Origin of the sequence: Lacrimispora indolis DSM 755 (assembly GCF_000526995.1) — a bacterium.
GTDB classification, from domain to species: domain Bacteria; phylum Bacillota; class Clostridia; order Lachnospirales; family Lachnospiraceae; genus Lacrimispora; species Lacrimispora indolis.
The window spans coordinates 4,521,786-4,576,732 of the sequence record NZ_AZUI01000001.1 but is presented as its reverse complement, the minus strand read 5'-3'; the positions used below and the strand labels follow the sequence as shown (position 1 = coordinate 4,576,732).

Below are 54,947 nucleotides of genomic sequence, written 5' to 3'. Positions count from 1 at the left end.
GGCGGTCGGGATACTTATAAACAAGTCGCATTGAAAGGCGGTAGAAATTATGAAAATGAACATTGACATCGAAAGGCTGATTGATTTAGTCGAGGAACAAAACACCTGTTATAACGATTATTGCTATTCTGGGAAGACACTTTACAACGGAGATTTTGATGGCTTGAAAAAACGCAAAGATCACCTGTCATATGCCAATCAGTCACACGATAGAGCACAAAGCGCAGTTCAGGCGATTATAGAAGTTTTACAACTTGATAGTGAACAGCAGAAACGGCTTTACATTGCTACTCGTGCAGTTTGTAGCTGGAGAGTTCGCACTGGTTACGCTTTCTTAATGCCTGCTACCATGAAAAATAAGATTCACAATTTCATATTCGCTTAAGGAAAGGAGCTCCACATGAAAACAGAACACAGGGTAGATAACTGGAATCAAAATAAAATTTGGATCTGCAAAATTTCAAAATGCAACCACTACTACATAGGCCAGCAAGTAGGTTGCCTGAACTTCCGGCCGATAAGAGTTTCAAAATCTCATTACATGTCCATCATCTTCAATTCGAAATTCGCTTATTAGGCGGCCACTGCCGCCCCTCTAATGCAGCCGGACAAGCTCCGCAGGTCACAAGCCCTGGTAAATGCAGAGCGGAGGAAAACAAAAAATCGGAGGTAACAGAATGATTAATTTGACAACAACTGAAATTGCATGGATTATTGGGGAGCTTGATAGGAATGCGGCAATCAATACAAATGCCGCCGCGTCCCCCGAAGCAAGCACCATTGAAAAGGGGCTCTTAAATCTCAAAGCGGAGAACTTAACCAGTATGTCTAACAAGCTCCAGAAAGCCCTTGACAGTGGAGACAAGCGAATTGCAATTATCTAATTTAACCGGCGGCGGTCAAGCCGTAGCGTCAAAGCAACCGCCGGATTACCAAATTTTAGGAGGACAACACTATGACAATTAAAGTAAATTATGCAAACGGTGACAACACAACAACACGCTTCAATGGGACAGTTCAAGAAGCTACAGCTTATTACGTAGGGAAAGTTTTTAATATCGGAATTGTTTCTGATAACCTCCAGAAATGCAATTCTGTTGAAATTGTTGAAGAGGAAAGCGATCGGAATATGCTTAAAGAAAGAGAAGAGGAAATAAAGAACAGTTACATGGTAAAATCCCAAGACGGGCAATACGTGATAATGCAAAAGGATTTTTACTTCTCTGAGTTATTAAATGAATATCAAGACTACTGGACTTTATACAAACCATAAAAAACCTTAAAAAGCGCAATATCAGCACTGAAAAAGATAGTGGATCAGCACTTCCCAGCAAATTATTTTACTGCAAATAACAGCATAGATGATTTTATTAAAACCATGGTCCAGTAAATCCAATTTAGGCGGTTACGGTTAAGCCGTGGGCGGTTCAGTCCGCCACCGTTCTTTTATTTCCCGGCTCCCAGGGATAAGGGAAGAAAAAGGAAAGATGACCATACCAAAATATGTTGACACCTTACTTGGATATCAGGGCCGTTATAGGAGGGTCGCGTTAATTCATCAGATAACAAATTACGCCAAGTACCCCGGTTGCATAGCCGGGTACTTATACTGCATTAACCTTGAGCGCTATAAATACCCCCGTTGTTTTCGAAGCAATATCGAACGTTTCGCTAAGTGGTGTCGCCGTATGGGTGCTGAAGCTATCGTCCACACCGTAGTAGAAAATGGTTGGAACACCTATGCCATAGTCAGTATAACTGACCCTGTGGCTCTAGCACTCGAAAAAGCTGGATACATCGAAAAATAGCACTCGCAGGCCGTTGGAGTACCGCTGGTTCGATTCCGGCGGCGGCCATTAAGCACTTGCTAAAGGCGTGTACCTGCCTACTGCCTGACGCAAGCCGGCAACTATCCATCTTACACCGCCCCGGTGATGTAATCCGGCGTTTAAACGGTTGCACGATAGCACCCCGCATATGATCAGGCTACGCCCTACAAAGCCACGGGGCAGGACGTGGACGGGCGCGGCTTGATGTATGCAAAAATCTAAGTGAGGAGGTACAAGCTTATGTTTGATAAAGCTACGCAACGCGGGCCACCATTCTGGCGGTTCAATTGGCTTTCTGATTTTGTCCTTGAAGTCTCTACTGGCATATGATATCATAACACCAAATAGCCTTTATATTGGTTCGGGTCTCTAAATGCGATCAAGTGACCACGTGCTATCTTAATGCCCTCTGCGGGGCAAATACAAGGCCCTGGCTGGGGATTAAGCCATGTGGTAATGCCTGCATAATCATAGCAAGAACGATAATCCTTTACAAGAGCAATCTGAAAATTTTCAAAATATCACAAGGATATGAACTGGATTTTTTTCAAAATATCAGCACAATCTAAGTCAGATTTTTAACGTTAATTTTCAAAGTTTCAAAATGAGCATTCCAGATTAAGAAACGCATACCCGGGGGGTATCAAAATCATTTACCTTATTTGAAATTCTTTATGATCAACTCCTTGTATCTCCTGCTCCTATCCTTGTTCAACAAATTATTCATTCTGTCAACTTCAATGATAGTATATCCCTCATACAAATCACGTATCTGCTGGCAATCGTTATAAGATAAAACGAATCTTCCCTTTAAATCACTCAGGCATTTACACAGCCTTTCATGATCCTCCGGATTGAACCGGTCCGGATAATATTTCTCTGCTTCGTAATATGGAGGATCCAGATAGAATAACGAATCTGGCCTGTCATATGTTTTTATCAGTCGTTCAAAGTCCTGGTTTTCAATAACGACGCGGTTCAATCGATTTGATACATCTTTCAAATAATCCACTGCCTTATGTATGTCTCTGGAACTCACTCCAAATGATCTGCAGTCTGTTCCAAAACTTTCCTTAATCAAACAGAAGTACCTAGCAGCGCGTTGTATATCCGTCACTCCTCTGGTGTTTCGATTCAGTTCGTCAAAGAATTGCTCGCGAGACATTAATAACCATTCCATCTCTTTCTGCAATGGCTCCGGGTGATATTTAACCACCCGGTATAGATTGATCAATTCCCCGTTGACATCATTAAAGACTTCCAAAGGAGCATGTTTATCTCTTGAAAATAATAGCCAGCCAGCTCCGCCAAATACCTCAATATACCGGTTATAGGAATCCTGATCCGGGAACTGTTCCAGTATCTGCTTTCTCAATAACTTCTTTCCACCAATCCAACTAATAAAACTGTTCATGCAATAAGCCTCCTTTATAATTTGGAGCATATCACAAAGATTCACTGCACTTCTATGCAAAGTAACTTGATGGCCTTATTGTGTATATTGAAAACCTGCCTGACACTATATCCCATCTTATCAGCAATAATCTCCCATCGGTAACCTCTTATATATCGGTACTTAAGCAACCGCTTCTCCTGTTCATCTTCAATGGCTTCAATTTTATCATACAAATCCATGCAGACTTTGACTTTCTGATACCGAAAATATACAATCTTTTGATTCAGCGCATTCAAAGCAGAAACATACTTTTTATCATGGCCATGAATATTCATTTCCTTCTGCACCATCTGGATTTCTTCCCCTGCTTCTTCGATTGCAGCATTAATGGTAACCAGATTTTTTAATTGATTTCTTGTATTATTTCCCATTATCCTGCACACCTCTCTCTCACACTTCTTAATGTATTCGGTGTAGATTGAGCGTAATAAATAGCCGTTACTGACGGACTGGAATGCCTCAAAATCTCCTGAATGGTGCCAAGGTCCACTCCCTTGTTTTTAAGGCTCATTCCCAGAGTTTTACGCAATTTATGAGGATACACTCGGCATTTCAACTTTGCTCGATTGCCAATGGTTTTTATAACGCTCCGGATTCCAGACGTTGACATTTTCCAATAAGGTGCCCTACATTGTGGAAACATAAACGGACTTTCATCATTCCTTAAATCCAGATACTGCCTGTAATAATACCGCGCTTCATCATCTAAGAATATAGGCTCATACCTGTCATTCTTTTCCCCCTGAATCATAATATCCCCGGTATTCCAGTCTATCTGGTCAAGGGTGATCTCAACCAACTCTCCCACTCTGGCCCCGGTGCTCCGCAACACTTCAATTAATGCGCGATCTCTAGAATTCTTGCATGCGTCCCTCATCTTCGCCATCTCTTCTGGTTTAAAATAATCAATCGGCTTTCGAATTGTTTTCAGCGGATCTGTTGCCTCCACAGGATTGTCACTGATTAACTTTTCCTTCCTCATCCAGGTGTAGAATGCTGACAGGAAACGTCTTTCATTATTCACGGTCACGGCCTGATTCTTCTTACCGCCGGCATTAATATTCCGCTTCTCATACCAGGACAGATAATAGCTGATATCGGATTCCTCTATTCGGTCCAATGGCTTATCAATCAGGGTAATCAGACGCTTAATGGCACTAAGATACGCTTCCTTTGTATTATCCTTGATTTTCTTCTTGACGATGAAAAGCTGAATGATATACTTATTCTTCTGATCCGTATCATTCTGGTACTCTGCCGGGAGGGTTGTTATCTCTTCCATATTGACATTTACAAATTCTTTTACAATCACCTGATGAAGAATATCCAGAACATCTTTCGCCACATGCCCTGCCATAGCAACAATAATATTATTGATAACCTGTGCTTTAACAGTTTGTCCATTCATAACATGTAATCTCCTTTTCTATAAATTTCAGTTGCTTAAGGAGACAATTTGATTTATAATGTCCTTAAGCGTAAAGCGGTAGAAGAACTTTGGTCGGGGACTCTGCCGCTTGTTTATTGTTATTGATTCGAATGTATGTTCTTTTCGGGTTATTTTTTTACCGGGGACTCTGCCCCGGCTATATATTTAAAGTTTACAAATCAAACAGGCTTAACTGTACTGGTTTCTCCTGTTCTTCTTTTATCTTCTGTTTTCGTATATTTTCCAACTCTTCTATTCGTTCTTCCGAAAGCCATTTATCAGCATGTATCTTATCAAGGCTAAACTCTTCAAAATTCTCATATCCGACCTCAAGTATTTTCTTTTCTAATTTCTCAATTTTCTTTTGCTTCGTAATCTGGCGCTGTTCTCTTTTTGCACTCTTAGAAAGCTTTTCCACATCGGTTGCATGAGTAACCTGAATTCCGTCTTTTATGTCCTGCAAGTCTTGTAATAAATCTCTGCTGGGTTTCGATTCTGCTCGAATATTCAAGACCTCTATGGAATAACTCTTGTCAAAAAATTGCTCGGAACGCACGTTACGTTTTAGGCGTTCATAAATATTACCAGACTGTACTTTAATAAATGCCTCACAAATATCCATACTAACAGGACGGTCAAAATACCGGATACCTTTTTCGACTGAGACCGAATGGTCCCCATTGAAGATTGTATCATCATGCCGGCGACAACTGGTTTTTAAATCATAATAAACATTTCCACGCTTCTTGTTTAACTGTTTTCCAAGTATAGGGCAATATCCGTCCTGACTATAGCAAATTTTAGCACATCTGGAAGGTTCATAATACTGGCTCCACGTCCTTATTCGCTCATCATAACCCATGTGATTGCGGCACACTCTGCCATGGTGAGTTTCAACATATTCTTTGTATTTTCGGTCTATTTCATCGTTGCGTTCTTTATTGGCCTTTTCCAAACTATTTTCATAATCATATATTTCTTGGGTCTTATGACAGACACACCAGCATTGGATACACAGGCCACCGCCTTGCAAACCATGTAAAATCTCATTATTATCCGGACAATCAGCTCTATCATAAGGACAACGGATAACCGGGCAGTTATTTTCATGGCTCCAATCAATACCCATATAGCTCATATCGCTAAGTACATGGCTCCCTTTTACATACATTCCACAGCCTGTTTTATATATAAATTCATCTCTGTATGATGGAAGATATTCAAATCCGCCTGCCAAATTAAAAAGTGGATTGTCTCCTGAAAATCTGGAAGTGCATATCCTCACATAAGCAGGGAAATTATCAACCGTGTATCCCTCCGCCAAAAGCTCTTTGGTAAGTAAATTATATTCTTTTTCCATTACCTATATCCCCATGCATGGCCTAATGCCAAAATAATCCTCCATGCGGCTTCTAAGAGCTCCTACTGCCACATCATACTCCTTTGCTATACATTTCTCACAGCAAGGATATTTATAGGCCAGGACCTTTGATATTCGCTTATCCCAACTGTTAATTGGCTTACCACAGCAGTTACAGGTTTCATCTAACCATTTTACTTGTGCCATTTCAGAGTTCCTTCCTTTCTTCATTCAGAAAATCAGCAAGATTCATTTGCCCAATCGATTCCCAGGTCTCCGTAGCTACGCCACAATGTTTCAATGCTTCTTGATAAGTAACTCCATTGTTCTCAATTCTCATTCCCCAATTATATACTTCTCTATGTGTATCAATAGAAGAAGTTCCCAGGCGTTGTATGCGATTCGGCTCTGCTTCCAGATGACAGCCAAAGCCACATATGATACAACCAGTTCTTTGTTCTCCCGTTAATTCATATATCCCACAATGATTCTTTCTTACCTCTCCATATACACAGCAAATGGGAATTTCATTCTCCATTTTATACTGTAGAACATCCTGATTCGTCCAGAATCCTAACGGTTGACTTTTAATGGTAGTACCATCATATACGTTGCACCCCGTATGATTGTACTGATTTTCTCGACGAAATCCCTCGTCCTGTGTAATCCCGATAAATGGATATCTACCTGTCTCCTTTACATATCTCTTGAAAGGTTCTTTTTTAAGAATCTCACAGCATATGTCCGAAATATCCTCTTCTGTAATCTGTTTATCCGCTAGATAATGCCACTTTTTAGCCAACATGCCAAATTTTCCACGTTCATCACCATTAAGAAGATAATTGCGATACTTCTCGCTTAGTTTTCCATGTCTTAACTTTTTAATCTTACTGGCTGTATCTTTGCTGATCAGAGGAAATCCTTTATGCTCACACACCCACTTGAAATTATGTTTTGGGTACATTATTTTTAAAGTAATAGTCAGCTCTGGAAATTGGGTTTTCAACCATGCGACATATTCCTTAACAAATTTTCTAATCTCCGGGAATTCCACTCCAGTATCACAAAAAACCAATGGTATCTCTCCGGTCAGTCCATATTCTCGATAAGTCATGCAGACTAAATGAGCCAACACCGTGCTATCAAGACCTCCGCTAAATGCTATGTAAATTAATCCACCCCAATGTTCGTGCCACTGTACTATGCGCTGTGCGCTAAAAGATGGTTTTATCTCAAATGGCATATGTTTCATATTGACAAACGTTGTTTTAGGGAATTTCAATCCTTCTTTAAGCAAATACATTTTCTCGAAAGGAGCCGACACGTGTCTCCTGGCCAGAAGCTCCGACCTCCTTTCATTTTGGGTAACAAAAAACCAACTACCGAATATTGATAGTTGGTTTTTACAATTATTTCTTACAAATATTCCTGAACTTTTCTTCAAGCGCCTCAATTGTTGCTTCTCCGTTATCATAACTCAAAGTATATGATCCACCATCAATTTCTTTCTCATTCGTTTCAAATGAGAGAAGTGTGTCTAAGTCAAATTGGAAATGAAAATAGGCATCTTCAAGAAATTTCTCTATTTCTTCTTTTTTCTTCTCGTCGGCATTAGCATATATGTACATACATGTTGCTGCTACCGCTGTATAAGGATGCTTTCTAATAAAATCAGCATCTGCCATTCCGCAAGCTCCGCCTCTGTCACATTGGAATACGTCACGCATGATGTACTCAAACGGGTGTGCATATGCTTGACCATTAATAATTCTTTGCTCCATTTCTTATCCCCCTTGTATAAAATTTGATAAGATAATTATACACCACCAACCATCAATATTCAATTATCAAGGAACAATATTTCTTTTAAATCCTATTCTTTTGAAAACAATTTTTCCAGTACGATATCGCAAATAGCCCCTTTATCCTCGTCCGTCCAGCCCACACCATTTTCTTCATACTGCCGCTGTTTCTCTTCAATTTCCTCTGACGTTATTTCTTCTGCCAGCTGAATATAATCTTCTTCGGAAACATCAGCAAGTGCACTGACACAGCATAAAGCTGGCGTTTCAAACGGTTCTGTGCAATAATCAATTACACCACAGTTGCCACAATGCATATCTAATTCGCCTATTTCCATAATGCTTCCTTTCTTCCACTGCTAAGAGAATTCCAGATTAGACACTTCTCCTTGTTGCTGACCGAAACATCATTAGCAACATTTCTGGTACCGATCTGTCCCTGTCTTTCCTCACGGCTTTCTTGACAGATTTTAAATCATACCAATCGCCCTGATAATTCTTTCCATCAGGAACATATACCCCGATTCTGTACGGTATTTCATTCTTCACTTTTTCGTATACTTCCTCAGGCATGACATAATAATTGAAATCGCCCAAGAAATTATGTCCGTTCTTTGAATGAAAATCTTCCACCGAGGACTTCACTTCAAAGCAGTAGAAGTCCCCCTTTTCAATACCAGATACCGTATTGTTTACTGGTTTAAATTTCATATAATCGACCCGGACCGCATTACTGGTGGCATAGTCAAATGTCACTTCTGCCGCCCAGTAAATTCTTGGGTCATTATTGGGGTTTATGTGCTTCTGGATAGACAATGATAAAAATTTTGTAACCTCTGGCCTACTGCTCATAGCTCACCTCTTCAAAAGCCTTAGCTTATTAATTCAAAAAACTCCTCCAAATCCTTTTTAGAAATTTCTATCCAGCCCAAATCCTCTGCTCCGCTTGCGCATTCCAGATGAATTTCACCACCAATAATGCTTGATTTATCTTCATGCCAGATAGAACCTACCGGCACAATTCCGTATTCATTCGGAATGCTGAAGCCGTCCCCATCTACCTTTTCTAAGCACATTTGCTTTATACATTTATATTTCATGTCTCAACCTCCTGATATTCTTCAATCATATTAAGCAAACCTAAGCTGCTCCTGGCTATCATCAATCCTCATGTTCGGCATTCGTTCCCCCACCTTTAGATAAGGGCAAGCTGTATAACAAAGCTTCTCTGCCATCAGGGGGACAACGCTGTTTCCGATTTTCTCAACCTGCATTGTTTTAGGATAAGGCTTACCATTCGGCATTTTAAAATCAATGATATAATCCTTTGGAAATCCCTGTCCCAATTTCAGTTCTTCAGGCTTCAACATTCGGAACCATATATCTATGATTTGGTATGTTACTCCATCTATTACCACAAGGACAAGACCAAACCGGTCCTTTGTGACAATCGTATGGATTGGCTCGTTTAAACTCTGGCCGATGTCTCCGCTGTAATATTTAATCAAGAAAGCTGACACCAAAGCAAAATGCCCAGGAGAGGTGGTTATCGTATGGATTGGCTCATTTATTGTCTGGCCCGTTCCTGTCTTATAAAACTTCGATAGGAAACAGGTTACAAGAGCATAACGGTTTGCAGTATCAATAGTCTGTATTGGCTCCTTTAAACTCTGGCCCCGGACCTCTCCCTTTACTGTTTCGGAATGATATTGTATTAAAAACGGCGCCGCCACTTTGTCCGGAAGAATAAACCGGTTCTGATCATCAATTACAAACTTTTTAATCCCGGCTGCGATACGGCTCAGTGTCTTATCTTTCAAAGGCCGTTTCCTAGTAAATATAGGGTTGCCTAAATCCGTAAAATCAATATCCTGACTAATCGGCTCCCAAGGCTTTAGGCCATTTACACCACCTTTAGAATGTGTCTGCTCCGGCCAAACAATCGGCCTACCATCACACCTAAATTGTCCATACCAGCGCACCCTGGCTGTATGCGCTCCATAATCAGCAGAATTTAAAACCCTGCATTCAAACTCATACCCAAAAGCTTTCATAAGGCGAATAAATTTATTGTAATACTCACTTTCACGGGCCTTAATGGGCTTACCGTTCTTATCTAGAGGTCCCCATTTCTGGATTTCTTTAACGTTTTCCATCATAATAACTTCTGGAACTTTCCCTGTTGCTTTTAAAATCAGTTTGCATTGCTTCCAGACACCCATTGGAAGTATTCGCAATCCTCTTTCTATGGGCTTATCTCCTTTTGCATTCGAATGCGAGGTACAGTCTGGACTTGCCCAAACAAAGCTAACTCTCTGCCCCCATGAAAGAAATTTTCCAATTTTTACTCTCATGATATCTTCTGGAAAATGGTGCGTATACGGGTGATTGTATTTGTGCATTGATATGGCTGAAGGACTATGATTAATTGCAAAATCGAAGCTACGCCCCCAGGCCATCTGTCCACCAACACTTACACCTCCACCACCGCAGAAGTAGTCTATAATTACATCTTTCATTTTTCAAAAAGGTTCCGTGTACACTCTCCCGGCCGGGGAACGGTTCCTTTCATTATTTTTCAATCAACTCGTTCCATTGGTACTGTATGTAGTGCCATTGTTTTTCCAAAAAGCCTTTTATTCCAGGCATGTCCTTTTCATCAATATGCTTAATCCATACCGGGCGATAAATCCCTTTTCTTTGTAGCATAAAGAATAACCAAAGCTCAAATTCAGCTATCGGCTCATCTGTATCTGGATTGTGTTTCTGCTCAATATCAAAGCGAAAACATAGATTGTAGTCAATATCAATGCTTACGCCGTCTGAATCAAGCCATTCTTCTTGAAAATCTGCCCACGTATCATATTCGCATCTTCCGAAATTTTCACCATGCTGATTGCCGACATAATGATTGCTTTCGCTACAATAATAACTATGTTCTGTGGCCTGTAATTTCATTTTTCACCTACTTTCTTACTGGCTCTCCAAATCCGCTCAAGTTCTTCCAGCGTAACATGGACCAGGAGATTGCTTATAAAACTACAATTGCTATATTCTTTGGACATGGCTCCAATCATGTCAACAAGACCATTCCAGTATTCATCTGTATCATTCGGTTCGCTGTACTTCTTAAACAGTTTCCATGCTCCGGTAAGGCATTCTTCGTACTGCTTATCCAGAAGAGAAGTGCCCCCAGCTTTAATCCTTTTTATTTCTTGCCAGACCACCAGGCAGAACAGCCTACTCATGACAGGATTCTCATGCTTCTTTATCATTTGTGCTACATGCTCCGGTCTTACCATCTGACGATTCTTCATAAGTTTCCAAGCGTCCGTATAAGCGGACCAGTATTTCCTAAGTTCACCTTCGTTCATATCCCACCGCCTTTATACTCCGCTCACAGGTAAAGCAGGTCTCATCACCAAATCTTCCGTCATAATGCTTGCAGGTACCGCAGTTCTTCCTGGTCCACCGCATTATTGTCTTTCGTAAAAACATATGTAAGTTATATCTCATAGCCGGTATACCTCCGTTATTCACAGAAAACCGGAATGAAAAACGCCCATAAGCAATTAAGATTCTTAGTAATACAAATTCCAATAGAAACTACAGCTGCTACGTTCACCCATTTAACCCAATTCTTCAAATTTCTGTCTCCTTTCATACTCCTTCATCATTTTGATTTATTATACTTCACATACGGATATTATTCAATATTGGATAATATTTTAACTAATTATTTCTGGCATAAAGTCAAACAATGTAGGTGTATCTATATTGTCCTCTGCCGCCTGCAGGTATCCAACGCCATCTCTGAAATAATCCGGATTTAATTCGATTCCATATCCTCTCCGACCCATTTTAATAGCAGTCATAGGAACCGTCATAAGGCCCGCAAACGGATCCGCTACAAGGTCGCCTTCGTTGGAATATCTGTTAATAATTCGTTCTGCAATATCCAGCTGTAAAGGGCATACATGGAGCTGTGCTCTTCTCCGGCTCTGTGTAGTATTTAAGGTGCGCATACGGTTAATATCGTCCCATACTTCCCATGTCCAGCTTCCCGGCGCAACCACCATAAATGTAGCTGGGAGTTTACCTTCCGTATCAAGTTTCTTAGCCAGCTCTACATGCTCTTTATAATCATAAACATGGTCCCTGCTATATTTTCGATAAATAGCCTGAAGATTCTTTACTGAAACATTTTCTAATTCCTCTTTTCTAATAAGGCGGTCACCTGAAGATCTCCAAAATCCGTGAGCGTCTATCTGCCATTGCGCCCTGGTATATTCTTCTTTGGTCTTATGAACAGGGACATCTGCATAAGCTGTTGATCTGTCAGTAGGTAGTTTTCTAAAGAGTAAAATATATTCTGGACAACCTGCTCCCATTTTAGAACCGTCTTTGCATTGCTCGGTCCACCCAAGCCGGTATGTTTGATTGTTTTCCCTCACCACGTCTGTAACAATCGTAATCATGCCAAAATACTGAAAGCCATGTTTCATATAATGGCTAATACAAAGTGAATGAAACGGCTCTACAGTTGGCATTCCGGTCCCTGTTGCATTTCCGAAAAGCACACGGTCCTTAACATGAATAGCGGCCACTCGTCCAGGTTGCAGCATTCTAAAAAGTTCCGGTGTAAGGAAATCCATCTGCTCAAAGAATCTTTCTGTATCTTGATTATGCCCGAAATCATTATAATTGGCCGAATATTCGTAATGGTTTCCGAAAGGTATTGATGTATGAATCAGGCCAACACTGTTACTTTCCATACGCCTTGTTTCTTCTACGCAATCATCGTAAACTGCCGTATACTTCTTCCCTTTGACCTTCACTGTTTCAACTCCCATCTTCCGCTCCAAGCGTTTTTCTTTCCCTGCTGCTGACAATCCATACTTTCTCACAATCTCAATCATTTTTTCAACCATGTGATTGTGATTCTTCCACTTTTCCAGCAATACGTCTTTTATTTCTCTCTCATTTTCCATGTAGATAATATCAATAATTACCGACTTATCCTGGAGGAAACGGAAACATCTGTGAATAGCCTGGATAAAGTCATTAAATTCATAATCGATCCCCAGAAATATTTCTCTGTGACAATGTTTCTGGAAATTGCAACCAGATCCTGATAACTCTTTTTTTGTTGCGAAATACTGGCAACTGCCCTCTGAAAAGTCTATAACCCTTTGTTCCCTGGTTTCATAATCCTGGGAACCATAAATATCAACAACTCCAGGTACCGCTTTCTTAATTGCAAGTCTCTCCGCTTCCAGGTCATGCCATATAATAAAATGAGCCTCCGGATCAGATTCAAGAATCTCTTTCATCTTCTCCGTTCTAACATCAATACTCTCACGCTTTACCTGCGCTGCTTCTTTCAGGCCGGCCGCCGCTTCGTTAAATAACTGGAACTGGCCATCTCTATCTGCTGTGTCTCCGTAATTTATAGGAAGTTCATGCCACCTTACATCTAAAGGTGGAAGAATATATCCAGCATCTGAATAATCTGGATTTACATCAGAAGGCTTTGTAATAAATAATGCCCAGCTGCTCACCCATAACCAGAACTCATCTTCCATGTTCGGGTATAGGGTTAAATTATTGGCCTTTGTAGAATCCCGCTGAAAGAACCTTGTCAAAGCCTGCCCGGTATCCATAACTCCCAAATATCCTGCGTAGTGTATCAGTTCTTTGTATTTGTTCGGGCTAGGCGTAGCCGTGGCTACCAATTTATACGGAACCTCTTTGAACTTGTCCAAAAAGGTTTGATAAGTCTTACTTCCAAAGCTCCGGAGGACGCTGGCTTCATCAAGAGACGTTGCCGTAAAGTAGCTTGGATCAATATCTCCATCACGAACACGTTCATAATTTGTAATCAGAATACCGGCACCTGCAGCTTCAACTTCTTTCATAGTCCTAACATATACTGGCTTTTCATAACCGAGAATATTTTGAGCATCCCTTATGAATTCTTGCTTAACACCTAATGGACAAACAATAAGGGCTTTGCCGCCAAACTTTCTTATAACCTGATAACAGAATTCTATTTCCTGAACAGTTTTTCCCAATCCGAAACTTTCAAATAATGCCCGACAACCGCCCTTCAGAGCCCATGCAACTGCGTCACTCTGATGAAATTTCAATGCCTTGTTGATACTGCTACGATCTACTGTAAAACCCGTATCTGTTGCAATCTCAATCTTGGATTTCAAAAACTTTAAATAATCCATTTTTTCGAAAGGAACCCGGCGCGCCTGTTTTCCGGAAAGGTTCCGGCTCCTTTCTTTTTATAAATCAAATTTCAGTTTTGGTGACTTTCCTGGCTCATTCCGAACCACCTTACACCACGTAACGGTATTTGTCTGTTCTTTCCATCTGTCAAGCGAAGGAATAATAAATCACTCCCAAATCTCACCTCTGTAGCTTCAAAATCCTCCATATAACCATCCCACCAACGGACAGTAACTTTATTATTTTCCATGTTCCCCCTTCCTCCGGCTCAGCCGGATATCCCAATTTTCTTTATTTATTAGCATTGCTTTTGCATTATTAAGTTTATTCTATCAGTTTCGGCTTTCCTCCATGGGTGGTCTTTGGCAGTAACCACTGGTTTTGTTGCAGCCTGATCCGCTGGAATCCCCATCTGCAGGCGGCTGTATAGAGTGTGGTAACATATCCCGTTACTTTCTGCTTGAATTACCAAGTCTTTGGGGATTACCCTTTGCCTCGTCTTTCTGGTTCTTTCAATGCTTTCCGCTCTGCTGACCAGTGGTGTAACTGCTGCGGCCTCCAGCGTCCAGCCTCTTTGTGTTCTCCGCTTGTAGGTATTTGCACCAATCCCATTCTTTTCTGCTAATTGCTTATATATCTTGTATTCTTCACTCGTTGCCATTACAGGGGCAGAAATGGCATCTTTTGCTTTCCACCCCATTGCAATCCTGGAATTAACCGTCTGCCTGCATATTCCCGATTTTGCGGCATTTATGTAATCATCAGGAGAAACATAAGTCCCCCAAACATCACGCGACATTCCGCCACCTCCTATCCGCACAAACTGGACATGCAGTCCATTGCTTTATTCTTATCTTTTTCCTCCAGCTCCCGTATGATGTGGATATATGTATCCTGCGTTGTAGTGACGTTCGAATGTCCTAATCTTTTAGAAACGCTCGGAATTGACACACCGGCAGCAAGCAGGACGGAAGCGTGTGTATGTCTTAAACAATGTGCGGATATCACCGGCACGCCTGCCTCTCTGCAATATCTTTCCAGATAATTATTCAAGGTAGAATTAAATATCCGGTCTGCCTTATCAAAGAAAAACGGTTCATCTGCCGGAAATCCTTTGATCAACTGCTCAAACTGTTCTGCCAAACCGCAATCTATTGTTACCTCCCTTACAGAGGATTGATTTTTGGTAGGCATGAATCTTCCATTTGCAGATTTATAATTCCAGGTTTTGTTTACCCTTATCTTTTTATTGGCAAAGTCAAAATCATTCGGCGTTAATGCTAACCCCTCCGCAAACCTTAGTCCCGTTTTAGCCAGAAGCAATATAAGCCAATCGAATCCGACCCGATCAGGATGAAGCGGCAACACATTCAGCAGTTTTTCCAGTTCATCTCTGTTGAGATATTTCATTTTCTTTTCTGCCGGCATTTTCCCCCGGATTGCTACTTTCCGCGTAGGGTCCCGCTCTATTAACTTTTCGTCGTAAGCGTCCAGGAGACACGCTTTCAGCTGACGATGAAAGTCCATGACTGTCTGCTTTTCATGCGTAAGCGCATAGTCATTTATTAATTGCTGATACTCCCTGCGCCCTATTACTTTTAAATCCAGTGTAGGCGCCAGTTCTTTCAGCCGCATATATGTCATCCGGTACTTTGACAATGTCACTTCTGCCACCGTTCCGGCTTTGTATGCTTCGAACCAACTTTTAAAATATTCATAGAAAAGCATTTTACACTCCTCCCTACTATTTGTTGTTCCACAGCCTTTCCACTAGGTCCTGCGCATCGTACAATTTTGTTCGCCCTCTCTCGGTTAAACTGTTTAGTACAATTGTATTCCACACACACAGGCCGTCTCTCAATACTCTTAATTGTTCTTTTGTTATAACAACCTTTTCATCAGCTTCCATATGCGTTCCTCCTTAAAATATTAATTTAACAATTTTGAATCTTCTTCCCGCAATCCGGGCATTTCCCGAATGCACCATCATTTACTGGCTGAGCCTGAATCTGTTTTTGCAAAGCACTTATAGCCATTTCAAGGGCCATCTTCTCTTTCACAGCATTTATTCCCGGCTTTGTTATGGACAAGCCAAATCTCATATTTGCAAGGGTTCTTTCCGCTAAATATTCTGTCATACCTTTACTCCTCTCTATCCTGATTTTTAATTCTCGATTAAAATTCGGCTATAATGTTTCCACTATTATCTAAATAAATCAATTCATAATGTGGGTGACAATTCTCTTTGTGACAGGTTCCATCAAAACATATATCCAGGTTCATACTGTCATTTGAACCAACAATGGTTCCTTTAATATTTCCTCTGCTTTTGGATTTCAAAATCACCTTCATTCCCATGAACGCAAACGTGATATTACGGTATTCTTTCATTTGCTCAAATTGTTCAACGTCACCAAACAAATCACATGGTCTGAATTTATGGACCAGTCTTATACTTTTTACAAATCGTAAAAACTCTGCAAAACTGTCAAAAAAATCTCCCATTTCTAAGAAAAAATTATACTTAGCTTTTCCCGGTGTTTCACCGTAAGCAGTTGCCGGCATATCATATCCTGACAAAGTAATTACGTAAGTATTCAAATCACCCTTTCTCCTCTCAATCGAAGGGAATCTCGCCCTGCTCCACATTCAGGAACCCATCATCTGATTTATTCCAGCCATAGATTTTATTTTCGGCCGGATAATTCTTCAGTCGCTTGGTCTCCTGCTCATAATGCAGTGGTACAAAATGATCCTGTGTACCACCATCACGATCCTTTGCGATTTCTATTACGTTGGTTGCGTTGAATAATGGGTTATCATCTTTCCACCCGAACATCTGCTTGCCAAGTCTCTTAAAATCATTGTTTACCCGGTGGACTATTAAAGCATTGTCAACGGCATTCCCCAGATCCGCAGTTCCGGAAATATCATCTAATCGCAGGAATCCCATTGCTTTTCTTGGGTGTGCCACGAATAGCACATGAACATTATGTTTTTTAGCAATCCGCTGCATATCCAGAATGAAGGCCGTCTGTGCTTCAAATTTGTTATCTGATAAGCAAAGGATATTGAATGCCATTAGATTATCTAAAATCAGTAAGTCCAGTTTCTTTTCCTCAATGGCCTTCTCAAATTGTTCTGCCACCGCCCGGTAATCATTGCCGTAATCGTTGTTGTACAGGTAGAAATGCTGCCCTAGCCATTCTGCAATTTGCTCTTTATATTTCCTGGAGACGTTGTAATATCCTTCAAACTGCGTAGGCTCCGTATACCCTTTTCCGGCTGCCTGCAGGTCCATCCACCTCATGAAATTCTTAGGAGCCAGCTCCCCAGAAAAGATACCGACATTATTTCCAGATTCTACAGCATCCAATGCCATTTCAGATATGACACTAGATTTGCCGGAGGCTCTCAAACCAGACATAACTGTAACATAGCTTTTCTTCAATCCCCTAAGCTTCTTGTCAATGTCAGCAATTCCGCTTTTAACAAACCGTTCCTCTGGTACCTGCAAATCCAGAATATTCCTCGCTGTGAAGAAAACCGGATTCCCTAGAACCGGAACTATACTCTGAACTGGCCTTTGCTGAACTGGCAGCCTTGAATAGATCTTCCGTTCATACTCCTGCTGCCGCTTCTCATAAGCATCTGGCTCAAATAGTTTTCTCACGTCCTGCCATGTCTTATCCGAACACGAATTGTGAAAGCAATGAAATCCAATGGCTCCGGACCGAGTCTGAAAAATGCAAGCATCTTTCCCTTTATGGTTGCTGTCAAAAGGACATTCGTCCAGAATGAATTTAGTCCCGTCACTATAGCTGGCTTTTCTGTATCGGATATTATACCGTTGTAGCCACTCCTCTAAATCAAACTCCCTGGGATTGTAATTGTTATACTTCTGAGGCTTTTCCTGCTTCTCTGGAATCATTGAAGCTAGCTTTTCCAGGTATATCCTATCTGTTGGCTCCCTGCTCCCCTCTGAAAGCAGATGGCTTAGCCTGTGGGGATTCTGCTCCGTGTTACTACCCTTACGGGCCATGGTCCCATACAATTTACAAATACGGGAAGGATTAAAGTTTGTGGTATCAATTTTCAGTTCATCATCACTGAAAAACATATCCAGCGCCGCTAAGCACTTTTTAACCAAAGCCTTGTTTTCCTCGTTATTGGCAATCTGTATCCGATAAAGCAGGTGAATACCGTTACCGCTCAATGCCGTTACCGGATCATTGAATCCAAGATTCCTCATGAACACATAAATCTTATTGCCACGTTCCTTTGCCACCTGTAACTGCTCGTCCGAACTAGATACACCGGCCGGCCGTTGAGGATCAACATCTATGAAAAGCCATTTATACCCCACAACATCATTGTCATTCGTTGTATTCTTAGCATTCATGACGAACTTTTCTCGCTGCTCCCGTGAATAACAATCTTCTTTTACCTTTCCCAGGGTTATGTAAATATTGCTGTCTGTAGAATTCAGCCTACAAAGCTGGTCAATCAAGGATTCCTGAGATTTAAAGTATCCGCTGTATACTTTCCGGCCATTTGCCTCCAGACAACGGACCTCAAACAATTCACCCTCTGGCTTTAGTACGTTGATTGTTTTTCGGATTTCATCAGGTTTGAATACTTTCTGTCCTACTGCCATACCTCTCCACCATCATCTACAGGTTCCGGATCTTCTGGCTTGTTTTCAAGATAATTACCATCAAGCACTTTTGGAAAGTTGTTTGGCCGGATAAACCAATCAAAGGTAATGACCCAGCCTCCCTTGCTTTGCCCAAGGAGGAACGGGCTATATCGAATGTTTTCGATGGCCTTTAGAACATCATCAATTCCATAATCCCTGATCCGAACTTTTAACCATTCACAGCGTTGTGATTCCGAAACCAATCTTGTTACATGCTTCACTGCTGGCAAAGAGTTCCAAGCCCCAATGACGCGTTGCACGTCAGTGCTACGAACAGTATCGTTAGATACTGTATTATTATCTGGTTCTTTATTTGGTTTATTATCTGGTTTTATATCTGGTATAGGTCGGACATTATCGCCCTTTCCATTGGACGTTTTTGTCTCTTCCATTGGACGTTTTTGCACAATGGATAATCCCTTTTGGGACAATGCATACCACAAAGTACGATCATAGGCATTCTCATTATAATTTCCGGTAATGATAACTTCCTCTTCTCGTAAATGTTTCAGCGCATTCTTTATCTGCCGTTCAGATACATAAGAGAATAATTCATTAAATGCCCTTGTGCTGTTATACGTCCAATAAGTACCATCAAAAAAGTTTTGTTCATTTGCACGATTCTTTTCAATCCAATAAAAAATATGATTGAGGAGAACTGCTTCTAAAATCCCATATTCTCCTGCTATCTCAGAGTCAAAACTATGTGTCATATTTACACCCTCCCGTCAATTTCCACTTGCTTTTGAGATTTCTTTTGATGATATCTTAACCGCGCATATTCCAGTTTCCTTTCAGCGTTTCTTTGATAATAATCACTTTGATACTGTTTTCTTTCGCTGGAATGCGATTTTACATATTTCCGACACTTTTTTGTATTTTTATCCGTATCATACTCAGCCCGTCTTTTATCCAGAATTTCTTGCCGATACAACTTATAATAAGATTGGTTATACTCATGCCGATCAACATATTTTCTGCTTGTTCTTTGGGCCGCCGTTTGACGGCCACTATAGTATTCCTTTCCAGCATTTCTGTGCAATTTTTTACCATTCCACGCTTCAAAATGTTCGTAATCTCGGCTATTAGACTCAGAGAAATCTTTTGTTTCCAGGCGATCATATCTGCAATCAATATAAGGGCAATTAAAGCAATCTGGATAACAGCACTTAGGAGGTCTTTTCTGCATATTCATTCACTCCTAAAAGTTCTAAAATCTTAGCCCCGGAATCTTCCGGTTTGCAGAAAAGAAACTTACAACCATATTTTAATTCCATAGTCAGACAAGCCTTTTCTAACCATTCTCCGGTAGCCGCATAAGGATATTTCCTGACCTTCTTATATATGGGCTTACCATTTTTCCAAAAACCCAACATCTGATTACTGTTAACCAACTTATCAAGCCTGGGATTATGCCAATGAAATAAATCATCTAAGGAAGTAACCTTGTCTTCATTCTCAACCAAAATGTAAAGCCGTATTCCACTATTCTGCGCCCTTTTAAGCCCCCGGTGAAAGAATCCGTGTCGCTTAACATAAAGAGCCTGAAATAAGACTATGATGCCCTCAGGTATGGCATATTTGCAGCAAACCTCATTAATATCTTTTTCTGCAAATCGATCTGTGTCATCATCACAAATCGCATGATATACATCATTAGCAAGATCAAAAGAAATTCGCTTATTTTCACAGATTTCATACACTTTATCTTTCACTTCTTTTTTTGGCATTTGCTTAACCTGGATATCACCGATAAGCTCATGAATATCTTTTTTGGTGTCTATACAAACACTCTGATTAGCCGGGAGAGTATAATCCCCGCAATATAAAGCTGTTCGATTATAATGAATTCCAACACGTCGGAAGTACTCATGCTTAGTCTCATGCTTCTTTTCCTGCTGTCTGGTATCTTCCAAAATCAGCAAATGGAATCACCTCCTCTGGGATAATAGGTTCGCTCACTTTCAAGCCATTTCTCTTCTTCTTTCTGATCCCTAACCATGCTACGCAATTTGTCAATGAAGGTTTTATTTGCCTTGTCAGAGTAGAACTTTGCAATCCGCTCAAGCTTAAGAGATCTGTCTTTCGCCGCTCTGCGCCTGTTCCGGCTGATATTGAATTGAGTGGCTATTTTACTCCGCTCTTTAGCGTTATTTTCAAACTCAATAGCATGGACAAAGTCCTGATGTTTTTTATCTTCTGCGAACATTTCCGTACAGGCTGCCTGATATTCTTTCTGGCAGTCAGCCAGATAATCCAGGAAATCTTTTATTACTTCGGAAGGCTTTGGTTCGTTTTTCTTTTTCACATGTGGCACCCCCTATTAGTTAAAAGGCAAGCCTTCGTCTTCAACGCCATCAGGAATGTTCATGAATCCTTCTCCAATGGAGTTGGACGGCTCAGGTCTGCTTGTGGCCTGATTACCGCCACCGGAATCCCCTGAAGAAGCATTCTTGCTGTCAGCAAACTCCTGCTCATCAACAATGATATCTGTTGTATAGACCTTTACGCCGTCCTTATTTGTATAACTGCCAGTCTGGATTCTGCCAGAAACAAGCACCCTCATTCCCTGGCGAAAATATTTCTCTGTAAACTCTCCGCCTTTGTCAAAGGCTATACAGTTAATGAAATCTGCTGTTGGCTGTCCTTCCTGTCGCTTGCTCCCCCTACGATCAACGGCAAGAGTATATCTTGCTATTGCCATAGCACGTTCACCCTGGGAATATCTCACTTCCGGGTCACGGGTCAGTCTTCCGCATAAAATCACTCTGTTCATACTATGTCCTTCTTTCTCCGCCGGCCCATTACTGAACCGGCGGTAATGATGTTATGAAATCACTGTAAAATGAGGTAATTCTTCCAGAGCAAAGCCAAGATATTTTTTGATATTTCTCATGGCTTCATTCTTCCAAGCGCCGCCATCAGCTTCAAAGATGGCACATTCTACACCATTATTTTGACGCATACGGAATATAAAGGCGCTCTCGGGCTGATCCACTTCAACGAAGGTACGGAACGGTTTCAGGTTAACCGGATTCGGAACAATTGCTTCGCCGACAGAAGTTATTCCTGTTTTTATTGTAGCTTTTTGAGTAACTCCGTCGTCCCCGTATTGAGCAATAGATTCATCTTTCACAGTACCGGCAAATCGTAACAGCAACTCACGGTCTTTGTTCTCAATGAATTTTGACTGTAAAGCAATGATGAAACTTTCATGATCCATATATCTTCCGTACCCAAATTCCGGAATCATGGCTTTCACACTTACAAGACATTCACGTTTCCGATCTGAATCAAGGCAGGAAATCAATTTGACTTCCGTAGGGGACACCACCTGCACCAACATTTGATCTGACATCTCAACAGTAAATGACTTGGCATAGTCTACCAAACTGGTAAGAGTATTCATCTCAATGGCAGCCGCACGAAGATTATTGTCAACACGATAAATCTCCTTATCGGTATATTTATCTCCGTAAATATCCAGGAGCTTTGCTTCTTTTAATCCAACCACATATTGTAATGCTTCTTTTGACATATCCATAATTCATATCCTCCTTAAGCCTGCTTGGCCGCTCTCAAATCAACTACTTTGCCATCTGATTCTTCTTTGATTTCTCCGGTTTCAGGATCAACAATCTTTCCATCAACCTTTAAATCTCCCTGCGGTGTCTGGTAATCTTCCAGAGACATCTGACCTCGTAGCTGCCCGCCGTACTCCTGCGCGAAAACCTTACCGGTCTTTAAATCCTTACCGATTGCCATTCTGGTAACGATAGGCTTAACAGGAGCCAGCTTTGTTTCAACAGAAATGTTTACTTGAGTATCATCTCTGTCCTCATTCTGTTCAAAAGTCAGCTTAATGGTAATAGCTCTTTTGTTTTTATAAGGAGTATTGGGATCCTGCATATTCTGTAACACCTTTTCTTGTGCTACTGTATACAGTTCCTGCAAACCGCCATCTGCCAGTTCTTCCAACTTTACTTTTGCCATGATATTTTCCTCCATTGGCTCGATTAATAAGTTACATTTATTTCAACCCGGGTTAAAAACGTCTTATAGTTTTGAATGGGATTTCGCCCATATGAATTAACTCAATGTAAATTCCGGCTTCTCTTCCGGTTCAATATCATCCGCACATTCACTTTCCGTATCCAGAATGATTTTAATGAATCCTCTTTTCAAAACAGAGAGGAATATTTCGAAGTCACTGACATTTCTCAATGAATTGATTTCAATGGAATCAGAACATTTTAAAATGCCCCATTTATCCTCATTACTATCTTTGTAGAGTTTGACTTGGCAGTTTAAATCTTCATCTTCATCGCAAGAGAATTTCACAAAGCAATCATCAAAGCTGGATTTAAACCATCCTTTATCCTCATGTTCTACTACCATGTTTGCTGTTACGTTCTGATAATATGGCTCTCCGTCCTCACAGTCCGCTTCTAAGTCGCTTGTATCCACATTCTCTGATACATGCTTACAGTACCGTTCAAAGATATCTGAGAGCTTGATTTCCTTGTATTCCGGTTCTTTCATGATAGACTGGAAATTTTCCAACATTTTCTTGTTATCTATCAGGTCTGTACTGCTTACAATTTCAGTAAGACAGGAATCCAGTTTCACAACATACTGGTTAAAATCATGCTGTTCAATTACTGGCAGCATTACTTCTTTTACTTTGGCTTCAATGACCTCTTTAGCTACCCCACGATAGCCAAACAAACCGTCAAGCGCTTCTGAAATGCCTTTCTTTAACTTTTCCTCAATGATTTTTTCAACTGTTCCATCATTCAACTTTTCATTGAGAACACTAATTATTTTTTGCTCAAAAGTATCCATCTTCTACTCCTTTTCCAAATCGTAATATATCAACTCCTCGTTATCAGGCAGCGGACATTCATCGTCTTTCCATACCAAAGATTTAATGCTTGACCAATGCTTTGTGCCGGTATCATATAAACCGATAATGCTTAGAACTTCCTCGGTATAGCACCGGCTGTCAATCAATAGACGGTCAGAACGGTTATGCTTCCGGTTATCAAGATTATCCAGAAGAAATTTGTTTAGCTTACGGACATCACTCAAATCTTTCTGTGACGGTTTATGATGTAAGGTATATGTAATTCCATTCACCTGCCGCAAAACCGCTCTATCTGCCCATCTCGCCGTCTTAATGCAGGACGTATAAAGCCAAATCTTACCCTTATATCCGTTTGCCCAGAGACGGTGAATCATTTCCACTACTTGAGGGGCAATTTCCATTGGTTCGCCGCCAGTAATGACCAGCTCCTTATATTTCAATAAATCCTTAAAATTGACCTCCGGTACATCGCCTATATGCTCATTACAGCAATTTGGACAATTCCGGGGACAATCGTATGTAACAATTACTCTCGCAACGTCTTTCATGAAACTCCTTTCATCAAAATGGATCTTTATTTACTTCCACAACAAGCCCAGGTACCGCACAATCCACATTAACGTTGCGGCCAGTCTCTTTCTGCATTTCATTGATAAAATACTTACCAGCACTCGAACCGGCTCCCAGATGGCACATTATGACGGTTCTAAGGTTTGGTGACTGGTTCGCTTTAATTGCTCCAATACAGGTTTCAAGGGAAGCGTGTCCCAGGAGCTTATGTTCGTAGTTCGGGATCTCCTTATCAATGAACTGCACCTGATAATTTGCTTCAATAAGAAAGTGCTGAATCTGCTGTTTTTTAAAGTTGTACGGAATGTATTCATAATCTGTGGCAAATAGCAATCTTCCCATTTCCTTATGTTCAATTAGATATCCAAAGTTCGGTGTTCCGTTATGTGGAACAAAGAAAGGAATAACTTTGAATCCTCCAATATGAACCGCTTTAAACTCTAGCACGTTGTAAAACTGTGCTCCGGGGACTTCTCCCACGGCTCGTTTTGTTTCATCGTTGGTATATACCGGGATTCCGGCTTTTAGAAAATCTTTAGTATTATTAGAGTGGTCGCCTAACCATGTTCATGAGATAGTAAGCAACCCTTAATCTTTAGAATTTGCCAATCAATGGCTTTTTTAACTTCAATGAAAGGTTTTCCGCATTCTAACAGGAGAGTTTCATCTTTACCCTGCAAGGCATATGCGTTTCCTTTTGAACCAGAGGAGATACATTTCAAGAACATTACATCACCTGCCTCTCTACTTTATATTTCCAAACATAGCCTCCGGCAGATTTTCTAGTTCTCCCTGGCTTATATTCCTCACCGCTTGCTACTTGTAGAATGTTTCTTTGACACACTCCAGTGATTTTTTCAGCTATGATGGAATTAGGGAAACAAGCCAAGTAATTTCCCTGTTTATCATACATTAAAACTTCTTTTGGCTTTTCATATTGATTGTAGTAATTAATACCAGTAACAATTTGTGGGTGTTCTTTTAAGGTTTCTTTATAATGTTTCATTGGGTGAATTATTTCTAAGTTAGAAACCATATTGTTTTGCTTGTTTCCATCTTTATGGTGAACATGGTATCCTTTGGGTATTTCTCCAATAAAAACTTCAGCAACCATTACATGAATCCGCTTCGTATGTCGCTTCCCACCTTGATCCAGAAGATTTACAGTAAAATACCAACCATGCTGATTCTTTAGTGAAATGATTTTCCCATATTTATCAGAACAGTAACTTTTTAATCTTCCCATATTAGAAATAGAATAGCGTCCTTCAAATCCGCTTATCCATTTCCATTCCTCAGTCATTAAATCACTTCCTTTTATTGAGGGCATATCCGTTTCCTTTACTGGAACTGCCGATTACTTTTAATACCATATCAATCGACCTTTTCATTTTGGGCTAATGACCATTTTCTTGCATTATAGATAGTCTGGCAGATACATTCAGCTACACTGTTTGCCACTTCTTCTTTCCCGGACAATCTGCGAACATAGTTTTCGCCACACACAAGGCAGGTGATTTTTCTTACACATTCCTATATCTTCCAAACTGTATATATATCAAATACCTCGGTCATTTTCCCGGTATATCCAGAGTTTCCAAACCACTTATGCCGGACCTCTGCCAAAACGGATTGAGTATCTTCTCTGATTAAAGTACCTTTTAATTCTTCCTTGACCTCTGCCATAATTTCGGCTTTTAACTGTTCTTTTTCCTCGGCTGATATCATTCTTCCACCTCGCTTTTCTCTAAAATTTGCTTTGCTTCCCGAAGTGCAACCAAGCTAAAAACTCTTTTCGAAAAGATACTTTTAAAGGAATCCCGAAACCAAGCAAGTAATTCTTCTTTTTCAAGACGATTTACAATTTCCTCTCTTGAAAGAAACAATTTATGCTCCGGTGAGTAATTTGAATGTTCTTTGAAATTATCCTCTATCTCAAATCGAACATTTCTCGAATAATAACCAGGAGAAACAGTGATATACTTGTTCCCGATTCCGGTAACAGTGGCTTCCATTATAAGTTCCTCACCATGCTTACCCCTGGCGGCATTGCACAAAAGTAGCAGATACACTGTTTGGCCTTTATGGAAATCTTCTTTCTTCATTACTCCATCTCAGCCTCCTTCTCTAAATCTTCAAGATAAGAATCTAAGTCAAAATAACATTCATCTAACCCATCTGCACACGGCGGAAAGATTGGGCCATCTGGGCCACCTTTTACACCACCCGAGCAATCCAGACTAAATGTACAATACTTGCAAAGTACTTCTCCATCTAAGTTGTCAATTATTTTTTGTGCTTCGCTCATTCCTCCACCTCAATTTCCTCATCTGCCGGGAAGCGGAATATCTGGGGCAGCATATGATATTCAACGCGCCCATCACCTTGACTTGGCACCATAATCTGACCGCCAACCATGGATTGTTTTAAATCCTCTAAGTCCGTTTGGGAGAAACCACAATCTGAAATAATCAGGCTTGGCATTATGCCGATATACTCCCTATGTAACATCTCCATGGCTTTCTGAACCTTTTCCGGGGAAGAATATTCTCCCATGAGGAATGAACATGTACTGCTATTAGTTGAAGGAATTTCAGCTGTTATCATGCCACCTCTAACGGATATGATACACTGCTCATACGGAGCGTCATATTTACCATTCTGCGAAACAATCCTCATGACACCCTCCTATGCCCAATCAGGCTTCTGCGGCTGAGCTGCCGGTGCTGGCTCCGGTTTGGATCCTGCCTGTTGATCTGGAACTTCTTCACCTGCAGGTGATTCTTCCTGTTCAACCGGCTCCTGCTCCTCTGGCATTGGAAACTCCTGAGCATTTGCGTAACTCTGGACATCATGGGCAACATCTTCTGCCACTACATCTACAGAATCAATATCTTCTGCCTTATCAGCTGCTTCAATGGTAAACACATCACCATATTGCTGTACAATCTGCTTGCAAGCCCTGGAAGTAACTGTTTTCTTAACCATCATGTCAGTAAATTCCGCATGGGTTCCGCTGTTTTCCTTATAGCCATAACCTTTCTTCCATGCTGTCTTAATCTGATTAATATTCATCACTTCCATGTATGTACTGCCGTCATCAAGGACAACTATGCAATAGGCACCTTTGATTTTGGTCAGATCGATATTCTCAAAATCCTGTGTATGCTCATCAAGAATCTTTCGACCATTTTCAATATGGTATTTGAACGTATCTCCTTCATAGATAACCTCTGCATTAATATCTTTGGCACCATATCTGTGAGCCATGGCTTTATGTCCATGATAGGATACCTGACACTGCAACTTCCCGCCGTAGGCTATTGGATAACACTGCCGTTTCTGCATTGACAGGCCCATTGTCACCATATCCATGAGTGCATTAGCAATGCTGGCCTGAGAGCATGTTTCCAGAACATATTTACCGTTTCTATCCTTCGTCTCCTTTAAAATGAGATACGCTCCCATTAAAGCATTTGTTGGATTATAATCTGCCGGGAATGTAAGCCCGTATTCCTGCTTCTGTTTTAGCTGCGCACTTAAACCGTCAATAAATGGATTATTTACAATAAGAGCTGCCTGCTGTGTTCCTGTTGCCATCACTTCCTGTTTTGCCATATCTATTTCTCCTTTTCCAATAAATAAGTTGCTTCCATATCCGCTTCATGCAATGCCAGGACCAGAGGATACTTCTCCATGGCTGTCCCCAGGGTATTCCAAAGTTCTTTTGGCTCATATGAACCCATGTGCCAACGAATGGCATATCTTTCAGCCGGTAACAGTTTTATGTATTCCTCAATCATCATGACACTCTTCTCGCCATGCCCGTAGGGTATGAGGTCATTCACTGTATAAAAGGGAACCGACACCCAAGCACCGGATTCATCTTTTTTGTTCCGCATTTCCGTGGTGTAGAAATATGTTTTGCAAAGGTCATGGAGTAAAGAAGAGATTACAATACTTTCACTCTGTACATTTACTAATATTTTGTGCCAAATAGCATTGTAGCTTGCTTTCTTCTCTGCTAAGCATTCAAGAACATTAATGCTGTGTTCCAACAAACCGCCCTCATACGCTCCATGGAATCTGGTACTGGCCGGAGCCGTATAAAAATCACTCTTGCGAATAAATTCAAGAAGGTTTTCAATTCCCGGACGCTTTGTTTCCAATAACAACTTTTCGAATCTTTCAACTAATTCCTGGTTCACTGTTTTTCTCACTTTCTTTTCTGATTGCCTTATGAAATGCTCCCCTGTCAAGCCAATGCAAGACAGTTGATAACTGCGTATGTTTAATGACTTCAATGTGCCTTGTCTGGTGATACCACATAACCCACTTTTGTTTCAAAAGTTCATCAAGTGATGTGATTGGAACACCTTCCATAAATAATCGTTTAGATTTCAGATAATCCTTGTGTTTCTTGATATTTTCACATTCAGCACAAGGCGATTCGTAAGACGGGTAATGTTTGCCATTATGCTCCCAACTCAAAGCACAATATCTACAAGGATTCTGTTTCATAAATCCTCCTTAATCTCGGTCAATCGCAATATGACCAGTTGCAATGAGGGCAGCCAGTGATTAACTCACTCCCGGCCTTTTCAACCGATATCCCCTTGGATAAATTTCCGCTACGATTTTTACCTTCAGCATAAATCTGCTGATTGCATCTCCAGCAAATACCACTTTCGGGAGCGAAATAAGGGTAGTTATACTCTTTACAATAATGCTCCTGTGCTATTCTGGAAGAATATACATTGAAATGCTCATTGGTCATACTTCCTGTGCCTCCTCTGCTGGCTCCTTGCCATCAATAACCTTGATATTTTCCTCACCATAGGAATTTACCCATTCCATGTCAATTTTCCCATCAACGACGATCCCATGGCCGCCGCCGGGCAAAAGAACCTTGTCACCGGGGACTACAGGTTCAGAGGAACGAAAAGTGTATGTACCGCCAGATGGTTTTCCGTTTTTGATGTACCTTGCTTTAATTAACTGCATTTAGATTTCCTCCATTTCCTTTTCAAGACTCCTAATTTGCTCATCAATGATACTTTTAAATTCATTGATTAATCGCTTCATGCTTAAAGCACCAAGGTCAGTATTGTCGGCAATCACTCCACTCCCATAGGAAAGTCTAAATTCTACAGTGTAGCATTCCGGCGGCAGATTGATGGACTTTTTTAAATCATTCAAATGTTTTATCTGCTGCATGATTGGTTCAGCTTTTTCAAATTGTGCTTTTTTCACCTTAGCTTTTCCTCCACTTTTTCCCAACAATTCAGCGACTTTATTCAGATGTACCATATCCTCATCTGTCAGACGATTAGCCACCGCAATTAATATTTTTATTGCATGAATGAGCTCCGATATACGAATCTGACTGTCATTGGTCATCATTTAATCTCAACCATCAACTCTTTGTTATCAGCTCGGCTCATTACGATTAATTGACTGTCACATACCGGGAGCCGCCATGGATCAAGGCTCTCCCCATCATCAAGAATAACCGGACACTGAATACCCACGATTTTCTGAATGGTCAGGGCGATAATCATCATGGCTTCAATCTTCCTGCCGTGGTTCGCCGTATTGTCATGGATCTCATAGCCGTCAATCCTTGGAACACAATAATCTTTTTTATATCCACCGTTCTTAGCAAAGGCAAATAAATCCCATGTCACCCTACCGCCGAAGTAGCTGTTAATTGAATCAACCAAAAGTTCATTTTTCTTTTGGTCAAGCTGATCCAGCAAATCAAGGATTCTTTCACAATTAGCCTTTGACTGTTCTTTCTGCAACTGCTCATTCCGCAGGAAGGTTAACCTCTCTTCCAGTTCCACATTCTTAGCCATTCTGGTAATTTTCTCTTTCACAGAATCCAGTTCGGCCTGAATTTCGGCTTTCTGGTTCCGAAGCGTAGCCCGATAATCGGCACCCGTATTTACGGCCCTTAAAGCTTCTTCCTTTTTGGCAATCTCCTGGCAAAGGGCTTCATATTCCTGGTTCTCTGATAAATCTATCTGAGTGGGGAGTGCATTCATTTCTTCCAGCGCCTTATTCTTTGCACTATTGGCAGTAACCTTCTGTTCATTTGCAGATTTTAAACGGTTTTCGACCTCAGCAAGATCAATACTTTCCAGATTTTCAATGTCCGCTTTTAACGTTCTGCCTTTTTCAGAAATGGAAGTTAAAAGATCTAATTTCCGCTGCTCCCATTCCTTTTTATCATTATCATACTGCTGACGGTGTCGCTGGCTGTTTACCTCATACTGTTCCTGCTTTTGATTCTTAACTGACTCTGGCAAATCCTGCCCGCAAGTAGGGCAAATAAATATATCAGAACCCAAATCAGGTAGTGGCGTATAAGAAGGAAAAACATTCTGTGAAACATTGGTGTATTCAACTAATAAACTGGCCTTCTGCTCCGTTTTTCGCTTTATAGCCTCCAATACCCTCTGCTTATCCATTTCAGCCATAGTTGAATCATTCATAGCCTTCCTAAACTGCATTTCTGCTGCATCAATGCGCCTTTGGATTTCTTTCTTCTGCTCCATTAGTTTCGAATTGCCTGTCCGTTCTATTTCCGAACGTTTAAACTGTAATTCCATGATATCCTTGGTCCTGGAATCATGCAGTTTAGCCTGCGCAAGTGAATCTTCTTCCTGCTTTTCGATATTTGAAATTTGATGCTGCAATTCATTTTTCTGTAATTCCAACTCCGCAGTATCAATGTCCTCTACGATTTGACGATTAACTTCATCAATACGACCAGGATACCCAGCTATCTCCTTATTCAATTTCAGTACACTGGCCTTATTCATGGAAGAAATCTCATCAATGTTATACTTCTCAAGCAATGGTACCAGATCTGCAAATTCCGAATATTTTTTCACAATGTCGTTAATGGAAATATCCTGCGGCAGCTTGAAGAGAAATTCTCTCATTTCCTTTGGTTTCTTTGCCAGGAATGCTCCGATATTCATGCACATGAGCAGATCGTCGAAATCAAAGTCAAAATATCCGATGAAATCTTTTAAGTTCTTCTCCACACCATTGATGGAATATGTATTATCATCAGAATAGCTACCGTCTTTTTTAGTGGTCCGTTTCTGGACTTTCTTCGCAATGATTTCTTTCCCATCAACTTCCATAGTGATTTCACCGACCACCGGGACATCTGCCACAGGGATCTTGTCAACTTCCCGGCGCACCTTCGGATTACTGGTCAGGTCATTGCCTACCCCATGAAGCACCCACATAAGCAATTCGGCAATGCTGGACTTACCCAGGCCGTTTGCACCTCTAATATGGGTAATCTTGTCCCCAAACTGCACATCAAAGCTTTTGAATCCCTTGAAGTTTTCGCAGTGTGCACTAATCAACTTTACTACATGCATTTCAATTTTCCTCCCTCAAACTCTTAATAAATTTCTGGACAGCCAAAATCATATCATCTTCCAAAGTCTGATACGGATCCGTCCCTTTCTCCGGATTGGATTCCGGCATTACTACCTGCATTTCAGACGAATTTTCTTCCATTTCTTCTTGCTTCAAACGATAATAGAGAAGATTTAACAAATTGGAATTAGTAGCATTATCAATGGATAAATACTTTTCAACCAATGAAAGTTTCCCCTTTGTTACTACAATTCCAAACGCATGGCGGATAGCTCTCTCAACGCCAGTACCGGTTGTGTTATGCCTTTTAGCAATCTCTTCATATAAGGCCATGATTTTAATGCCACAAAATTCGGAATCAAATAGTCCCATAGCTTCAGCTATGTATTCAAGCCCATTGACCGAAGCTGGCATTCCCATTTTAATCAAAATATCTTTTGCTCTATCTTTTATCATCTTCCGGTACCTCCATCTTTGAAACGGAAACCTCATAAGCAGTGCGCTTTATTTCTTTCGTGTCACTGAGTTTCTTAATGTACTCCCGGCTCTGAATTCTTCCATATATTTCCAGTCGAGTGCCGACAAAAAGCCCTGAGGCGTATTTTGCGTTTCTCCCCCATGTAATGCAAGGGATATAATCTGATTTGGCATACGGACGGTTTACCGCCAGAAGCAAATCTGCAATTTCTCTCCCTAATGGAGTTTTTCGATAAACCGGAGGCTTGCACAAGAAACCATTTAATGTGATTAAATTTGTCTTGGTGTAATCTGTAAATTCCTCTTCCAAAAAATTAACTTCTCTTACGAACACCGAAAGAATAAGTCTCTTTCTTTCTGGTCCAGACTGGTTGTAAGAGCGAAACTGTCCGATGACCTCAATCGTGTCACCCATGGAAATCTCGTTTTTATCAATCAGGCGTTCTGAGATCGTAAGCGGAATAATGTCAACCTGTTCACTGAGACGCTTAACAGAAAGGTCCACTGTATAGAATCCTTCACCAAACACCTCATGGCTGTATGTAAATCCGGAAACAATCTCTCCGATTAATGTAACAGTATTATTCTGTATAGTACTCATATTGTCTGTTATCCTCCTTATTTAAGTTCTAAATCTCTTTTTATGTTCTCGTACATCAGTTTTAAAATAAGAGCCTGTGCCATTTTATTTTCATTTGCCTTTTTAACTGTCTCTGAAACCAAACATTCACAGCCAAAAAGTAAAACAGATACATGTCCCTCCATTTTGATTTTCGTGGTTGCGTCCATTCCATGTTCTTTCTCAAAAGAAATTGTCGCAGGTGCTTCGCTTATTTCTTTATTCCGGTCCGTCATCCGCTCCATAAGAACCGCTTTTAATAATTCATCCATCTTGATTTTCTCCGTTCTCCCCTGTATAATAGAGGTGTAAATTAATTTTCAGTTACCTTGATTCCCTGGGAGTAGCCGCTCCTGGGGTTTCTACTTTTTCAGCCATATCAACCATGGTAAGGCCTCTTAGAATGGCACTAATCCATTGATTTTCCATGCTCCAGTTAACCTGAACTGGTCCGTGATCATCAATAGCCTGTAAAATGATCTCAGCTATTTTCCGCTTGTCCATCACAGATCCTCCTTAAGAGCCTTCTGAATATCTCTGATATATCGTCTGATATCTCCAGTTTTCTCCGGACCTAGATCTGCACTTAATTCCTCTACTTCTTTAGCAATGGTAGATAATAAATCTAAAAGGACTGTCTGCGGGTAATACTTTTTAAGAAGCACGCCTTCTTCTGTTACTAAGATTTCCATGGGGGAACCTTCGGTCACTCTTATGTTTCGCCGTATCTCCCTTGGAATAACAATCCTCCCAAGATCGTCAATTCTTCTTATGATGCCAGTTGACTTCATGATTTTTCTCCTTTCTTATCATCAGCAAATGGATCAGGGCAAAACACCTTATCACGCCATGTCAGTTTCTTGAAATTTGCTTCACACGTTGGACATTTGTGGCCTACAATAACGGCATCTGCCGCACCGGGATAATAACCTCCCAAGCTATCACCCATCTGATCTCCACATCTTGCACAATTAAAATATCCGAAGCAAAATGTCTGAATTTTACTGTGCCCGATAAGGCTACAGGTAATTTCTTTCTTCTGGTCCTCATCAGTAACGCCTAGAGCATCTAGTTTTTTCAGTAATACTTCTTCACTCTGAATTTCTATCTTTGCCATCTTCCCTCACCTCATCTCAATCTTCATCTTCTGTTCCAACAATTCGGCCATCATTAATACATACCGGATACCAGTTTTCAAGCATAATCTGTTTGTCCATCTCAAAAACTGGAACTAAATTGATATCTGTCTGCTCTGCATTTGTAAATCTGCTCATTTTCCATTCACCTCCTCCTTGTCCATCGTGCCCGCCATATCAGGCGGTTCCGCTTTGCTTTTCCATGAGCTGTCTTTCCAATGCTCTGGATACAATTTTCCCCGCATTTTCGAGAATCTCTTTTTTTCTCACTTCATCGACAAGGTAGTCATCATGAATTTCAATTGTACAATTATCAAACTTGTATTCCTTTACTTTCATAAAGCACCTCTTTTTAATCCCTTTAATTGATACTATGTGGTACGGTTTGTACTTGTTTCCAGCCAGACACTACGTCCTTATATAATGAGTTCAACGAAATATTGGCAACTTTACTGCAAACACAGCAAAAACGAATCCCAATATGATGGTATACAGCAGTCCCATTCTCCCCCAACCTACCTCGCTGTGACCGTGCCAATATGACATGATACACAACAGGCAGGTCATTAAATACACAGGTACTATATTCCAAGCATTCACAGAATTAAATCTCACCTCCCCGCTTATCTCCCCTTTTTTCATTGACACGTCCATATGATAGTGGTATATTATAAGCATTCGAACGTGTGTTCTTTGTATTAGGCTGACAACTTCTCTTTATCAAACAACCAGTTGAAGTCATACTCGGGGAAAAACACTTTCTTCATTAGTAGCGCCTCGCTAACGGTAAACTCTGTTTTTACCACTCCTTTGCACCTCTCTGAGACTGTCCTTAACTGACATTGAAGCAGTTCAGATATTTGCGTGAACGTTATTTTTTTCTCATTCATTGCAAACAGAAGGTTTTTATACATATTCTCACCTCCAATCATCTGCGCAACTGCGCTAACCTTGCTTATATGATACGCTCAATTGCACGTATTGTCAAGGGCTTTATTCGTGCAATTGCATGAATATTTTAATCCATGATCACATTTGCGTATTTGCGAAAATTTTGCTTTACTTTTTGCGTAATTGCGCGTATACTATTATTGTATTAAGTGAGGTGGAAAAATGGAAAAAGCTAGAATATTAGAAAAATTGATTAATGATACTGGACTCAGCAAAAGAGCCTTTGCAGAAAAATGTGGTATTTCAGAGAGTACTCTTTATTCTATTTTAAAAAGAGGTGTCGGTGGAGCTAGTGTTAACATCGTTATATCCATTTGTAAAGAATTGGGTATTACTGTTGAAGGGTTAGATGAAATGGCAAAAGGTGCAGCAAAAACTATACATGAGCCGACTTATGAAGACATCCAAAGTCTTATCGCCAGGAACGGAAAGAAACTCACGCTTGAACAAAAACAGGACATTATAAGAACTCTACTGTCCGATGATTAAAGGGTGATTTTGTTGGAGCAATGCAGAATTATTGAAAAGACATTAGAAGTGTACAAGAAATGCAATATTAAAAGTTTCCCTATTGATTGCTTTAAGATTATCAAAGGTTTAGGGATTCCATTATACAAATATTCGGAACTCCCTGGGCCTAAAGCCAGAAAGTGTCTTTTGGTTAGTAATGACGCTTTTACTCTTCAAGGTGTAATTTTTTATAACGATGAATTTCCCCACAAAGAACGACAACGTTTTTCATTGATGCATGAAGTTGGTCATATTGTTCTTAATCATGTGGGAGAATGCCCAAAAAATGAGAAAGAGGCTGACTTCTTTTCCAGTAATATATTGGCTCCCAGGCCAATCATGCAGTATTTGCATTGTGAATCGGTAAAGGACATCTATAATACATTTAATGTTTCATGTATGGCTGCTAACCGGATAGCAAGAGATTATAAAATTGATTATGTAAGGATAAAGAGCGATTTACATAAAAGTATTTGCAACTGGTTTTTCCCACGTAATATTTCTGATATCCCAATCCAAATAGATCCGGTACCTGAATGCTCAACATATGATTCCAATTTCTTTAGTACTCATCGATTTCTTATGGGTGAAGGATATATTTTTGAACAAGCGGAGTTTTACCATTTGCATGGTCATGGGTTTTAATAAAAAAACAAAAGAAAGAGGAAAATGAGTATGATTGATTTTAAAAATGGATCCTTTGTAAAATTAAAAAAAGTAGATAATTCTATAGCAGATGGAGTTACCAAGCTTTATATCTCTGGTGAGGAGACGATAGGATGCTACAAAGGAATGCGCGATTATGTTGTTTTTACGAATAAGCGTATTATCTCTGTAAATGTTCAAGGAATGACAGGCACAAAGAAAGATTTCACTTCGATGCCATATTCCAAAATACAAGTATTTTCCGTAGAAACATCTGGGGTATTTGATTTAGACAGTGAATTAGAAGTATATTTCAGTGGCGCAGGTAAAGTAAAATTTGAATTTACAGGTTCATGTGATATAGAACGAATAGGTCAACTTATAGCTTCTTATACTTTATAGACTAATAAACAGCAAAAACCGCCCAGTGCTACCAACACCGAACGGCTTTGCAGAGATACTATTATCCGGTTAACACCAGAATATATAATACCAGTATGACACTCGCATTATAACATCCTTGGTGCAACCGGTCAATGGGTGTTATTTTTATGCCCTTTTTTACGTACATTTAACAAGGAGATGATACAATTGACGCTAGATCCCAATGGTAAGTATTATATGTACTTACGCAAGTCACGTGAAGATGTAGAAGCAGAGGCACACGGAGAAGGCGAGACTTTAGCTAGACATGAGAACCGTTTGAAGGAGCTCGCTAACCATTTAGGAATTTCAATTTCTAAAGTTTATCGCGAGGTTGTGTCCGGAGAAACTATTGCCGCAAGGCCAGAAATGATGCGTTTGCTTACCGATATTGAAAACGATCAACCGAATGGTGTTCTAGTCGTAGAACTGGAACGTTTGGCTCGTGGAGATACAAGGGACCAGGGGCTCATTATGGAAACTTTCAAATATGGCAATACAAAGATAATTACTCCGATGAAAACCTTCGATCCCAACAATGAGTTTGATGAGGAGTATGCTGAATTTGGACTTTTCATGAGCCGGCGCGAATATAAAACAATTCGTAGGCGATTACGAGATGGAAAATACAACACTGCCAAGGAAGGGAAATGGCCTTGGGGAAAAGCACCATTTGGGTATGAACGCTATAAACTAAAGGGACAAAAAGGCTATAGCCTTAAAATAGTTCCCGAAGAAGCAGAAATTGTGCGTTTGATTTATGCTATGTATACTGCAGGAACTCCAGAAACCTATAATAAACCTATCAGTGTTACTGCTATCGGTAAAACACTGGACAAAATGTTTATTAAGCCTAGGTATAGTGAGACATGGGCTCATAACGTCATACGTGATATCTTGCTTAATCGAACATATATTGGAGAAATACCAGCTGGCAGACGCAAAATAGTCAAGGTCATGACTAATGGCACTGTTAAAAATTCTACGCCAATCAACAAAGATTGTGATTATTTTCCTGCATTACATGAACCTATCATTGATAAAGAAACCTTTGATCTGGCACAAAAAGTATTCAATTCTCGATCTAAACCCCCTGTTTGGCTAAGTGGAACAATCAAAAATCCTCTTGCTGGACTTCTAAAATGCCAAGGCTGTGGGTATACAATGATTCGCCGTCCAGTTAGTGGAAGAATTAAACAAGAATTGTTCTTATGTAAGAAATGCGATATGCCCGGAGCCGCTGTTGATGATGTAATTGATAAATTAATGTTAGCATTGAGATCTTGGCTTGCTGATTATCGCATCTCCATTTCCTCTCCTCAACTTTCAGTTGTTGGAATAGCTATTACGCAGACCAAAATAAATGAGACTATGGATTTTATAGATAAGCACAAAAAACGGTTAGACAAGGCATATGAGGCATTTGAGACAGGGGTCTATGATGCAGATACACTGAAGAATAGGGTGGAAAAAATAAGAGAGGAAATAAATTCCGCACAAAATGCACTAGATGAACTACTTAAACAACAAAAACGCCAAGAGGATTTTGAGAAAAAAAGAACGTTGCTAATACCGAAAATAGAGTTTTTACTAGATAATTTTAATACGTTAACACCAGAAGAACAAAATACTTTATTAAAGGAGGTCTTGGAAAAGGTTGAATATTCAAAAGAAAAGCGCGGAACCAAGAAAGAAATCCCAGATTTTAACCTTAAAATTTATCCGAAAATTTAGTGTGTCAAATACTGATACCATTTTAGCATATACTCACAAATGCGCATAGATACACCTCCTTAGTGTATTCTATGCGCACACATCCCGTATGACACGGTTCTACCACTGATTTTCCCACATGGACTGAGAAAAGGCTTCCTCAACGCCTCCAAAGGAGTTATGGGAAAACTGCCCCTTAAGATCCAGATAATACTCTGTCATGGTAGCATAGATATAAGGGAATATCCAAAGAAAACCGATCCCAAGGGAACAGTATCCCAGGATGATCATGCCGGAAAAGCTTATACAAAGATAAAAAAACCTGCCTTTATTTCCTTTCATCATATGTGCGCTTTCCTTAAGGCACCTCCATACCCTCTGATCCGGAGATTCAATGAGGATATACATGGACTGGGATAAGCACAGCATTGTAAAGATGCTTCCAATGAGCAGAAACAGATACGTAAGCACCAGCAATACCACCATGACCGGTATGAAATCAGTGATCAATGCAACAGCAAGCACCACGAAATACGGGATAGCCCATATAAATCCAATTAAAACATTTAATAAATAAAGTCCAATGAATTTATGCGGTTTATTCTGAAATGCAAAAAGCAGATCAGACAGCCTGGCCTTATGGCCGGTACTCATATTCAGATAAATCTTAAGGGTTCCGGGTATTAAAAGGCTGTATACGGAAAGGATCACCAGAAAGGATAAATAAATCCCTGCCCTCAAAGCCATATTTCCCGCAAATGTGCTGTTTATTCCGGCGGAAAAAGGATCTTTCACCAGCCCCATGGAAAATGATGTCAATACATACACCAGGGAAATGACCACAAGAACTGCCCCTGCAAGAAATTGGGCACCAATGCACAGGCCGTATCCGCCTTTTAAGTTCCGCCTTGCACGCTTTTTAAGTTCTGATGATGAAGTCTTCACGAAAACACACCTCCTAACCCCAAATCACTCATAGCCGAAATACCGATAAATACGATTATAACCAATACAACCAGCACAATGGCAATAGATGAAGTGACAAGGCCTGCCTTTGCATAGCCTTCCAGCTTTTCTTCCGTCCTGGAAAGCAGGGCAAACAGGATTCCAAGGCTTCCAAAAATCAAGCCTCCGTAACAGCAGCAGGAGGTTATAATTCCCAGGATCCCCATGACCAGGGATGCAAGGGCCATATTGCTCTGGGCCGCTTTCTCAGGCTGCTCATAAACAACCTCCTGATTCCCTTCCTGCCTGTCCTGCCAGGAATTCTCTTGATTATCCTGATCCATTTTTATCATCTCCCTTTTTCTCATAATATTGCAATACAGCTTCTGATAAAAGTCGCATGCCTTTTGCGCCATCCAGCCGATTGTTGGAATATGAATTTTATTCCAGCAATATGGCAATTATACAATATTTTCCATTAACTGTAAAACAAATCTTTTATCTGTTACAAACCTGCAAAAGAAATAGTCCAGGTCTCCTGCTTTCCACTGCCTCCCTTTTGCGTTTCCCCAGGCAATCCCTCGCCGGGCCCCACGTTTCTTTTTCATATTACCTCTCCGATTTCTCTTCATACGCTTTTATATCCTTAGCTTCTATCCATGTCACGTCAATTAAGTATTCCTTCCCGATCTCTCTCCCTTCCACTGCGTCCGCCAGTTTGTCCACCAGTGTCCTGCCTATCACCTGGCAGTTCTGGTCCACGATGCCTGTAATCAGGCCCTCATCCACACCGGCTGCCAGAGTAGGGGAATAATCGAATCCATAGTGGTACAGAGTTCCCTGCAGATTCTGGAATTTGATAGCTTCCATGGTTCCGGTAATGACAGACTCTGTTCCCAGAGTGAACACCGCCTTTAAGTCAGGATATGATATGATCTGTGTCTCCAATTGCTCTTTTGCCCTGGATACGCTTAGGTCGTTTATAATCCAGGTACACCAGGTAAACTGGGCGGCCTCCTGCTCCATCGCCTGGTTAAAACCGTCCTTCAGCCCCCTGTAACGCTCGGTCATGTTCTGAGCGGAACCACTGTAGGTAACGGCCGTCAGCCTCCCCCCGGTAATTCCCCGGGCTTTTAAGTCTTCGGCTCCCCGTCTTCCCAGTTCCATTCCGGCTTCATAATTATTGGTTCCGATATATGCCAGCCGGTTGTTTAAAGTCCTGATGTCCGTATCATAGGTGACTACTTTGATTCCGGCAGCCATTGCCTCCGCCGCTTTTATATCAAACATCTCCGGTTCTAAGGCTGCCATAGCAATGCCGTCTGCCTTCTGATCGATCGCCTCCTGGACCATTTCAATCAGCTTCTGGGGCCGTGAGGAATCCCCAGGCAGCCCGGCTTTTATGATCAGAGAACATCCCCGCTTCTTTGCCTGCTCCTGCGCGCTTTGTATCAGCGGCTTCCAATAAGGTCCTTCTTCATTCAATGCAATCAAATACAGAGTCTTCCCTTCCTGCCGTTTAAAAGCGTCGGCGGGCTGCCTCCCGCATCCGGATACCAAAAGGCATACCGCCATTCCGATTACCCCAATTTTAAACATTCTCATGCCGATTCTTCCCTCTTCTTCCGAAAATAGTCCATCACGATCGCCGCCAGAATCATAAGCCCTGTAACAGCCTGCTGCCCGTAAGTATTTAAACCGGCCGCATTCATACCGTTTTTAAACACTTCTATAATAAGCAGCCCCAGTACCGCACGAACGATGCCTCCTGCCCCTCCTTCAAACCGGATCCCGCCGATAATCACAGCAGCGATGGCATATGCTTCCAGCCCCATAGCCTCACTGGAGGCGCCCACGTTCAAGTAGGACATCAGGATGATTCCCGCAATCCCCGCAAAGGCCCCTTCAATAAAGTAGACCTTCAGAAGGTGCCGTTTTACCTGGATGCCGGCCAGACTGCTGGCCTTCTTACTGGAGCCTACGGCATAGCAGTATCGGCCGAATATGGTACATTTCATAACAAGGACAACTGCCACTGCCAGAATCAGGAAGATAAGAAAGTTGGAATAGAGGATATTGCCCAGCAGATGGGTGTTGGAAATGTGGTAGAACCAGCCTGGCAGGCCGCTGATCAAAATGCCCCCTGTGAACATCTGGGTCAGCCCACGGATCATATAATTGCTTCCTACGGTCACTATAAACGGCTTAAGCTCAAACCGTGTAATCAGAAACCCGTTGAGAAGTCCCCATGCACCGCCGCAGAGGATTCCAAGAGCCAGGCATGCTGCCGGATGCATTCCCCGCACCGCCAGATACGCAGCCGCCGTCCCTGCACAGGCCATAATGGCCCCGCAGGATAAGTCAATTCCGCCAGAGATCATGAGCATTGCCACCCCCAGCGTGGCAATTCCCAAAATAGGCATGGAACGCAGGAAGCTGGCAAGGTTCCCTCTGGTGGCAAATACCGGTAACATATAAGAGAACACAGCCACCAGGAAGAGTAAAAGTCCAATCATCCAGTATTCAGCCATTTTTTCTTTCCAGACTATCTTTTTCCTCATCCCAAGCTCTCTCCTCTTTCCGTTATTCCCGGCTGCTTATTTACATATTATCACATCTAATTTTAACAGAACAACGGATATTTATCAATGCAGCATATGTTTCAGAAGATTCAGATAAGGCTGGTTCTTAACGCAGTTTTCCAGCTTGAAGCCTCCGGCAATACGCTCTAAGTCATCCTCACTGTATCCGGCAAAACGCCTGGCGTAAGCCGGCTGCAGCATAGCGCCCGCATAGCCGTTAAGCACCCCGTAATTCATCACAAACGCATTGGAAGCTTTGTCAATCCTGGTTTCTCCCATCACATCCAGGATATAATCGGCAAGCGCGCGGGATTTCTTTCTGCCCTCCGCCGCCCCTGCATAATCTGCGACAAAATTCTCAGCTCCCAGGATGCGTTTTTGTTCCTGGACCGGCTGGATAATCTTCATATATTCGCTTTCCGGATCTAAGAATACCCATCCCATAATCCCCGGATCCTTATAGGTCCAGGTGGTCCAGTGGACTCCATACGTGTTGTAAATATCCAGCTGATCCTCCATAGATGCCAGGCGGTATGGAAGCTCCTCCAAAAAACCATGATACTGAGAACCGAACTCCCCTACCCACAGAGGTACATGGTGTTTTAAGGCAAACTGTGTCCCCTGGTGGTTAAGGAACTCAGCCCTCTGCTTATTCTTATCCCAGTACACCCCGCCATAATATCCCGGGTACGTCCCCGGCCCATATCCCGGAGGTATATAGTTATGGCTGCTGTATACCAGATTATCCTCAAAAGGCTTCTCAAGCCCTTCAAAATTCCTGGAATAATTATCCCCCTCCAGAAACAGGATGTGCTTTTTATCAATTCTACGAACCGCATCTGCTATCTCCCGGTACAGTTTGTTGATTGCCTTCCAGTCCGACTGATAGAACTCGTAAAAGTCATAGGCATGTTCGCCGGTGGGCGTTCCTGTGGATGGCTCATTCATCAGGTCGTAGCCTGCCACCGCACTTCTGCCCTTATACCTTTGTGCAATCACTTCCCAAAGCGCAATGATCCGTTCCTGAAAATGGCGGAAGCTCCAGAGAAGAGCCGCTCCCCGTTCGTTATCACTGTGCCAGTGGCAGTTCTGCCAGCCGGACAAAGCATGCATATCCAGGATTACGTAGACCCTCTGGCGTTCGCAGGCATCCAGTACGGCATCCAGCCGTTTAAATCCCTCTTCCTTATATATAAAGGGATTCTGGTCATCCTCAAAATGCCGGTAACTCAAAGGAATTCGGATGCAGTTGGCCCCGGTTTCCCGGATCAGCCGGATATCCTCCTCAGCCAGAAAATTGTCAAGGATGGTCTCAAAGAACAATTCTGCCTTTCCTGCACCAAGTGCCTTGGCCATCTCTCTTTTCATCCCGCTCTCAGTACCCGGATATCCGTTGATAAAATCCTCCATGTTCATCCAGCCCCCCACGCAGGTTCCGCGAAGGTATACAGGATTTCCAGATTCACCCACGATTACACCATTTCTTACCTGTAATAAATCCATTTTATCTCTCCTTCTTCAGCTTTCTTTCACACAGTCCCTCTTATAACTCCACCCGGGTTTTTAAAGGTTTAGCCCCCATAAGCAGACAGCTCCTACTGTCAGGCTGGCTTCCGCCTGCATATATATCAAACCGGTATCCATCCAGCTTACGGTTCCCGTCCTGGTCCACCACGCAGAAAGCAAGACCTGGAAGAGAAAAGCTTACCTTCCTCTCCTGTCCCTTTGCAAGACTCACCCTGGCAAAGGCATACAGAGAATGGTTCCTCACTGCTAGAGAAGAATCCAGGTTCTTCACATACACCTGAACCACCTCCTCGCCATCTGCCGGCCCTTCATTCCTGACCTTCACGGATACGGACACACTGCCGCCATCTGCAGGGACGCACTCTAAATCCCTGTACCGGAAGCTGGAATAGGAAAGGCCGAATCCAAAGGGATAAAGGGCTTCTTCTTTCATATACCGGTAGGTCCGGTTTTTCATGCTGTAGTCCTCATAGGGAGGAAGCTCCTTCTCAGACCGATAAAAGGTGACTGGAAGCCTGCCTGATGGGCTGGTCTCCCCAAATAGGATTCTGGCTACGGCCGTTCCGCCTTCAGCACCGGGATACCACGCCTGCAGGATTGCCTTCACACATTCCGCCTGGTCCAGCCACGCTAAGTCCATTGCGCTTCCAGACATATTTATCACCACCAGCGGTACACCAGTCTCTATGAGTGCCGTCAGCAGGCGGCGCTGGGATTCAGGAAGAGCCAGTGAGGGCTTATCCGCCATACTGACCGTCTCATCAAAACGGTTACCCAGATCCTGCTGTTCCCCCTCATACCGCTCATCCAGTCCCACGCATACAATGGCCAGCCCTGCTTCAAGAGCTGCAGCCACCGCCTCGCTTATGCGGTCTCCCGGCAGTGCCAGCCGTTCTACACGGTCCTTCATGGTATGGCAGCCTTCCGAGTAAAAGATTCTAGTATCCTCATCAAGAAAATTTTCTATCCCATCCAGTACCGTTACATAACGGGGTGCTGTGCCGTGGTAATTGGCGATGAGCGGCCAGCGGCTGTCCGCATTTGGCCCGATGACAGCCACCCTCTTAAGCTTCTTATCAAGTGGTAGAATCCCGTCGTTCTTTAAGAGAACCATGGATTTTTCCGCTGCGCGGATGGCCAGCTTTCTATGTTTTTTGCATCCCACCGTCTCATAAGGAATCTGGTTGTAGGGGCAGTCCTCATCAAACAGTCCCAGACGTATTCTGGTGCGCATTGCATGGACCGCTGCCTCTGTAATCTCCTCCTCTGTCACCAGGCCCTGTTCATAGGAACTTAAAATATGCAGGTAAGTATTTCCGCAGTTGATGTCGCAGCCATTTCTCAGGGCCATGGCCGCGGACTGGGCGGCAGTATCCGTCACATGATGGTTTTCATGGAAATCCTTGATGGCCCAGCAATCCGACACAAAATATCCGTCAAACTTCCACTTCTCTTTCAGAATATCCTGTATCAGAGTTTTGCTGCCGCAGCATGGCTCTCCGTTGGTCCTGTTATACGCTCCCATAACCCCTTCCACCTTACCCTCGGAGACGCAGGCTTCAAAGGCCGGCAGATAGGTTTCCCACAGATCCTTTTTGCTGACTCTGGCATCAAAGGTATGGCGCTGTTCCTCCGGTCCGCTGTGTACCGCAAAGTGCTTGGCACAGGCTGCTGCCAGTAAGTATTCACCCTCTCCCTGGATTCCCTGTATGAATCCCACGCCCAGTCTGCCGGAAAGGTATGGATCTTCTCCATACGTCTCATGACCTCTTCCCCATCTGGGATCACGGAAGATATTCACATTGGGAGACCAAAGGGTCAGCCCTTTATAGATATCCCGGTCTTCCAGGGCCGAATAAGCATTGTACTTTGCCCTTGCTTCCATGCCCGCCGCAGTGCCGATCTCCTTCATCATCTCCTCGTCAAATATGGCCGCCATACCGATGGCCTGGGGAAACATGGTTGCAGTCCCCGCCCTTGCCACACCGTGAAGCGATTCATTCCACCAGTGGTATCTGGGGATCCCCAGCCTTTTGACTGCCGGGGCATCAAATCTTAGCTGGGAGGCCTTCTCTTCCAGGGTCATCTGGCCGACTAACTCCCTGGCCCTCTCTTCAAAATACATATCAAATCCTCTCCTCTCTTACGATCTATCCCATTCGTTCTGTTCCTTATATATGTCCCTTCCAGGCTCACTCAGCCTTTAACCGCTCCCTGGGTCAGTCCGTTAACTACCTTTTCCTGTGCAAAGAAGTACAAAAGGATGACCGGAAGCGATCCGATCAGGATAGCGGTAAGCACTGCCGGTATATTCACAGACTGCATGCCGTAGAATTCCCGGATCCCTAAGGGCAGGGTCTTCTTTCCTGTGCTGTTGATCAGCACGTTGGCATTAATGAATTCATTCCAGATGTTCAAAAATGTATACACCACGATTGTGGAGATAGCCGGACCAGACAGCGGAAGTATGATATTCTTAAAGGTTCCCACAATGCTGCAGCCGTCAATGATGGCCGCTTCCTCCAGCTCCTTTGGTATCTCCCGGAAAAACTGAGTCAATATGAAAACGGCAATGGGAATGTTATAACTGACATAAGGCCCCACCAGGCCGGTTAAAGTATCCGTCAGACCGATGCTGCTTAAAAGCGTGAATGTGGGGATCAGTGTCGTATGTACCGGGATCATCATTCCTGCGATAATGGCAAAGTAAAGCAGATTTCTCCCTCTGTATTTAAGCCTCGCAAAGGTGAAGGAAATCATGGACGATACGACCACAATGATGAAAACACTGACTCCCGACACCATAACGCTGTTTAGGAAGTACCGGAGAAAATCCGGTTTCAGAACCAACTGGTAATTTCCGAAAAACGGCTCTTTGGGCAGTCTCCAGATATTGGTTAAGTATTCCCCCATGCCTTTAAAACTGTTGATGACCAGAAACACAAAGGGAAATCCTGTAATCAGTGCAATAACGATGCTGATTGCATAGAGAATGGCATTCTTTATTTTTCTTTTTAACAACACGCCCATATTATGCCGCCTCCTTATCTCTCGTAATATAAAGGAACAAACATGCTATGGCAAAACACAGAATGAACATGCTGGCAGCAATGGCGCTGGCATATCCCATGCGGAATTCCGTAAACCCTTTCTTGTACATGTAGGTGGCCATCAGCTCTGTTGCTCTGTTGGGCGCGCCGCCCATCATGACATAGAATAAGTCAAAGTATTTTAAAGACCCCACCAGCTGCAGAACCGCTGCTGAGCGAAGGGTCGGTACAAGCAGCGGAAGGGTGATTTTCCAGAAACACTGCTTCCCATTTGCCCCGTCGATCCTGGCCGCCTCGTAAATGTCCGTCGGGATATTGGTCAGTCCCGCCTTTAATATAATCATATAGAAGGGAATGAACTGCCAGCATATGACGAACAGAATGGAAGGCATGGATGATCTCCCTTCCAGAAAAGCAATGCTTTTTAAGCCCAACTTCTGCATAAGACTGGCTATCAGGCCAAAATAGGGATCATAAAACAGAATCCACATAATACCGGTTGCAACCGTGGACAGAAGCATCGGCATAAAAAACACCGTACGGAAAAACCTTGTTCCCTTAAGCTCCTGATTGATCAGCAGGGCTAAGAGAAGGGCTCCGGGGAGCTGGACAGCCACGGAGACAATGACCAGGATTACGTTGTTCATCATAGCATTCCAGAACAAAGAATCTCCGAACAGCTCGATGTAATTCCCAAATCCTGCAAAAGTCCTGTTGGCGCTGATCCCCTTCCAGTCCATAAAGCTGTAGATGAATGTCCTGACGATTCCCACTACGTTAAATGTTCCGTAAAACAGCAGGGCCGGGAGCACGAACAGCGTTATGATCCCAATATGTTTATTTCGTTTGCTCATATAATCACTCCTTCTCACAGAGGACGATCCGGAATGAGGGCGTTGCAACATGCATTCTGCCATGCAACACCCTCTCCTACCATGTCATGTATTATTTCTTAACCAGATCCTTCTGTGCCAGCGCTTCCATGTCAGCGGCCGCCTGCTCTGGCGTGGTGGTGAGTCCAAAGAGGTCGTAGGTGGTCTGCTTATGTAAGTTTCCAAGCTCTGTCGGCAGGAACTGGTCGTAGAAGTTCTGCATATAGGAGGCATGAACCAGAAGCTCCTCCATCTGCTGCAGCTTGCTGTCCTTGATTTCCACACCCTTTATTCCGGTAAGGATGCCTGCGGTATCAGACATATCCTGGGCATATTCCTGATCTGTCAGGACTTTTATCAGTTCCATGGCTTCTTTGGGATTTTTACAGGAAGCTGAGATGGAATATCCGTTTCCGCCTCCTAAGATCTCGTCTGCCTTCCCTTTTCCGCCTTCTATTACCGGGTAATTGAACAACCCCAGATTATTTTCGTAGAAATCCGGTTTTTCAGACTTACAGTTGGAGACGAAACTGTTGGTCTGTACAATGTGAGCTGCCTGACCGCTGTAAAACAGCATTCTGGATCCTCCGGTATCATAATTGATACCATTGAGGCCTTCGGGGTAATATCCTTTCTTCACCCAATCCTGGATCCTCTGTCCGGCTTTAATAAAGCTCTCGTCCTCAAACGTTGCATTGCCGGTACGGTTATAGGCATCAAGGAATGTCTGGGAGCCTCCCTCTCTAAGGGACAGCCATATAAAGGTAAGCGCACCCGGCCACTGGCTGGAATTGCCCTCAGCAAAGGGAATGATGCCATGTTCCTTAATAACTTCACAATTGGCCTCAAGCTCTTCTACCGTCTCCGGAACCTTAAGTCCCAGCTCCTTATAAATCTCGGTATTATAGTACACAGGAGCCGCCCCTGCCCGGAAGGGCACTGCCCAGTATTTCCCCTCAAGCTCGAAAAGAGACAGGGCTGATTCGTGGTAGATGTCAGAGATTTTTCTCACGTCCTCATCAATATCAAGCACCTTTCCCTCTTCCACAAAGGACTGGAGCCATCCGCCGCCCCAGGAGATGAATATATCCGGCTCCTGTCCGGCTGCCATGGCGGTGGTAAGCTTGGTCTTATAAGGGTCGTTCTCCATTGGCACCTGTTCCACTTTCACATTGGGATGGCTTGCCTCAAATCTTTCAATACAACGTTTCACTACCTCCTGCCGTTTGGCGTCATTTTCAATATGCCACAGGGTAAGGGTGATATTCTCCCCGGTCTTTGCCTCCCCTCCCTGGCTCTCCGCTCCCCCATCGGATTCCTTTGAAGCTGTCGTTTCACCCGCTGCTGCGCCGCTTTGGGAAGTTCCGCCGCATCCTGCAAGGGCTCCTGCTGCCATAGCCGCCGCCAATATACATGCAAGAATCTGTTTGTTCATACTCCTTCTCCTTTCTCGATCAACCTGTTCACAGGTGTTTGATGGAACTTATCATAAGATTCTTTCGGTCTTTTTTCAATGCACCGTTTTTTAGAATATGTGTAATATTTCTATTTTTGTATGATTACAGCATATTTTTTATGCATTTTTACTAATTCCACCATTTACACTGCCATTTTGGTATGCTATATTAAGAGAACAAAAATCATGTTCTCTTAATCAGATTTACGGCGGTAACGCATCCGCCTTTTAGCAGAAGAAAATGCAACTTCTGCTAAACAATATTAATGACAAATTAATAAGAGAAAGAAGGGGTCCTGTGATAAGTGAAAGAATGAAGGTGCTCATAGCTGACGATGAATTCCTGATCTGCGAGCTGATCAAAAAGATGATCCTATGGGATGAGCTGCAGCTGGAATTTGCCGGCTGCGCCCACAACGGTCAGGAGCTGTTTGGGCAGATTCAGGAAATACGCCCTGCCATCGTGATTACGGACATCAGCATGCCTGTTATGGACGGCATTGAGCTGATCCGCCAGACACGATATTTAAATATTCCCTGCCGCTTCATCATTGTAAGCGGCTATAAACAGTTTGAATACGCCCACAACGCCTTGAAATATTCGGTTGATGACTATATTTTAAAACCCATCAATGAAAACGAACTGAACCAGGCCCTTAAGAAAATCATGGAAGAATTGAATAGCCATCAGTCCCAGGCTGCAGGCGAGGTTATGCCTGCCATCCACACAGAGCATCCCGGCAGATCCTTTTTCCTAAAGCGTATTATATGGGAAATCCAGGACCCTGCTGTCCCTCTGGAGCAGGTCATCGGTGAATATGGCATAGACTTTAAACCAGGACTGTTCTGTATCCTCTGCCTCAAGCTGGACTTTGTCAACCAGAGTGCGGATAATCTGGACAATATCGGTTCTTTAAACAAAAAGCTGATCTCCATGTTCCACGAGGAATTTGAAGGCTTCTGTTTCCAGGTTCTTTCCTGTATGGAAGGCACCGCGATCTATCTCGGCATCAATTATCCCCGGCAGGAGGCCGTATCCTTTTCTGACCATCTTAAGGAATTTTACCAGAAGGCCTGTAATCTCCTGGACTTATTTGCCGGACTTAAGATAACTGTGGGTGTCGGGGATTCCTATGATAAGATCTCTTCCTTCGGACAGTCCAATAAGGACGCAATGGATGCTGCCTATTACCGCATACTGTCGGGCTGCGGCCAGATCCTGTACTGGAAGAAGCTGCCTCCGGTTCCATATCTTACAGAAGTGGAAAAAGGTTTATATTTACAGCAATTCAAAAAGGCCATTGAATCCGTAAATATCACGGATTTCATGGCTACATTAAATCAGTTGTTTTTCAGGCCAAAGAACCTTTTTCCACTGTTTGATATCATTGACATGCTGGGGGAGATATGCCGGGTGCTTGTACGCATGGACTTATCTTTGGACCAGGAAGAGCTGCCGCTTGACTACTTATCCGGCCAGATTCACTACGCCATAGAAAACGCATTGTCCTTAGATTCCTTAAAGGCTGCCGTATCGGAACCTGTGTCCTACATATTTGAAAATATCCACAAGGCCGTCCAGGCTCAGAATACCCGCCCCATCCGTATGGTACTTAAATACATTGAAGAACATTATAAGGATCCGATCCGGCTGGAGGATGCAGCGCTATTAGTAACCTTAAATCCGGCCTACCTTTCCAATATCTTTAAAAAGGAGACCGGTGAGAATTTCGTGGACTATTTAAATTCATACCGGATCGGTCAGGCCAGAGAGCTCTTAAAGGGCTCTAATTTGTCCATCAATGAGATCGCATATTCCACAGGCTTTCAGGATGCCCGTTATTTCAGCAAGCTATTTAAAAAATACGTTGGCATCACGCCGAAAGATTACCGAAAAATATACAGTTGACATGCAAAGGGAAAGAAAGAATATGAAGCTCTTAACAGAAAAGAAATTACAAAAGCTCTTAGAGGAACACAGCCAGAAGGCCGTCCGGGATAATGCGCGTTACTATGAAAATGAAATCTTAAAGAAACAGACCGAACTCCTGACCCTGCAAAATCAGATAAACCCGCATTTTCTGTATAATGCCCTGGAATGCATCCGCGCCCAGGCCGTACTAAGCGATATGAGGGAGATAGCGGATATTACCTATGCCCTGTCTAACTTCTTCCGCTACAGCATCAGCACGAAAAGCGACTTTGCCACTTTGAACGATGAAATAAATGTAATCAGCAATTATATGAAGATCCAGCAATACCGCTTCCGTGACAGGTTCTGTCTGAACGTGGATCTGCCGGATGCCTGGAACAGCATTATGGATGCAGTGATTCCAAAGCTAACCTTGCAGCCCATTGTGGAAAACAGCATTGTACATGCCTTTACGGAATCCGCAGACCAAGGGGTCATCACCATAGAAGTTATTCCTTCCAAAAAGCATATTAATATCCGCATATCTGATAACGGAAAAGGGATAGATCCCAATTCCCTTAAGATGCTGAACCGTTCCCTGGATCAGGAGTACTATGTCCCACCAAATTACGGCAAAAGGAGCACCGGCATTGCTCTGTGGAACGTAAACCGGCGGCTGAAGCTGGTCTTCGGAGACGATTACGGGCTCCATGTTTCCAGCACACCTGCCCTGGGAACTGATGTGGAGCTTCACATCCCCTATATCTCCGTGAATTCTGATGACTTTTCTCAAAACGGAGGAAATACCTATGCCTGAGGAACTGTACCGGATACAGGATTTATGTTTGCGCAAAGACAATACCATGCTTTTAGACCATCTGACTATGTATCAGTATAAGGGAGAAATCATTGGACTCATGGGACTTCATGACTCCGGAAAAACCCTTCTTTCCCTTATCCTGTCCGGTCAGGAGTTACCGGACAGCGGCAGATTCTACTATGAGGAGTCCCCGGTTTCCCATCAGGAACTGGCATCCCACGTTGCCTTGGTACAAAAGCACAGTTCCCTGATCCCCTCTCTTTCAGTGGCGGAAAATGTGTTCATCATCCGGCGGCATAAGAAGAATGCCTTTCTCATGCACCGAAAGCTTATCCTCCATGAGGCGCAGAATTACATGAGGGAAATGAAGCTTGCAATTCCTCCCCAGGAACAGATTGGCCATCTTACAAGGTCAGAGCAATGTCTGGTGGAGATAATGAAGGCTTACATACTTGGAGCCAGGCTGATCATCCTGGATGACATTCCTCTGACCTTTTTTCAGGACCCGCAATTCACAAGGATGTACCAGTATCTGAAAACAAAAAATGTTTCCTTTCTTATAACATCCTGTGACATATACCAGCTTCAGATCTTCTCAGACCGCATTTACTTTATGGACGACCACCGCATGGTGAAGTGGATATACAATGAAAAAAGGAATACCATTGATATTTCAAAGCTGTACAGCCGTCCCCTGGCTTACACAGGGTCTTCTTCCCACGCCTCCCGGGTCGTGGCAATGAAAGCGGATGGGCTCTGTTACGGTTCATTGAAGGACATATGCTTTGAACTTCATGAGGGCGGGATCGTTGCCATCTTTGACTTATTCCGGAACGCCTCATCCCAACTGCTGGCCTTCCTATCCCATCCCCGGGATCTGACATCCGGCTCCATCTGCGTATATGGGAAACCAGTCAGAGGGGAGAATTGCTCTTCCTTTGTATTTGCCGGATTTGATTTAGAGGACTGCATCTTCGAAACACTGTCCACCAGAGATAATATATGCATTGGCAGCTACAGGAAGCTGGCCGGTCCCCTGGGCATCTTAAAACACGCCAGAATGCAATATGTGGAACAGACTTTCCTAAAAGAATATGAAGGAGAGGGGTTTGTACCCCGCTCCTCCTGCAGGAACCTGCCTAAAAAGGAAAAACTGGCCATGTACTTATACCGGTTTGAGTTTCTGCGAAAGAAAATCATCTTCTGCATTTATCCGGAAAAATATGTTGATTATGATACCTTATATATGCTGAAGAAATCCCTGCAGCGCATCGCCAGAAGAGGGAACGCCGTGTGCATCATTACATGTGATTTTGAAAAAGTATATCCCCTGGCAGAGCGCCATCTGATCCTGTCGTTGAATTCTATACAGGAGTATTCAGGCTGAGACAAGGAATAAGACTGCTATACAGGGATTCCTTCCAGCCTCCTCTGTCTTACCCTAATGACACACATACATTTTCAGGCGTTCCGGCCAGGTATTTCTCCACATTGCCAAAGGTGATCTCCGCCCTTCGCACCATTGATTCCTCAGATAAAAACGCCTGATGGGGAGTAAGCAGGGTATTCTTCGCATGAAGAAGCGGATAATCCTTAGCCAGCGGCGGTTCTCCGTCGTAAACGTCAATACAGGCATAGCCCAGCCGGTCCCCGTTTAAGGCCTCAGCCAGGGCATTGTTATCCACAATCGGTCCCCTGGCGCAATTGATCAATACTGCATCCCGCTTCATGAGTGCCAGACGTTCTTCATTTATAAAACCTCTGGTATTCTCATTAAGGGGAAGATGCAAAGATACAAGATCACTGCGAGACAGCACCTCCTCCAAAGACTGATATACAATCCCCGAATGCTCACCCATTTCCGGTGAGGCAGGATCATAGGCAATCACCTTTGCTCCAAAAGCCTGAAACAGCTTCGCCGTTACCAGACCGATCCGCCCAACTCCAACGATTCCCACAGTTCTGCCGCAGATCTCCTTTCCGCCGATGCCCGCACTGGTACCGCCGGCCCGAAGCTGCTGGTCAGCCTTTCGCAGGTTCCGTAAAGCAGCGACAGCCATGCCGATCACCAGCTCCGCTACCGTCTGATTGGAATATCCTGCCGCATTGCAAACCGTCACCCCCTGCTCCCGGCATGCCTGTACCCCCACATGGTCAATGCCGGTAAAGGCTACTGCAATCATTTTTAGCTCCTGTACCGCCCGGACCACCGTATCTGAATAGGGATGGTTGGCGATTATTACGATATCACTTCCTTTGCTCCTCTCAATCAACTTCTCCTCACTGGCCGCTACCGTATCATAGCTGGAAAAATCATGTCCCTGGGCGGCAAGCTTCTCTGCATATGTTCCAATCAGAGCTTTGGGAACACTTAAAGGTTCTGCTAACGTTATCTTCATCTGATCTGATCCTCCTGTCCCAGATACACTCCCTGGGAAATTAATGTTGTTCTCAGTTTCATTACATCCAGTGCTTTGGGCAGACAGCCTTCCCGGACACAAAGGGCGGCGGCAGTTCCGGCAGCCTGCCCCTGAGCCATGCAGGACACCGTATTGCGGGTAGACATATGCGCCTCCCAGGTACTGGTAATGCATCTGCCTGCCACCAGAATTCCCTGTAATTTCACCGGCAGCAGCGCCCGGTACGGCACGCCGTAGCAGCCGCCGTCTTTAATGACAATCCGCGGCGCGCAATCATGAAAGCCGTATAGATACACCTCATCCTCAAACCGCCGTCCATTCACAATTTCATCCAGAGACATATCATGCTCACAGGACACAATTCTGGTCAGCCGGATACCGATGCTGGCCGGCGTCCAGCTCACATAGGCTTTTTCAAACCCCGGAATATACTGCTTAAGCATCGCCGCCAACTGCATGATCTGATGGCGCAGAGTAATCTCTGCCGCCGAATATTCCTCCGAATTGGTGGTGTCCACATTTTTTAAATTGGCGCTGTTGATGTAAGTAAAGCTGTTTTCATGAAGGGAAAAACCCAACGGTCCCCACATGCCTTCCTTATCCATAAATTCCGTAAATTCCGGCACCTGGTTTAACTGGAAGCCCAGACGAATCACGTGGTCTGTTTCGCTCCCCTTATCCCCTTCAATCAGCTGGGTGATCAAATTCTTTTCCTTCAGATAGTCCACCAATCGGGTCATATCAACATCATTCATCCCGAAAGGCATTCCCACTGAAGTGGTATCCTGACGTTTCACATAATCCGCTCCCGCCAATGCGGCAACATCCGCATCCCCGGTGGCATCAATCACGACTCCTGCCCTGATTGCCTCTCTCCCTGACTTTCCTTCTGTCACAATGCCGGTCACCCGGGCCCCGTCCATTAATGCTCCTACAATCATGGTATGTAAAAGTACTGTTACTCCGGCCTCTTCAAGCATGGCAAATGCCACATCCTTAAACAGCTCCCAGTCCACGATCGTGATCACGGAATCATAGCTGCCGCCCTTGTCCTGTTCTAAATGGCCGGGGGACCCACCGGCTGCCATCATCCGTTCAATAATCTCCTGAGGAATCCCCTGAACCACCTGCTGCTTCGGAGCCTCCGGGAAAGCCTTATAAAGATTGTAAAAGCTGTGAAGCGGTCCTGCCCCGTTTACCAGGGTACCGCCCACATAACCAAACCGTTCCACCAGA

General features: G+C 42.8%; 73 protein-coding genes (1 of these 73 only partly in view). 10 read left to right on the top strand and 63 right to left on the bottom strand.

Annotated features, from left to right (window positions below):
• The first annotated feature begins 49 nt into the window (after window positions 1-49).
• The 3 genes from K401_RS0122105 (at window position 50) to K401_RS31440 (ending at window position 1,273) form a co-directional block, all read left to right on the top strand.
• Complete coding sequence (locus K401_RS0122105) at window positions 50-385, top strand: hypothetical protein (RefSeq protein ID WP_024294998.1); 336 nt, start codon at window positions 50-52, stop codon at window positions 383-385.
• A 292-nt stretch (window positions 386-677) separates the two neighbouring features.
• Window positions 678-884: a hypothetical protein gene (locus K401_RS0122100; RefSeq protein WP_024294997.1), complete on the top strand. Its 207-nt coding sequence runs from the start codon at window positions 678-680 to the stop codon at window positions 882-884.
• A gap of 71 nt (window positions 885-955) precedes the next feature.
• A complete protein-coding gene (locus K401_RS31440; protein ID WP_024294996.1) occupies window positions 956-1,273 on the top strand; it encodes a hypothetical protein in 318 nt (105 codons plus the stop codon).
• Window positions 1,274-2,487: 1,214 nt separating this feature from the next.
• On the opposite strand, the gene K401_RS0122080 is transcribed toward K401_RS31440, so the two are convergent.
• The 51 genes from K401_RS0122080 to K401_RS33270 all read right to left on the bottom strand — a co-directional run bounded on the left by K401_RS0122080 (window position 2,488) and on the right by K401_RS33270 (window position 34,224).
• Entirely contained in the window at window positions 2,488-3,243 is a 756-nt protein-coding gene (locus tag K401_RS0122080) for a DNA adenine methylase (protein WP_024294994.1), read from the bottom strand.
• Window positions 3,244-3,284: 41 nt separating this feature from the next.
• The gene (locus K401_RS32035) at window positions 3,285-3,656 is read right to left on the bottom strand and encodes a hypothetical protein (RefSeq protein WP_024294993.1); all 372 of its coding nucleotides are present in this window, start codon (window positions 3,654-3,656) and stop codon (window positions 3,285-3,287) included.
• The gene (locus K401_RS0122070) at window positions 3,656-4,693 is read right to left on the bottom strand and encodes a tyrosine-type recombinase/integrase (protein WP_024294992.1); all 1,038 of its coding nucleotides are present in this window, start codon (window positions 4,691-4,693) and stop codon (window positions 3,656-3,658) included. Before K401_RS0122070 ends, K401_RS32035 begins: the two co-directional genes overlap by 1 nt.
• 193 nt (window positions 4,694-4,886) lie before the next feature.
• Window positions 4,887-6,074: a hypothetical protein gene (locus tag K401_RS0122065; protein ID WP_024294991.1), complete on the bottom strand. Its 1,188-nt coding sequence runs from the start codon at window positions 6,072-6,074 to the stop codon at window positions 4,887-4,889.
• Between the two features lie 3 nt (window positions 6,075-6,077).
• Window positions 6,078-6,281, bottom strand: a complete 204-nt coding sequence (locus K401_RS0122060) for a hypothetical protein (RefSeq protein WP_024294990.1) — start codon at window positions 6,279-6,281, stop codon at window positions 6,078-6,080.
• A 1-nt stretch (window position 6,282) separates the two neighbouring features.
• Window positions 6,283-7,527 carry a phosphoadenosine phosphosulfate reductase family protein gene (locus K401_RS0122055; protein ID WP_242842328.1) on the bottom strand — a complete coding sequence of 415 codons (1,245 nt, stop codon included), beginning with the start codon at window positions 7,525-7,527 and terminating at the stop codon, window positions 6,283-6,285.
• On the bottom strand, window positions 7,484-7,855 hold the full coding sequence (locus K401_RS0122050) for a hypothetical protein (protein WP_024294988.1): 372 nt from the start codon (window positions 7,853-7,855) through the stop codon (window positions 7,484-7,486). The genes K401_RS0122055 and K401_RS0122050 overlap by 44 nt, the downstream gene beginning before the upstream one ends.
• 92 nt (window positions 7,856-7,947) lie before the next feature.
• Window positions 7,948-8,214, bottom strand: a complete 267-nt coding sequence (locus tag K401_RS0122045; protein WP_024294987.1) for a hypothetical protein — start codon at window positions 8,212-8,214, stop codon at window positions 7,948-7,950.
• A 37-nt stretch (window positions 8,215-8,251) separates the two neighbouring features.
• Complete coding sequence (locus K401_RS0122040) at window positions 8,252-8,728, bottom strand: hypothetical protein (protein ID WP_024294986.1); 477 nt, start codon at window positions 8,726-8,728, stop codon at window positions 8,252-8,254.
• Window positions 8,729-8,748: 20 nt separating this feature from the next.
• Window positions 8,749-8,976: a hypothetical protein gene (locus K401_RS0122035; protein WP_024294985.1), complete on the bottom strand. Its 228-nt coding sequence runs from the start codon at window positions 8,974-8,976 to the stop codon at window positions 8,749-8,751.
• Between the two features lie 30 nt (window positions 8,977-9,006).
• A complete protein-coding gene (locus tag K401_RS0122030; RefSeq protein WP_024294984.1) occupies window positions 9,007-10,395 on the bottom strand; it encodes a DNA cytosine methyltransferase in 1,389 nt (462 codons plus the stop codon).
• Window positions 10,396-10,447: 52 nt separating this feature from the next.
• Window positions 10,448-10,834, bottom strand: coding sequence for a hypothetical protein (locus K401_RS0122025; RefSeq protein ID WP_024294983.1), 387 nt, complete (start codon window positions 10,832-10,834; stop codon window positions 10,448-10,450).
• A complete protein-coding gene (locus K401_RS0122020) occupies window positions 10,831-11,250 on the bottom strand; it encodes a hypothetical protein (protein WP_024294982.1) in 420 nt (139 codons plus the stop codon). Before K401_RS0122020 ends, K401_RS0122025 begins: the two co-directional genes overlap by 4 nt.
• Entirely contained in the window at window positions 11,237-11,392 is a 156-nt protein-coding gene (locus K401_RS33005) for a hypothetical protein (RefSeq protein WP_156945301.1), read from the bottom strand. Before K401_RS33005 ends, K401_RS0122020 begins: the two co-directional genes overlap by 14 nt.
• Window positions 11,393-11,604: 212 nt before the next feature.
• Complete coding sequence (locus K401_RS0122010; protein ID WP_024294981.1) at window positions 11,605-14,112, bottom strand: DNA methyltransferase; 2,508 nt, start codon at window positions 14,110-14,112, stop codon at window positions 11,605-11,607.
• A gap of 71 nt (window positions 14,113-14,183) precedes the next feature.
• The gene (locus K401_RS0122005) at window positions 14,184-14,363 is read right to left on the bottom strand and encodes a hypothetical protein (RefSeq protein WP_024294980.1); all 180 of its coding nucleotides are present in this window, start codon (window positions 14,361-14,363) and stop codon (window positions 14,184-14,186) included.
• A gap of 48 nt (window positions 14,364-14,411) precedes the next feature.
• Window positions 14,412-14,912 carry a hypothetical protein gene (locus K401_RS0122000; protein WP_024294979.1) on the bottom strand — a complete coding sequence of 167 codons (501 nt, stop codon included), beginning with the start codon at window positions 14,910-14,912 and terminating at the stop codon, window positions 14,412-14,414.
• A gap of 11 nt (window positions 14,913-14,923) precedes the next feature.
• The gene (locus tag K401_RS0121995; RefSeq protein WP_024294978.1) at window positions 14,924-15,841 is read right to left on the bottom strand and encodes a site-specific integrase; all 918 of its coding nucleotides are present in this window, start codon (window positions 15,839-15,841) and stop codon (window positions 14,924-14,926) included.
• 16 nt (window positions 15,842-15,857) lie between these two features.
• Complete coding sequence (locus K401_RS33000) at window positions 15,858-16,022, bottom strand: hypothetical protein (protein WP_156945300.1); 165 nt, start codon at window positions 16,020-16,022, stop codon at window positions 15,858-15,860.
• A gap of 25 nt (window positions 16,023-16,047) precedes the next feature.
• Window positions 16,048-16,251: a hypothetical protein gene (locus tag K401_RS0121985; RefSeq protein ID WP_024294977.1), complete on the bottom strand. Its 204-nt coding sequence runs from the start codon at window positions 16,249-16,251 to the stop codon at window positions 16,048-16,050.
• 37 nt (window positions 16,252-16,288) lie between these two features.
• A complete protein-coding gene (locus K401_RS0121980; protein ID WP_024294976.1) occupies window positions 16,289-16,714 on the bottom strand; it encodes a hypothetical protein in 426 nt (141 codons plus the stop codon).
• A gap of 16 nt (window positions 16,715-16,730) precedes the next feature.
• A complete protein-coding gene (locus K401_RS0121975) occupies window positions 16,731-18,770 on the bottom strand; it encodes an AAA family ATPase (RefSeq protein ID WP_024294975.1) in 2,040 nt (679 codons plus the stop codon).
• The gene (locus K401_RS32030; RefSeq protein WP_024294974.1) at window positions 18,761-19,525 is read right to left on the bottom strand and encodes a hypothetical protein; all 765 of its coding nucleotides are present in this window, start codon (window positions 19,523-19,525) and stop codon (window positions 18,761-18,763) included. Before K401_RS32030 ends, K401_RS0121975 begins: the two co-directional genes overlap by 10 nt.
• A gap of 2 nt (window positions 19,526-19,527) precedes the next feature.
• Complete coding sequence (locus tag K401_RS0121965) at window positions 19,528-20,001, bottom strand: hypothetical protein (RefSeq protein ID WP_024294973.1); 474 nt, start codon at window positions 19,999-20,001, stop codon at window positions 19,528-19,530.
• On the bottom strand, window positions 19,982-20,737 hold the full coding sequence (locus K401_RS32025) for a hypothetical protein (RefSeq protein ID WP_024294972.1): 756 nt from the start codon (window positions 20,735-20,737) through the stop codon (window positions 19,982-19,984). The genes K401_RS0121965 and K401_RS32025 overlap by 20 nt, the downstream gene beginning before the upstream one ends.
• Window positions 20,731-21,120 (bottom strand): hypothetical protein, encoded by a 390-nt coding sequence (locus tag K401_RS0121955; RefSeq protein WP_024294971.1) that lies wholly within the window; start codon window positions 21,118-21,120, stop codon window positions 20,731-20,733. Before K401_RS0121955 ends, K401_RS32025 begins: the two co-directional genes overlap by 7 nt.
• Before the next feature lie 15 nt (window positions 21,121-21,135).
• A complete protein-coding gene (locus K401_RS0121950) occupies window positions 21,136-21,588 on the bottom strand; it encodes a single-stranded DNA-binding protein (RefSeq protein WP_024294970.1) in 453 nt (150 codons plus the stop codon).
• A 51-nt stretch (window positions 21,589-21,639) separates the two neighbouring features.
• Window positions 21,640-22,356: a hypothetical protein gene (locus tag K401_RS0121945; protein WP_034620161.1), complete on the bottom strand. Its 717-nt coding sequence runs from the start codon at window positions 22,354-22,356 to the stop codon at window positions 21,640-21,642.
• A gap of 14 nt (window positions 22,357-22,370) precedes the next feature.
• A complete protein-coding gene (locus K401_RS0121940; protein WP_024294968.1) occupies window positions 22,371-22,805 on the bottom strand; it encodes a hypothetical protein in 435 nt (144 codons plus the stop codon).
• 96 nt (window positions 22,806-22,901) lie between these two features.
• Window positions 22,902-23,657, bottom strand: coding sequence for a hypothetical protein (locus K401_RS0121935; protein WP_024294967.1), 756 nt, complete (start codon window positions 23,655-23,657; stop codon window positions 22,902-22,904).
• Window positions 23,658-23,660: 3 nt separating this feature from the next.
• The gene (locus tag K401_RS0121930) at window positions 23,661-24,227 is read right to left on the bottom strand and encodes a 4Fe-4S cluster-binding domain-containing protein (protein WP_024294966.1); all 567 of its coding nucleotides are present in this window, start codon (window positions 24,225-24,227) and stop codon (window positions 23,661-23,663) included.
• A 13-nt stretch (window positions 24,228-24,240) separates the two neighbouring features.
• Entirely contained in the window at window positions 24,241-24,696 is a 456-nt protein-coding gene (locus K401_RS32020) for an MBL fold metallo-hydrolase (protein WP_051464074.1), read from the bottom strand.
• 280 nt (window positions 24,697-24,976) lie between these two features.
• Window positions 24,977-25,552, bottom strand: coding sequence for an NUMOD4 motif-containing HNH endonuclease (locus K401_RS32015; protein WP_024294965.1), 576 nt, complete (start codon window positions 25,550-25,552; stop codon window positions 24,977-24,979).
• Window positions 25,553-25,782: 230 nt separating this feature from the next.
• Window positions 25,783-25,977, bottom strand: a complete 195-nt coding sequence (locus tag K401_RS0121915; protein WP_024294964.1) for a hypothetical protein — start codon at window positions 25,975-25,977, stop codon at window positions 25,783-25,785.
• Window positions 25,974-26,354, bottom strand: a complete 381-nt coding sequence (locus K401_RS0121910) for a beta barrel domain-containing protein (protein WP_024294963.1) — start codon at window positions 26,352-26,354, stop codon at window positions 25,974-25,976. Before K401_RS0121910 ends, K401_RS0121915 begins: the two co-directional genes overlap by 4 nt.
• Window positions 26,354-26,557, bottom strand: a complete 204-nt coding sequence (locus K401_RS0121905; RefSeq protein WP_024294962.1) for a hypothetical protein — start codon at window positions 26,555-26,557, stop codon at window positions 26,354-26,356. Before K401_RS0121905 ends, K401_RS0121910 begins: the two co-directional genes overlap by 1 nt.
• A complete protein-coding gene (locus tag K401_RS0121900) occupies window positions 26,554-26,928 on the bottom strand; it encodes a hypothetical protein (protein WP_024294961.1) in 375 nt (124 codons plus the stop codon). Before K401_RS0121900 ends, K401_RS0121905 begins: the two co-directional genes overlap by 4 nt.
• A gap of 9 nt (window positions 26,929-26,937) precedes the next feature.
• Window positions 26,938-27,867 (bottom strand): recombinase RecT, encoded by a 930-nt coding sequence (locus K401_RS0121895; RefSeq protein WP_024294960.1) that lies wholly within the window; start codon window positions 27,865-27,867, stop codon window positions 26,938-26,940.
• Between the two features lie 2 nt (window positions 27,868-27,869).
• The gene (locus K401_RS0121890) at window positions 27,870-28,457 is read right to left on the bottom strand and encodes an HD domain-containing protein (RefSeq protein ID WP_024294959.1); all 588 of its coding nucleotides are present in this window, start codon (window positions 28,455-28,457) and stop codon (window positions 27,870-27,872) included.
• Window positions 28,438-28,770, bottom strand: a complete 333-nt coding sequence (locus K401_RS0121885; protein WP_024294958.1) for a hypothetical protein — start codon at window positions 28,768-28,770, stop codon at window positions 28,438-28,440. The genes K401_RS0121890 and K401_RS0121885 overlap by 20 nt, the downstream gene beginning before the upstream one ends.
• 252 nt (window positions 28,771-29,022) lie before the next feature.
• Window positions 29,023-29,253 carry a hypothetical protein gene (locus K401_RS0121875; RefSeq protein WP_024294956.1) on the bottom strand — a complete coding sequence of 77 codons (231 nt, stop codon included), beginning with the start codon at window positions 29,251-29,253 and terminating at the stop codon, window positions 29,023-29,025.
• Complete coding sequence (locus K401_RS0121870) at window positions 29,254-29,652, bottom strand: hypothetical protein (RefSeq protein WP_024294955.1); 399 nt, start codon at window positions 29,650-29,652, stop codon at window positions 29,254-29,256.
• Window positions 29,649-31,652, bottom strand: a complete 2,004-nt coding sequence (locus tag K401_RS0121865; RefSeq protein WP_024294954.1) for an AAA family ATPase — start codon at window positions 31,650-31,652, stop codon at window positions 29,649-29,651. Before K401_RS0121865 ends, K401_RS0121870 begins: the two co-directional genes overlap by 4 nt.
• Window position 31,653: 1 nt before the next feature.
• Complete coding sequence (locus tag K401_RS0121860; protein ID WP_051464072.1) at window positions 31,654-32,109, bottom strand: sporulation initiation factor Spo0A C-terminal domain-containing protein; 456 nt, start codon at window positions 32,107-32,109, stop codon at window positions 31,654-31,656.
• Window positions 32,096-32,731 (bottom strand): single-stranded DNA-binding protein, encoded by a 636-nt coding sequence (locus K401_RS0121855; protein WP_330363167.1) that lies wholly within the window; start codon window positions 32,729-32,731, stop codon window positions 32,096-32,098. The genes K401_RS0121860 and K401_RS0121855 overlap by 14 nt, the downstream gene beginning before the upstream one ends.
• Before the next feature lie 17 nt (window positions 32,732-32,748).
• Window positions 32,749-33,021 (bottom strand): hypothetical protein, encoded by a 273-nt coding sequence (locus tag K401_RS0121850; protein ID WP_024294951.1) that lies wholly within the window; start codon window positions 33,019-33,021, stop codon window positions 32,749-32,751.
• A gap of 52 nt (window positions 33,022-33,073) precedes the next feature.
• Window positions 33,074-33,253 carry a hypothetical protein gene (locus K401_RS0121845; RefSeq protein WP_024294950.1) on the bottom strand — a complete coding sequence of 60 codons (180 nt, stop codon included), beginning with the start codon at window positions 33,251-33,253 and terminating at the stop codon, window positions 33,074-33,076.
• On the bottom strand, window positions 33,253-33,540 hold the full coding sequence (locus K401_RS34255; protein WP_024294949.1) for an AbrB/MazE/SpoVT family DNA-binding domain-containing protein: 288 nt from the start codon (window positions 33,538-33,540) through the stop codon (window positions 33,253-33,255). Before K401_RS34255 ends, K401_RS0121845 begins: the two co-directional genes overlap by 1 nt.
• Window positions 33,537-33,866 (bottom strand): hypothetical protein, encoded by a 330-nt coding sequence (locus tag K401_RS0121835; RefSeq protein ID WP_024294948.1) that lies wholly within the window; start codon window positions 33,864-33,866, stop codon window positions 33,537-33,539. The genes K401_RS34255 and K401_RS0121835 overlap by 4 nt, the downstream gene beginning before the upstream one ends.
• Window positions 33,867-33,882: 16 nt before the next feature.
• Window positions 33,883-34,023, bottom strand: a complete 141-nt coding sequence (locus tag K401_RS32995; RefSeq protein ID WP_156945299.1) for a hypothetical protein — start codon at window positions 34,021-34,023, stop codon at window positions 33,883-33,885.
• Window positions 34,024-34,062: 39 nt separating this feature from the next.
• Window positions 34,063-34,224 (bottom strand): hypothetical protein, encoded by a 162-nt coding sequence (locus tag K401_RS33270; RefSeq protein ID WP_166435290.1) that lies wholly within the window; start codon window positions 34,222-34,224, stop codon window positions 34,063-34,065.
• A 774-nt stretch (window positions 34,225-34,998) separates the two neighbouring features.
• Between K401_RS33270 and K401_RS0121810 the strand changes: the two genes are divergently transcribed.
• The 4 genes from K401_RS0121810 to K401_RS0121795 all read left to right on the top strand — a co-directional run bounded on the left by K401_RS0121810 (window position 34,999) and on the right by K401_RS0121795 (window position 38,148).
• A complete protein-coding gene (locus K401_RS0121810; protein ID WP_024294945.1) occupies window positions 34,999-35,325 on the top strand; it encodes a helix-turn-helix domain-containing protein in 327 nt (108 codons plus the stop codon).
• 12 nt (window positions 35,326-35,337) lie between these two features.
• Window positions 35,338-35,991, top strand: a complete 654-nt coding sequence (locus tag K401_RS32010; RefSeq protein ID WP_024294944.1) for an ImmA/IrrE family metallo-endopeptidase — start codon at window positions 35,338-35,340, stop codon at window positions 35,989-35,991.
• A 30-nt stretch (window positions 35,992-36,021) separates the two neighbouring features.
• Complete coding sequence (locus K401_RS0121800; RefSeq protein WP_024294943.1) at window positions 36,022-36,393, top strand: PH domain-containing protein; 372 nt, start codon at window positions 36,022-36,024, stop codon at window positions 36,391-36,393.
• A gap of 189 nt (window positions 36,394-36,582) precedes the next feature.
• Complete coding sequence (locus K401_RS0121795; protein ID WP_024294942.1) at window positions 36,583-38,148, top strand: recombinase family protein; 1,566 nt, start codon at window positions 36,583-36,585, stop codon at window positions 38,146-38,148.
• 99 nt (window positions 38,149-38,247) lie between these two features.
• Here K401_RS0121795 and K401_RS0121790 read toward each other — a convergent pair whose 3' ends face one another.
• The 10 genes from K401_RS0121790 to K401_RS0121745 all read right to left on the bottom strand — a co-directional run bounded on the left by K401_RS0121790 (window position 38,248) and on the right by K401_RS0121745 (window position 48,538).
• Window positions 38,248-39,072: a DUF975 family protein gene (locus tag K401_RS0121790; RefSeq protein ID WP_024294941.1), complete on the bottom strand. Its 825-nt coding sequence runs from the start codon at window positions 39,070-39,072 to the stop codon at window positions 38,248-38,250.
• Window positions 39,069-39,416: a DUF4190 domain-containing protein gene (locus tag K401_RS32005; RefSeq protein ID WP_024294940.1), complete on the bottom strand. Its 348-nt coding sequence runs from the start codon at window positions 39,414-39,416 to the stop codon at window positions 39,069-39,071. Before K401_RS32005 ends, K401_RS0121790 begins: the two co-directional genes overlap by 4 nt.
• 117 nt (window positions 39,417-39,533) lie before the next feature.
• Window positions 39,534-39,680 (bottom strand): hypothetical protein, encoded by a 147-nt coding sequence (locus K401_RS32990; RefSeq protein ID WP_156882277.1) that lies wholly within the window; start codon window positions 39,678-39,680, stop codon window positions 39,534-39,536.
• 1 nt (window position 39,681) lies between these two features.
• Entirely contained in the window at window positions 39,682-40,677 is a 996-nt protein-coding gene (locus K401_RS0121775; RefSeq protein ID WP_027352357.1) for a sugar ABC transporter substrate-binding protein, read from the bottom strand.
• Window positions 40,674-41,633, bottom strand: coding sequence for an ABC transporter permease (locus K401_RS0121770; RefSeq protein ID WP_024294939.1), 960 nt, complete (start codon window positions 41,631-41,633; stop codon window positions 40,674-40,676). Before K401_RS0121770 ends, K401_RS0121775 begins: the two co-directional genes overlap by 4 nt.
• Before the next feature lie 84 nt (window positions 41,634-41,717).
• Window positions 41,718-43,157: a glycoside hydrolase family 5 protein gene (locus tag K401_RS0121765; protein ID WP_024294938.1), complete on the bottom strand. Its 1,440-nt coding sequence runs from the start codon at window positions 43,155-43,157 to the stop codon at window positions 41,718-41,720.
• Window positions 43,158-43,197: 40 nt separating this feature from the next.
• Window positions 43,198-45,306, bottom strand: a complete 2,109-nt coding sequence (locus K401_RS0121760) for a glycoside hydrolase family 3 C-terminal domain-containing protein (protein WP_024294937.1) — start codon at window positions 45,304-45,306, stop codon at window positions 43,198-43,200.
• A 71-nt stretch (window positions 45,307-45,377) separates the two neighbouring features.
• On the bottom strand, window positions 45,378-46,211 hold the full coding sequence (locus K401_RS0121755; RefSeq protein ID WP_029695172.1) for a carbohydrate ABC transporter permease: 834 nt from the start codon (window positions 46,209-46,211) through the stop codon (window positions 45,378-45,380).
• 1 nt (window position 46,212) lies between these two features.
• Complete coding sequence (locus K401_RS0121750) at window positions 46,213-47,085, bottom strand: carbohydrate ABC transporter permease (RefSeq protein WP_024294935.1); 873 nt, start codon at window positions 47,083-47,085, stop codon at window positions 46,213-46,215.
• 91 nt (window positions 47,086-47,176) lie between these two features.
• The gene (locus K401_RS0121745; protein WP_024294934.1) at window positions 47,177-48,538 is read right to left on the bottom strand and encodes an extracellular solute-binding protein; all 1,362 of its coding nucleotides are present in this window, start codon (window positions 48,536-48,538) and stop codon (window positions 47,177-47,179) included.
• A 319-nt stretch (window positions 48,539-48,857) separates the two neighbouring features.
• Here K401_RS0121745 and K401_RS0121740 point away from each other — a divergent pair, with 319 nt between their 5' ends.
• Genes K401_RS0121740 through K401_RS0121730 form a run of 3 tightly spaced genes read left to right on the top strand, consistent with a single transcriptional unit; the run spans window position 48,858 to window position 52,678 of the window.
• Entirely contained in the window at window positions 48,858-50,468 is a 1,611-nt protein-coding gene (locus tag K401_RS0121740; RefSeq protein ID WP_166435289.1) for a response regulator transcription factor, read from the top strand.
• Window positions 50,469-50,490: 22 nt separating this feature from the next.
• Window positions 50,491-51,288, top strand: a complete 798-nt coding sequence (locus K401_RS0121735; RefSeq protein ID WP_024294932.1) for a sensor histidine kinase — start codon at window positions 50,491-50,493, stop codon at window positions 51,286-51,288.
• The gene (locus tag K401_RS0121730) at window positions 51,281-52,678 is read left to right on the top strand and encodes an ATP-binding cassette domain-containing protein (RefSeq protein ID WP_024294931.1); all 1,398 of its coding nucleotides are present in this window, start codon (window positions 51,281-51,283) and stop codon (window positions 52,676-52,678) included. The genes K401_RS0121735 and K401_RS0121730 overlap by 8 nt, the downstream gene beginning before the upstream one ends.
• Window positions 52,679-52,727: 49 nt before the next feature.
• On the opposite strand, the gene K401_RS0121725 is transcribed toward K401_RS0121730, so the two are convergent.
• Window positions 52,728-53,690, bottom strand: coding sequence for an NAD(P)-dependent oxidoreductase (locus tag K401_RS0121725; RefSeq protein WP_024294930.1), 963 nt, complete (start codon window positions 53,688-53,690; stop codon window positions 52,728-52,730).
• Window positions 53,687-54,947: the 3' portion of an FAD-dependent oxidoreductase gene (locus tag K401_RS0121720; RefSeq protein WP_242837863.1), read on the bottom strand. 134 nt of this gene lie beyond the right edge of the window; 1,261 of the gene's 1,395 nt are visible here — the last part of the coding sequence; the start codon falls outside the window, past its right edge; it ends in the stop codon at window positions 53,687-53,689. The genes K401_RS0121725 and K401_RS0121720 overlap by 4 nt, the downstream gene beginning before the upstream one ends.

What these genes read in the sequence shown, in the direction of transcription:
- K401_RS0122105 (WP_024294998.1), top strand. Translation starts at nt 50, where the DNA reads ATGAAAATGAACATTGACATCGAAAGGCTGATTGATTTAGTCGAGGAA.
- K401_RS0122100 (WP_024294997.1), top strand. Translation starts at nt 678, where the DNA reads ATGATTAATTTGACAACAACTGAAATTGCATGGATTATTGGGGAGCTT.
- K401_RS31440 (WP_024294996.1), top strand. Translation starts at nt 956, where the DNA reads ATGACAATTAAAGTAAATTATGCAAACGGTGACAACACAACAACACGC.
- K401_RS0122080 (WP_024294994.1), bottom strand. Translation starts at nt 3,243, where the DNA reads ATGAACAGTTTTATTAGTTGGATTGGTGGAAAGAAGTTATTGAGAAAG.
- K401_RS32035 (WP_024294993.1), bottom strand. Translation starts at nt 3,656, where the DNA reads ATGGGAAATAATACAAGAAATCAATTAAAAAATCTGGTTACCATTAAT.
- K401_RS0122070 (WP_024294992.1), bottom strand. Translation starts at nt 4,693, where the DNA reads ATGAATGGACAAACTGTTAAAGCACAGGTTATCAATAATATTATTGTT.
- K401_RS0122065 (WP_024294991.1), bottom strand. Translation starts at nt 6,074, where the DNA reads ATGGAAAAAGAATATAATTTACTTACCAAAGAGCTTTTGGCGGAGGGA.
- K401_RS0122060 (WP_024294990.1), bottom strand. Translation starts at nt 6,281, where the DNA reads ATGGCACAAGTAAAATGGTTAGATGAAACCTGTAACTGCTGTGGTAAG.
- K401_RS0122050 (WP_024294988.1), bottom strand. Translation starts at nt 7,855, where the DNA reads ATGGAGCAAAGAATTATTAATGGTCAAGCATATGCACACCCGTTTGAG.
- K401_RS0122045 (WP_024294987.1), bottom strand. Translation starts at nt 8,214, where the DNA reads ATGGAAATAGGCGAATTAGATATGCATTGTGGCAACTGTGGTGTAATT.
- K401_RS0122040 (WP_024294986.1), bottom strand. Translation starts at nt 8,728, where the DNA reads ATGAGCAGTAGGCCAGAGGTTACAAAATTTTTATCATTGTCTATCCAG.
- K401_RS0122035 (WP_024294985.1), bottom strand. Translation starts at nt 8,976, where the DNA reads ATGAAATATAAATGTATAAAGCAAATGTGCTTAGAAAAGGTAGATGGG.
- K401_RS0122030 (WP_024294984.1), bottom strand. Translation starts at nt 10,395, where the DNA reads ATGAAAGATGTAATTATAGACTACTTCTGCGGTGGTGGAGGTGTAAGT.
- K401_RS0122025 (WP_024294983.1), bottom strand. Translation starts at nt 10,834, where the DNA reads ATGAAATTACAGGCCACAGAACATAGTTATTATTGTAGCGAAAGCAAT.
- K401_RS0122020 (WP_024294982.1), bottom strand. Translation starts at nt 11,250, where the DNA reads ATGAACGAAGGTGAACTTAGGAAATACTGGTCCGCTTATACGGACGCT.
- K401_RS33005 (WP_156945301.1), bottom strand. Translation starts at nt 11,392, where the DNA reads ATGAGATATAACTTACATATGTTTTTACGAAAGACAATAATGCGGTGG.
- K401_RS0122010 (WP_024294981.1), bottom strand. Translation starts at nt 14,112, where the DNA reads ATGGATTATTTAAAGTTTTTGAAATCCAAGATTGAGATTGCAACAGAT.
- K401_RS0122005 (WP_024294980.1), bottom strand. Translation starts at nt 14,363, where the DNA reads ATGGAAAATAATAAAGTTACTGTCCGTTGGTGGGATGGTTATATGGAG.
- K401_RS0122000 (WP_024294979.1), bottom strand. Translation starts at nt 14,912, where the DNA reads ATGTCGCGTGATGTTTGGGGGACTTATGTTTCTCCTGATGATTACATA.
- K401_RS0121995 (WP_024294978.1), bottom strand. Translation starts at nt 15,841, where the DNA reads ATGCTTTTCTATGAATATTTTAAAAGTTGGTTCGAAGCATACAAAGCC.
- K401_RS33000 (WP_156945300.1), bottom strand. Translation starts at nt 16,022, where the DNA reads ATGGAAGCTGATGAAAAGGTTGTTATAACAAAAGAACAATTAAGAGTA.
- K401_RS0121985 (WP_024294977.1), bottom strand. Translation starts at nt 16,251, where the DNA reads ATGACAGAATATTTAGCGGAAAGAACCCTTGCAAATATGAGATTTGGC.
- K401_RS0121975 (WP_024294975.1), bottom strand. Translation starts at nt 18,770, where the DNA reads ATGGCAGTAGGACAGAAAGTATTCAAACCTGATGAAATCCGAAAAACA.
- K401_RS32030 (WP_024294974.1), bottom strand. Translation starts at nt 19,525, where the DNA reads ATGACACATAGTTTTGACTCTGAGATAGCAGGAGAATATGGGATTTTA.
- K401_RS0121965 (WP_024294973.1), bottom strand. Translation starts at nt 20,001, where the DNA reads ATGCAGAAAAGACCTCCTAAGTGCTGTTATCCAGATTGCTTTAATTGC.
- K401_RS0121950 (WP_024294970.1), bottom strand. Translation starts at nt 21,588, where the DNA reads ATGAACAGAGTGATTTTATGCGGAAGACTGACCCGTGACCCGGAAGTG.
- K401_RS0121945 (WP_034620161.1), bottom strand. Translation starts at nt 22,356, where the DNA reads ATGGATATGTCAAAAGAAGCATTACAATATGTGGTTGGATTAAAAGAA.
- K401_RS0121940 (WP_024294968.1), bottom strand. Translation starts at nt 22,805, where the DNA reads ATGGCAAAAGTAAAGTTGGAAGAACTGGCAGATGGCGGTTTGCAGGAA.
- K401_RS0121935 (WP_024294967.1), bottom strand. Translation starts at nt 23,657, where the DNA reads ATGGATACTTTTGAGCAAAAAATAATTAGTGTTCTCAATGAAAAGTTG.
- K401_RS0121930 (WP_024294966.1), bottom strand. Translation starts at nt 24,227, where the DNA reads ATGAAAGACGTTGCGAGAGTAATTGTTACATACGATTGTCCCCGGAAT.
- K401_RS32015 (WP_024294965.1), bottom strand. Translation starts at nt 25,552, where the DNA reads ATGACTGAGGAATGGAAATGGATAAGCGGATTTGAAGGACGCTATTCT.
- K401_RS0121915 (WP_024294964.1), bottom strand. Translation starts at nt 25,977, where the DNA reads ATGATATCAGCCGAGGAAAAAGAACAGTTAAAAGCCGAAATTATGGCA.
- K401_RS0121910 (WP_024294963.1), bottom strand. Translation starts at nt 26,354, where the DNA reads ATGAAGAAAGAAGATTTCCATAAAGGCCAAACAGTGTATCTGCTACTT.
- K401_RS0121905 (WP_024294962.1), bottom strand. Translation starts at nt 26,557, where the DNA reads ATGAGCGAAGCACAAAAAATAATTGACAACTTAGATGGAGAAGTACTT.
- K401_RS0121900 (WP_024294961.1), bottom strand. Translation starts at nt 26,928, where the DNA reads ATGAGGATTGTTTCGCAGAATGGTAAATATGACGCTCCGTATGAGCAG.
- K401_RS0121895 (WP_024294960.1), bottom strand. Translation starts at nt 27,867, where the DNA reads ATGGCAAAACAGGAAGTGATGGCAACAGGAACACAGCAGGCAGCTCTT.
- K401_RS0121885 (WP_024294958.1), bottom strand. Translation starts at nt 28,770, where the DNA reads ATGAAACAGAATCCTTGTAGATATTGTGCTTTGAGTTGGGAGCATAAT.
- K401_RS0121875 (WP_024294956.1), bottom strand. Translation starts at nt 29,253, where the DNA reads ATGCAGTTAATTAAAGCAAGGTACATCAAAAACGGAAAACCATCTGGC.
- K401_RS0121870 (WP_024294955.1), bottom strand. Translation starts at nt 29,652, where the DNA reads ATGATGACCAATGACAGTCAGATTCGTATATCGGAGCTCATTCATGCA.
- K401_RS0121865 (WP_024294954.1), bottom strand. Translation starts at nt 31,652, where the DNA reads ATGCATGTAGTAAAGTTGATTAGTGCACACTGCGAAAACTTCAAGGGA.
- K401_RS0121860 (WP_051464072.1), bottom strand. Translation starts at nt 32,109, where the DNA reads ATGATAAAAGATAGAGCAAAAGATATTTTGATTAAAATGGGAATGCCA.
- K401_RS0121855 (WP_330363167.1), bottom strand. Translation starts at nt 32,731, where the DNA reads ATGAGTACTATACAGAATAATACTGTTACATTAATCGGAGAGATTGTT.
- K401_RS0121850 (WP_024294951.1), bottom strand. Translation starts at nt 33,021, where the DNA reads ATGGATGAATTATTAAAAGCGGTTCTTATGGAGCGGATGACGGACCGG.
- K401_RS0121845 (WP_024294950.1), bottom strand. Translation starts at nt 33,253, where the DNA reads ATGGACAAGCGGAAAATAGCTGAGATCATTTTACAGGCTATTGATGAT.
- K401_RS34255 (WP_024294949.1), bottom strand. Translation starts at nt 33,540, where the DNA reads ATGAAGTCAACTGGCATCATAAGAAGAATTGACGATCTTGGGAGGATT.
- K401_RS0121835 (WP_024294948.1), bottom strand. Translation starts at nt 33,866, where the DNA reads ATGGCAAAGATAGAAATTCAGAGTGAAGAAGTATTACTGAAAAAACTA.
- K401_RS32995 (WP_156945299.1), bottom strand. Translation starts at nt 34,023, where the DNA reads ATGAGCAGATTTACAAATGCAGAGCAGACAGATATCAATTTAGTTCCA.
- K401_RS33270 (WP_166435290.1), bottom strand. Translation starts at nt 34,224, where the DNA reads ATGAAAGTAAAGGAATACAAGTTTGATAATTGTACAATTGAAATTCAT.
- K401_RS0121810 (WP_024294945.1), top strand. Translation starts at nt 34,999, where the DNA reads ATGGAAAAAGCTAGAATATTAGAAAAATTGATTAATGATACTGGACTC.
- K401_RS0121800 (WP_024294943.1), top strand. Translation starts at nt 36,022, where the DNA reads ATGATTGATTTTAAAAATGGATCCTTTGTAAAATTAAAAAAAGTAGAT.
- K401_RS32005 (WP_024294940.1), bottom strand. Translation starts at nt 39,416, where the DNA reads ATGGATCAGGATAATCAAGAGAATTCCTGGCAGGACAGGCAGGAAGGG.
- K401_RS32990 (WP_156882277.1), bottom strand. Translation starts at nt 39,680, where the DNA reads ATGAAAAAGAAACGTGGGGCCCGGCGAGGGATTGCCTGGGGAAACGCA.
- K401_RS0121775 (WP_027352357.1), bottom strand. Translation starts at nt 40,677, where the DNA reads ATGAGAATGTTTAAAATTGGGGTAATCGGAATGGCGGTATGCCTTTTG.
- K401_RS0121770 (WP_024294939.1), bottom strand. Translation starts at nt 41,633, where the DNA reads ATGAGGAAAAAGATAGTCTGGAAAGAAAAAATGGCTGAATACTGGATG.
- K401_RS0121765 (WP_024294938.1), bottom strand. Translation starts at nt 43,157, where the DNA reads ATGGATTTATTACAGGTAAGAAATGGTGTAATCGTGGGTGAATCTGGA.
- K401_RS0121760 (WP_024294937.1), bottom strand. Translation starts at nt 45,306, where the DNA reads ATGTATTTTGAAGAGAGGGCCAGGGAGTTAGTCGGCCAGATGACCCTG.
- K401_RS0121755 (WP_029695172.1), bottom strand. Translation starts at nt 46,211, where the DNA reads ATGGGCGTGTTGTTAAAAAGAAAAATAAAGAATGCCATTCTCTATGCA.
- K401_RS0121750 (WP_024294935.1), bottom strand. Translation starts at nt 47,085, where the DNA reads ATGAGCAAACGAAATAAACATATTGGGATCATAACGCTGTTCGTGCTC.
- K401_RS0121745 (WP_024294934.1), bottom strand. Translation starts at nt 48,538, where the DNA reads ATGAACAAACAGATTCTTGCATGTATATTGGCGGCGGCTATGGCAGCA.
- K401_RS0121735 (WP_024294932.1), top strand. Translation starts at nt 50,491, where the DNA reads ATGAAGCTCTTAACAGAAAAGAAATTACAAAAGCTCTTAGAGGAACAC.
- K401_RS0121730 (WP_024294931.1), top strand. Translation starts at nt 51,281, where the DNA reads ATGCCTGAGGAACTGTACCGGATACAGGATTTATGTTTGCGCAAAGAC.
- K401_RS0121725 (WP_024294930.1), bottom strand. Translation starts at nt 53,690, where the DNA reads ATGAAGATAACGTTAGCAGAACCTTTAAGTGTTCCCAAAGCTCTGATT.